The 57671-nt window shown below is 57.3% G+C and carries 50 protein-coding genes and 2 pseudogenes (1 of these 52 running past the window's edge); 21 read left to right on the forward strand and 31 right to left on the reverse strand.

Annotated features, from left to right (window positions below; translation table 11 throughout):
- Nucleotides 1-822: hypothetical protein (locus tag AAEZ06_RS24200; protein ID WP_350616592.1), on the reverse strand; the 822-nt coding region annotated here is incomplete at its 3' end.
- 454 nt (nt 823-1276) lie between these two features.
- Here AAEZ06_RS24200 and AAEZ06_RS24205 point away from each other — a divergent pair.
- Entirely contained in the window at nt 1277-2827 is a 1551-nt protein-coding gene (locus AAEZ06_RS24205; RefSeq protein WP_350616594.1) for an EAL domain-containing protein, read from the forward strand.
- A 36-nt stretch (nt 2828-2863) separates the two neighbouring features.
- Here AAEZ06_RS24205 and AAEZ06_RS24210 read toward each other — a convergent pair whose 3' ends face one another.
- On the reverse strand, nt 2864-3511 hold the full coding sequence (locus AAEZ06_RS24210) for a response regulator (RefSeq protein ID WP_350616596.1): 648 nt from the start codon (nt 3509-3511) through the stop codon (nt 2864-2866).
- Nucleotides 3512-4005: 494 nt separating this feature from the next.
- On the opposite strand from AAEZ06_RS24210, the gene AAEZ06_RS24215 reads away from it, so the two are divergent.
- Both AAEZ06_RS24215 and AAEZ06_RS24220 read left to right on the forward strand, forming a co-directional pair.
- Nucleotides 4006-5142, forward strand: a complete 1137-nt coding sequence (locus AAEZ06_RS24215; RefSeq protein ID WP_350616598.1) for an alkene reductase — start codon at nt 4006-4008, stop codon at nt 5140-5142.
- Between the two features lie 318 nt (nt 5143-5460).
- Entirely contained in the window at nt 5461-6399 is a 939-nt protein-coding gene (locus AAEZ06_RS24220) for a LysR family transcriptional regulator (protein ID WP_350616600.1), read from the forward strand.
- 222 nt (nt 6400-6621) lie between these two features.
- On the opposite strand, the pseudogene AAEZ06_RS24225 reads toward AAEZ06_RS24220, so the two are convergent.
- Nucleotides 6622-6743, reverse strand: a pseudogene (locus AAEZ06_RS24225) (ATP-binding protein); the annotation flags it as partial.
- Between the two features lie 211 nt (nt 6744-6954).
- Nucleotides 6955-7845, reverse strand: coding sequence for a LysR family transcriptional regulator (locus AAEZ06_RS24230; RefSeq protein WP_350616602.1), 891 nt, complete (start codon nt 7843-7845; stop codon nt 6955-6957).
- 105 nt (nt 7846-7950) lie between these two features.
- Between AAEZ06_RS24230 and AAEZ06_RS24235 the strand changes: the two genes are divergently transcribed.
- The 3 genes and pseudogenes from AAEZ06_RS24235 to AAEZ06_RS24245 all read left to right on the forward strand — a co-directional run.
- Nucleotides 7951-8997, forward strand: a complete 1047-nt coding sequence (locus AAEZ06_RS24235) for an SDR family oxidoreductase (protein WP_350616603.1) — start codon at nt 7951-7953, stop codon at nt 8995-8997.
- A gap of 299 nt (nt 8998-9296) precedes the next feature.
- A protein-coding gene (locus AAEZ06_RS24240; protein ID WP_350616605.1) for an IS3 family transposase occupies nt 9297-10438 on the forward strand; the annotation gives its coding sequence in 2 pieces (ribosomal slippage) (nt 9297-9531 and nt 9531-10438; 1143 coding nt in all).
- A 146-nt stretch (nt 10439-10584) separates the two neighbouring features.
- A pseudogene (locus AAEZ06_RS24245) lies at nt 10585-10862 on the forward strand (tyrosine-type recombinase/integrase); the annotation flags it as partial.
- Nucleotides 10863-11033: 171 nt separating this feature from the next.
- Here the strand turns inward: AAEZ06_RS24245 and AAEZ06_RS24250 are convergent.
- Both AAEZ06_RS24250 and AAEZ06_RS24255 read right to left on the reverse strand, forming a co-directional pair.
- Nucleotides 11034-12074, reverse strand: a complete 1041-nt coding sequence (locus tag AAEZ06_RS24250) for a DUF2955 domain-containing protein (RefSeq protein ID WP_149413313.1) — start codon at nt 12072-12074, stop codon at nt 11034-11036.
- Nucleotides 12064-13125 carry an HlyD family secretion protein gene (locus AAEZ06_RS24255; RefSeq protein WP_149413312.1) on the reverse strand — a complete coding sequence of 354 codons (1062 nt, stop codon included), beginning with the start codon at nt 13123-13125 and terminating at the stop codon, nt 12064-12066. The genes AAEZ06_RS24250 and AAEZ06_RS24255 overlap by 11 nt, the downstream gene beginning before the upstream one ends.
- Before the next feature lie 744 nt (nt 13126-13869).
- Between AAEZ06_RS24255 and AAEZ06_RS24260 the strand changes: the two genes are divergently transcribed.
- The 4 genes from AAEZ06_RS24260 (at nt 13870) to AAEZ06_RS24275 (ending at nt 21885) form a co-directional block, all read left to right on the forward strand.
- Nucleotides 13870-16686 carry an ATP-binding protein gene (locus tag AAEZ06_RS24260; RefSeq protein WP_350616607.1) on the forward strand — a complete coding sequence of 939 codons (2817 nt, stop codon included), beginning with the start codon at nt 13870-13872 and terminating at the stop codon, nt 16684-16686.
- Nucleotides 16683-17876: a response regulator cyclic di-GMP phosphodiesterase PvrR gene (pvrR, locus tag AAEZ06_RS24265; RefSeq protein WP_149413301.1), complete on the forward strand. Its 1194-nt coding sequence runs from the start codon at nt 16683-16685 to the stop codon at nt 17874-17876. The genes AAEZ06_RS24260 and pvrR overlap by 4 nt, the downstream gene beginning before the upstream one ends.
- Nucleotides 17877-17978: 102 nt before the next feature.
- Nucleotides 17979-21212: a hybrid sensor histidine kinase/response regulator gene (locus AAEZ06_RS24270; RefSeq protein WP_350616610.1), complete on the forward strand. Its 3234-nt coding sequence runs from the start codon at nt 17979-17981 to the stop codon at nt 21210-21212.
- A 25-nt stretch (nt 21213-21237) separates the two neighbouring features.
- Nucleotides 21238-21885 (forward strand): response regulator, encoded by a 648-nt coding sequence (locus tag AAEZ06_RS24275; protein WP_149413299.1) that lies wholly within the window; start codon nt 21238-21240, stop codon nt 21883-21885.
- A gap of 4 nt (nt 21886-21889) precedes the next feature.
- Here AAEZ06_RS24275 and AAEZ06_RS24280 read toward each other — a convergent pair whose 3' ends face one another.
- The 6 genes from AAEZ06_RS24280 to AAEZ06_RS24305 are packed head-to-tail and all read right to left on the reverse strand — an operon-like array spanning nt 21890 to nt 27838.
- Nucleotides 21890-22429 carry a fimbrial protein gene (locus tag AAEZ06_RS24280; RefSeq protein WP_350616612.1) on the reverse strand — a complete coding sequence of 180 codons (540 nt, stop codon included), beginning with the start codon at nt 22427-22429 and terminating at the stop codon, nt 21890-21892.
- A gap of 10 nt (nt 22430-22439) precedes the next feature.
- Nucleotides 22440-22919 (reverse strand): fimbrial protein, encoded by a 480-nt coding sequence (locus tag AAEZ06_RS24285; RefSeq protein WP_178114468.1) that lies wholly within the window; start codon nt 22917-22919, stop codon nt 22440-22442.
- Between the two features lie 19 nt (nt 22920-22938).
- Entirely contained in the window at nt 22939-23889 is a 951-nt protein-coding gene (locus tag AAEZ06_RS24290) for a fimbrial protein (RefSeq protein ID WP_350616614.1), read from the reverse strand.
- Nucleotides 23879-26470 carry a fimbria/pilus outer membrane usher protein gene (locus tag AAEZ06_RS24295; RefSeq protein WP_350616616.1) on the reverse strand — a complete coding sequence of 864 codons (2592 nt, stop codon included), beginning with the start codon at nt 26468-26470 and terminating at the stop codon, nt 23879-23881. Before AAEZ06_RS24295 ends, AAEZ06_RS24290 begins: the two co-directional genes overlap by 11 nt.
- A 42-nt stretch (nt 26471-26512) precedes the next feature.
- Nucleotides 26513-27211 (reverse strand): fimbrial biogenesis chaperone, encoded by a 699-nt coding sequence (locus tag AAEZ06_RS24300; protein ID WP_350616618.1) that lies wholly within the window; start codon nt 27209-27211, stop codon nt 26513-26515.
- A 54-nt stretch (nt 27212-27265) separates the two neighbouring features.
- Complete coding sequence (locus tag AAEZ06_RS24305) at nt 27266-27838, reverse strand: fimbrial protein (protein ID WP_149413294.1); 573 nt, start codon at nt 27836-27838, stop codon at nt 27266-27268.
- Between the two features lie 282 nt (nt 27839-28120).
- Here AAEZ06_RS24305 and AAEZ06_RS24310 point away from each other — a divergent pair, with 282 nt between their 5' ends.
- The 4 genes from AAEZ06_RS24310 (at nt 28121) to AAEZ06_RS24325 (ending at nt 33134) form a co-directional block, all read left to right on the forward strand.
- Nucleotides 28121-28645, forward strand: coding sequence for a fimbrial protein (locus AAEZ06_RS24310; RefSeq protein WP_149413293.1), 525 nt, complete (start codon nt 28121-28123; stop codon nt 28643-28645).
- 66 nt (nt 28646-28711) lie between these two features.
- Complete coding sequence (locus AAEZ06_RS24315; RefSeq protein WP_350616621.1) at nt 28712-29398, forward strand: fimbrial biogenesis chaperone; 687 nt, start codon at nt 28712-28714, stop codon at nt 29396-29398.
- A gap of 183 nt (nt 29399-29581) precedes the next feature.
- Nucleotides 29582-32101, forward strand: coding sequence for a fimbria/pilus outer membrane usher protein (locus AAEZ06_RS24320; protein ID WP_350616623.1), 2520 nt, complete (start codon nt 29582-29584; stop codon nt 32099-32101).
- A gap of 13 nt (nt 32102-32114) precedes the next feature.
- Nucleotides 32115-33134, forward strand: coding sequence for a fimbrial protein (locus AAEZ06_RS24325; RefSeq protein ID WP_350616625.1), 1020 nt, complete (start codon nt 32115-32117; stop codon nt 33132-33134).
- 101 nt (nt 33135-33235) lie between these two features.
- Here AAEZ06_RS24325 and AAEZ06_RS24330 read toward each other — a convergent pair whose 3' ends face one another.
- Nucleotides 33236-34975 carry a dipeptidase gene (locus AAEZ06_RS24330; RefSeq protein WP_350616627.1) on the reverse strand — a complete coding sequence of 580 codons (1740 nt, stop codon included), beginning with the start codon at nt 34973-34975 and terminating at the stop codon, nt 33236-33238.
- 172 nt (nt 34976-35147) lie between these two features.
- On the reverse strand, nt 35148-35534 hold the full coding sequence (locus AAEZ06_RS24335) for a cupin domain-containing protein (protein WP_149413289.1): 387 nt from the start codon (nt 35532-35534) through the stop codon (nt 35148-35150).
- Between the two features lie 13 nt (nt 35535-35547).
- Between AAEZ06_RS24335 and AAEZ06_RS24340 the strand changes: the two genes are divergently transcribed.
- The 3 genes from AAEZ06_RS24340 to AAEZ06_RS24350 are packed head-to-tail and all read left to right on the forward strand — an operon-like array spanning nt 35548 to nt 37589.
- On the forward strand, nt 35548-35844 hold the full coding sequence (locus AAEZ06_RS24340) for a hypothetical protein (protein WP_149413288.1): 297 nt from the start codon (nt 35548-35550) through the stop codon (nt 35842-35844).
- Nucleotides 35841-36344, forward strand: a complete 504-nt coding sequence (locus AAEZ06_RS24345; protein WP_149413287.1) for a GNAT family N-acetyltransferase — start codon at nt 35841-35843, stop codon at nt 36342-36344. The genes AAEZ06_RS24340 and AAEZ06_RS24345 overlap by 4 nt, the downstream gene beginning before the upstream one ends.
- A gap of 42 nt (nt 36345-36386) precedes the next feature.
- Nucleotides 36387-37589 carry a hypothetical protein gene (locus AAEZ06_RS24350; protein ID WP_178114465.1) on the forward strand — a complete coding sequence of 401 codons (1203 nt, stop codon included), beginning with the start codon at nt 36387-36389 and terminating at the stop codon, nt 37587-37589.
- A gap of 179 nt (nt 37590-37768) precedes the next feature.
- Here the strand turns inward: AAEZ06_RS24350 and AAEZ06_RS24355 are convergent, their stop codons facing one another.
- Nucleotides 37769-38587 (reverse strand): alpha/beta fold hydrolase, encoded by an 819-nt coding sequence (locus AAEZ06_RS24355; RefSeq protein WP_149413286.1) that lies wholly within the window; start codon nt 38585-38587, stop codon nt 37769-37771.
- Between the two features lie 146 nt (nt 38588-38733).
- Between AAEZ06_RS24355 and AAEZ06_RS24360 the strand changes: the two genes are divergently transcribed.
- Nucleotides 38734-39801: an NAD(P)-dependent alcohol dehydrogenase gene (locus AAEZ06_RS24360; protein WP_350616630.1), complete on the forward strand. Its 1068-nt coding sequence runs from the start codon at nt 38734-38736 to the stop codon at nt 39799-39801.
- A 67-nt stretch (nt 39802-39868) separates the two neighbouring features.
- Here the strand turns inward: AAEZ06_RS24360 and AAEZ06_RS24365 are convergent, their stop codons facing one another.
- The 14 genes from AAEZ06_RS24365 to AAEZ06_RS24435 all read right to left on the reverse strand — a co-directional run bounded on the left by AAEZ06_RS24365 (nt 39869) and on the right by AAEZ06_RS24435 (nt 54451).
- Nucleotides 39869-40819: an oligopeptide/dipeptide ABC transporter ATP-binding protein gene (locus AAEZ06_RS24365; RefSeq protein ID WP_350616632.1), complete on the reverse strand. Its 951-nt coding sequence runs from the start codon at nt 40817-40819 to the stop codon at nt 39869-39871.
- Entirely contained in the window at nt 40819-41811 is a 993-nt protein-coding gene (locus tag AAEZ06_RS24370; protein ID WP_350616634.1) for an ABC transporter ATP-binding protein, read from the reverse strand. The genes AAEZ06_RS24365 and AAEZ06_RS24370 overlap by 1 nt, the downstream gene beginning before the upstream one ends.
- Nucleotides 41808-42689 (reverse strand): D,D-dipeptide ABC transporter permease, encoded by an 882-nt coding sequence (gene ddpC, locus AAEZ06_RS24375; protein WP_502948049.1) that lies wholly within the window; start codon nt 42687-42689, stop codon nt 41808-41810. The genes AAEZ06_RS24370 and ddpC overlap by 4 nt, the downstream gene beginning before the upstream one ends.
- A 19-nt stretch (nt 42690-42708) precedes the next feature.
- Nucleotides 42709-43725 (reverse strand): ABC transporter permease, encoded by a 1017-nt coding sequence (locus tag AAEZ06_RS24380; protein WP_149413282.1) that lies wholly within the window; start codon nt 43723-43725, stop codon nt 42709-42711.
- Nucleotides 43726-43908: 183 nt separating this feature from the next.
- On the reverse strand, nt 43909-45480 hold the full coding sequence (locus AAEZ06_RS24385; RefSeq protein WP_350616638.1) for an ABC transporter substrate-binding protein: 1572 nt from the start codon (nt 45478-45480) through the stop codon (nt 43909-43911).
- Between the two features lie 97 nt (nt 45481-45577).
- Nucleotides 45578-46120, reverse strand: a complete 543-nt coding sequence (ddpX, locus tag AAEZ06_RS24390; RefSeq protein ID WP_350616640.1) for a D-alanyl-D-alanine dipeptidase — start codon at nt 46118-46120, stop codon at nt 45578-45580.
- 14 nt (nt 46121-46134) lie between these two features.
- A complete protein-coding gene (locus tag AAEZ06_RS24395) occupies nt 46135-46989 on the reverse strand; it encodes a MurR/RpiR family transcriptional regulator (RefSeq protein ID WP_350616642.1) in 855 nt (284 codons plus the stop codon).
- Nucleotides 46990-47072: 83 nt separating this feature from the next.
- Entirely contained in the window at nt 47073-47360 is a 288-nt protein-coding gene (locus tag AAEZ06_RS24400) for a DUF3325 domain-containing protein (protein ID WP_350616644.1), read from the reverse strand.
- A gap of 1 nt (nt 47361) precedes the next feature.
- Nucleotides 47362-48909: a PepSY-associated TM helix domain-containing protein gene (locus tag AAEZ06_RS24405; protein WP_350616646.1), complete on the reverse strand. Its 1548-nt coding sequence runs from the start codon at nt 48907-48909 to the stop codon at nt 47362-47364.
- Complete coding sequence (locus AAEZ06_RS24410) at nt 48906-49193, reverse strand: DUF3649 domain-containing protein (protein WP_149414590.1); 288 nt, start codon at nt 49191-49193, stop codon at nt 48906-48908. Before AAEZ06_RS24410 ends, AAEZ06_RS24405 begins: the two co-directional genes overlap by 4 nt.
- A 96-nt stretch (nt 49194-49289) precedes the next feature.
- Nucleotides 49290-51524 (reverse strand): FepA family TonB-dependent siderophore receptor, encoded by a 2235-nt coding sequence (locus tag AAEZ06_RS24415; RefSeq protein WP_350616648.1) that lies wholly within the window; start codon nt 51522-51524, stop codon nt 49290-49292.
- Between the two features lie 134 nt (nt 51525-51658).
- On the reverse strand, nt 51659-53002 hold the full coding sequence (locus AAEZ06_RS24420; protein ID WP_350616650.1) for a sensor histidine kinase: 1344 nt from the start codon (nt 53000-53002) through the stop codon (nt 51659-51661).
- Nucleotides 52999-53715, reverse strand: a complete 717-nt coding sequence (locus tag AAEZ06_RS24425; RefSeq protein WP_350616652.1) for a response regulator transcription factor — start codon at nt 53713-53715, stop codon at nt 52999-53001. Before AAEZ06_RS24425 ends, AAEZ06_RS24420 begins: the two co-directional genes overlap by 4 nt.
- Nucleotides 53716-54163: 448 nt before the next feature.
- Complete coding sequence (locus AAEZ06_RS24435; RefSeq protein WP_350616689.1) at nt 54164-54451, reverse strand: hypothetical protein; 288 nt, start codon at nt 54449-54451, stop codon at nt 54164-54166.
- Nucleotides 54452-54699: 248 nt separating this feature from the next.
- Between AAEZ06_RS24435 and AAEZ06_RS24440 the strand changes: the two genes are divergently transcribed.
- Genes AAEZ06_RS24440 through AAEZ06_RS24450 form a run of 3 tightly spaced genes read left to right on the forward strand, consistent with a single transcriptional unit; the run spans nt 54700 to nt 56845 of the window.
- Nucleotides 54700-55338 carry a secretin and TonB N-terminal domain-containing protein gene (locus AAEZ06_RS24440; RefSeq protein WP_149414585.1) on the forward strand — a complete coding sequence of 213 codons (639 nt, stop codon included), beginning with the start codon at nt 54700-54702 and terminating at the stop codon, nt 55336-55338.
- Entirely contained in the window at nt 55335-55880 is a 546-nt protein-coding gene (locus tag AAEZ06_RS24445) for an RNA polymerase sigma factor (RefSeq protein ID WP_149414584.1), read from the forward strand. The genes AAEZ06_RS24440 and AAEZ06_RS24445 overlap by 4 nt, the downstream gene beginning before the upstream one ends.
- Before the next feature lie 38 nt (nt 55881-55918).
- Complete coding sequence (locus AAEZ06_RS24450) at nt 55919-56845, forward strand: FecR family protein (RefSeq protein ID WP_350616654.1); 927 nt, start codon at nt 55919-55921, stop codon at nt 56843-56845.
- A 16-nt stretch (nt 56846-56861) separates the two neighbouring features.
- Here the strand turns inward: AAEZ06_RS24450 and AAEZ06_RS24455 are convergent, their stop codons facing one another.
- Both AAEZ06_RS24455 and gspH read right to left on the reverse strand, forming a co-directional pair.
- On the reverse strand, nt 56862-57470 hold the full coding sequence (locus AAEZ06_RS24455) for a type II secretion system protein GspJ (RefSeq protein WP_350616656.1): 609 nt from the start codon (nt 57468-57470) through the stop codon (nt 56862-56864).
- Nucleotides 57467-57671 carry the 3' end of a type II secretion system minor pseudopilin GspH gene (gene gspH / locus AAEZ06_RS24460; protein ID WP_149494058.1) on the reverse strand. Its footprint extends 248 nt past the window's final position, so 205 of the gene's 453 nt are visible here — the last part of the coding sequence; the start codon falls outside the window, past its right edge; its stop codon occupies nt 57467-57469. Before gspH ends, AAEZ06_RS24455 begins: the two co-directional genes overlap by 4 nt.

Genomic DNA, 57671 nt, shown 5'->3' on the forward strand with positions numbered 1-57671 from the left:
GACCGGATCTGCTGCTTCAGCGGTGATACCCGCTTTGCTGGAGACGGTTGCGGTGATGTTCTGGGTGCCACTTTCCAGTGCATTGTCGCCTACAAGCTCCAGTTCCCATTTGCCGTCGTCGCCAACGATGGCCGTACCAATCACTTTCCCATTGTTGGAAATGGTGACGGTGCCACCGTTAGCACCCGTAACGGTGCCGGTGATGGTGGTGTTGTCACCAAAGACTTTATCGCCGATCGGGTTGACCACCAGGTTGGTGGGCTTGGGGTCGATCGTTTCCACTGGCGCGGCAGGCGCACTTTTACGACTGCCACCGCCACCGCCACTCGCCAAGGCGATAGCCGCTCCGGCAAGCCCCAGGCCCAGGCCAATCATGCCCAGGGTTGACCAGCTATTACCCGAGGCGTCGATCAGCCCCTGACCAAAGCCTTCCAGCGCTTGGCTGCCAAGCACTTGCGGCGCAGTGACGCCTTCTTGCAGGAAGGCGATATCGTGGTCGTGTGCTGCGTCAACGGCGGTATAGGGGTAGTACGCGCCATCCGCGCCCATGCCGACCAGGGTGCCTTGTTGATCGTAGAAACCTTCGATGATCACCTGCGGCTGCTCGGGGTCGGTGCCCTCGAGGTTCAGGTGCAGGTCTTTGCCCACACGGCGCACGGTGAAGTTTTGAGGCGCCAGGCCATTGTCGCCTTCGGCCAGAATGAACTTGCCATCCTTGAGCGCTTTTAGTTTTAACGGCGCCGCGTTCTTGGCGGATGGCAAGGTGAGTGTCTGGGTAATGGTTTTACCTTCGACTACGGCGATGCTGACAGGATTGGTCATGGGTTTTCTCTGGATAATTGATGTCCTAGCGTTAACTAGCTGTCACCAGCGCCCGGCTTGTTTTGGTTCTACTGGTGTAAGCGGGTGGCAGCGGGTGGCAGCGGGTGGCAGCGGGTGGCAGCGGAGGCGACGATGCCACTCAGCAAAAAGTTTTGCCTTTGGACAAGTCCTAAAATGCGTCTCCTGTGTAGGAGGCGCCGGGGATGTTTATTTGGGGGGATGTAGTGTTTTTGTTTTGTGGACGTTTTAGGACAAGTCCCAAAGCTTTCATGAGTTGACGGCTTAAGCATGAGATATAGATTTGAAACGGGTCACGATCGTTCTCGTTATCGACCGATAAAGCGGTTTGATTTTTGACGCCAATTTTAAATAACGAGTAAGGCGCGAATCGGTGCGCTAAGCTCACCCTGCAATCGTAAAACCATTGTGGATCTCTTGAGTAAAGGTCGTAGTAATGCCTCTAACGAAAAACCGCTCAAAAAAAGTTACGATGAACATTGGGATTTCCATGGTTATCGCAATAGCGCCGATTTTAGTTGGGGGCTTGGCACTGTACGTTCAGGCCGAGCGCGCGTTGGAAGATCGCGCGGCACGGTCTGCTCATGAGGCTGTTCGGCAACTTGAGCCGATGCTCAACAGTGCGCAAGGCGCGGCGAACAGTCTCCTGGACCTGGCAGGCTCGTCCTGCGCCAGCGCTCAGCTTTTGTTGCGTGAGCAGACGACTCGCCGACCCTTCGTGAGGTCGACGGGTTTGACGGTGAACGGGATCATGTACTGCAGTTCGTTGCAGGGAGATAGCGCAGAAGTCGATACCCCGGAAAACTACACCCATGAACAGCTTTGGCTTTTGCCCGGCAATGATGTAACGCCCGACACGGCACTGCTTATTTATAGGGCAGGCACGGAGGACAGGGCAGCCCTCGCGGCTATTGATGGGCGCCACCTGAGTGATGTGCTCAGGAGTGCCGATAGAAACAATGGGCTGACACTCAAGGTTGGGGCCGTCTGGATGTCTCCTGACGGGCGCGTTCATGACGTGTCGCCGCCTCATTATGCTTCCGTTCAGCGGGAGGAAGTCTCCGAGAGCTACGGTTTTAGTGTCACGGCTGGCTATGATGAAGGCGCAACCTGGCATTATTTAATGAATACCTATCGGGAAATGGCTGCACTGTTCCTGGTGCTGGGCGTTATCGCGGGCGGGATAGGCTATAAGGTGCTGGGACGACAGGTCCCGCCGTCCCGTGAACTGAAAAGAGCGCTGGAGGCTGGGGAATTCATTCCTTTTGTACAGCCCCTGGTTGATCCCTCGGGCCATTGGATAGGCGTGGAAGTGTTAATGCGCTGGCAGCATCCTGTTGATGGCCTGGTGCGCCCTGATCTGTTTATTCCTTATGCTGAGCATTCGGGTCTTATTATCCCCATGACACGCTCCATCATGCTGCAAGTGGCGCAGGCGCTGGCGCCTCATACATCAAAATTGCCCAGGGGATTTCATATAGGCTTCAATATAAGCTCCAGCCATTGTCATGATTTTGATCTGGTCGAGGCTTGTCAGAAGTTTCTTTTGGCCTTTCCACCTGATTCGATTGTTCTAGTCCTGGAGATCACTGAGAGAGAGTTGATAGAGCCTGATGAAACCACTCGCCAGTTGTTCCATCGACTTGATTTGATGGGTGTTCAAGTCGCCCTGGATGACTTTGGAACCGGACATTCCAGTCTTGATTATCTAAGAAAGTTTCATGTCGACTATCTAAAGATCGACAAAAGTTTTGTGTCGATGATTGGCAAGGATGCACTCTCTATTCATATCTTGGAGTGTATTCTGGAACTTTCGCAGAAAGTGGATCTGAAAGTGGTGGCTGAGGGCGTTGAAACCCAGGAACAGTTCGAGTTTCTGCAGCGCAGGCAGGTCGACTTTTTCCAGGGATACTTGTTCAGTCGGCCGCTTGCAATGGAGGCATTTGTCAGTCAGGTATCTATCAGTTCTTACCCGGGTGGTCATTAGGAAGGTTGTGCACTCAACCATTCCTGCTGACGGGCATCATGACTGCAAGCCATGTGCCTGAACATAAGTGAAAAAGGCGGCATCGTTCTTGATGCCCAGTTTGCGCATGGAACTTACTTTTTGCGCACTGATGGTTTGCTTGCTGCGGTTAAGCCGCTCGGACACTTCTCTTGAGGTCAATCCTGAAGCCAGCAGCCGTACAACTTCCAGTTCGCGGGGAGAGAGCTTTTCGATGGGTAGCAGGCGGTCATCACCCACGCCATTGACCACTTCAATCGACTTGGCGACTGAGTCGGCAACGTAGAGCTTGCCCGCACAAGCGGATTTGATCGCGGCGGGAAGCTCATGGGAAAGGCTGATCTTGCTCACCAAGCCCTTGACGCCGAGATTGATAATCGAAGAAAAAATGGCGGGGTTCTGCAGCATCGTCACCACAATCACCGGTAGCTGTGGGTAGTCGCGCCGTATGCGTTCAATCAACCTCAGACCGTCATTCTGCTCATCTGCGGGCATCAAGAAGTCAGTGATCAGTACGTCGCAGTGATTGCTTGCGAGAAAGGTCATCAACTGATCGGGAGAGGAAGCTTCACCGATGATTTCAAGTGCCTTGTTCTGGCTCAAGATGGTCCGTAGTCCAATGAGGAAAATAGGATGGTCATCGGCGAGGACGATGCGTATCGGCATGAATAAGCCCTTAGGGTGTTGACTTGATTACGGTGTCGACTAATAAGCCGCACGTGTTGCTTCGGGCTGATAAGGTCGTGCTCTGCCATATGATGTGCAGGGCGCGCGCCTGACGTCCAAGTGGAATAGTAAACCAAAGCGCTTGGTCTTGCCGCTCTCTGGGTCCCCTTTTTTCGGCGCCGGAGGAGGCTCGGGTACAGCGCTAGGCGCAAGCTAGCCGACACTCCTCACGTCTCCATGCGTTGCTAAAAAAGCAATAGTGATTTGTATTTTGTGTGGGTTGTGGCTAAAAAAACATCAAGATAATATCAAAACACCTTAGGGATTCATCAGATCTGTATGAGATTCCATAGGTCATTAGTTGAAGGCGTAGCGGCAGCTTTCGGGCATCCGGCCTGCGTTAGCTGATAGGGCCCGTTAGTTCAAGGCGCCCGGCATCACCTGTATGCCTCGTAGCTAATCATCATTCCATCCAATAAACTCTGGACATTCCAATGTCGAAACTCTTTGAAGAATTCCGTTTGGGCGACGCCACGCTCAAAAATCGTGTAGTCATGGCGCCGCTCACTCGCTCTCGCGCACCTAATGATGCAGCCGATGAGCGTGTTGCCCTCTACTACATGCAACGCGCGACCGCAGGCTTGATCGTCAGCGAGGGAACTCCGATATCCCGTGAGGGCCAGGGCTTTCTCTTCAATCCCGGCATCTTCACCGCCGAGCAAATCGCTGGATGGCGCCTCACCACCAATTCGATCCATTCCGTTGGTGGCAAGATATTCGCGCAAATTTGGCACGTTGGTCGCGTCTCGCATCCTTCCATCCAGGAAGGTGGGAAACTACCTGTGAGCGCCACGACAAAGCAGCCAGTTGGCGCGACAGCTTATGGATACGACGCCGATGGATTTCCGGCGCTGCTAGAGCCTCCTGCTCCCCGTCAGCTAACTACCGAGGAAATCACTCGAATCGTCTGTGAGTTCGCGCAAGCGGCCGAAAATGCGGTCCAGGCGGGCTTTGATGGTGTAGAAATTCATGGTGCCAACGGTTACTTGTTCGAGCAGTTCATGAATCCATTGGTCAATGACCGTACAGATCAGTATTCCGCTGGTGCGTTGGCAGATCGTATTCGGTTCACCCTGGAAGTCATTGACGCGGTGGTTGCCAAAATTGGGGCAAGCCGTGTTGGAATACGCATTTCGCCCTATGGGCAGCTCTTTGATATGCCCTTGTATGACGAAATCGATGAAACCTACACCGAGCTTACTGCTCAGATAGGCGCTCGCCAACTGGCGTACGTTCATATCATGGATCAGTCCGGATACCCTGCCCCTGCCCCTGGGACTGAAGGTGGCGGTGGCGACCCGAAAGAGACGTTTATCAATCTTCTGTCGACCATGAAGTCGAAACTGCCTAATACAGCGGTCATTCTGGCTGGCGGCATGACGCGTGCACGTGCAGAAGAGCTGATCAATGACGGTGTTATTGATCTTGCCGCATTTGGTACTCCCTACATCAGCAACCCTGATCTGGTGGAGCGTCTGAAGAACAAATGGCCCCTGGCCGAGGCGAACCGCGAAACCTTTTACGGTGGCGGGGCGCAAGGCTATATCGATTACGCACCCCATCAAGGTTGAGTTACTAGCGCCCGGCTAGTTTCTAGCCCTGAGTATAGGCAGCCGCGACTGACATTCGGTGCGGCTGCTTTGCCATGCCTCATGCAAATGGAGATCTACTGTGCCTGATCTGAATGAGTAGAGTGTATGCAGCAACTGGCGCAACTTGATCGATGGTTGCTATAACTGAAATGATCAGAGTGGAAAGAAAGATGTTATTGCTTTAATAGCTATCGTCCGATCTGTAGCTTGCCGGGTTCGGTCGTGCTTGATGAAGGAGAGCGGCCCCTCATTACTATATCCTTATAATTTCAGCAGACCCGCTGGCGGAGGTTTCCAATGCATCTCAAAGCGCACCGATATTTTACGATGGTCGCTGTAACCGGCAGCTTCTCTGCGACAGCGCGCCACTTCCGTGTTCCAGCATCCTCGGTGTCACGCTTCATTGCAGCCCTGGAGCGGGAGGTTGGCCAGCAGTTACTTTATCGAAATACGCGCGCTGTAAAGTTGACCGATGCGGGTGAGCGGTATTACGTGCAGATTCGAGAAGTGCTGGAATTGTTGGCCGCGGCAGATGAGGAAGTCACTGGCAAGGGAGAAGAGATTCGTGGTCTCGTGCGGATTAACGCCCCTGTCGCGCTCGGCAGTTTACACATCGTGAAACTCTTGAATGGTCTGTATGAAAAGTACCTGGAGTTGACCGTGGAGCTAACCGTCACTGATGCCTTTATTGATCCTGTTCAGGAAGGTGCAGACATCATATTTCGGGTTGGCCATCTAGAGGACTCGGGGTTAGTTGGGCGGAAAATTTGTGACCAGAAGTATGCGCTCTGCGCGAGCCCAGAGTATCTAGGGCGGTACGGAAAACCCAGCTCGCCACAGGATCTTCAGAACCATGCTTGTCTGGTTTACAAAGGAACTGGAGGGGCACAGCGCTGGTATTTTCGGCAACCAGGAAGCGACAAAGTGCAGATCATCGAGGTCCATGGTCCGTTGCGAAGCAACAATGGGCAGGTTCTGGTGGAAGCGGCGCTCGCAGGCAGGGGAATCATATTTTTTCCTTCGTGGATGTTCAGCAGAGACAGCTTCTTGAAGAAGCAGCTCATTCGACTTTTACCCGATTGGGAGGGGTCGGTGGAGCAATCACCAAGCCAGATACATCTGATATCGCCAGAGAATCGGCTTAGGTCCCAGAAGGTACGAGTGGTATGGGACTATTTTCTTGATGCGATTGGCACACCGCCATACTGGGATGACTTGGGTGATGCTCCGCAATAGCTACGACGTTCGATATTGGATACATGACCAGCAGTGACGAACGATCGCTTCTGGCCCCGAGTGTGTAAAAAAGCTCGATCCAGTTTCGATTTTCAAGGTTGGAGAGGCAGTCACCGTTCGGAGCCTGATCAAGGGCACGATACTTTCCTGGTGAGCAGAACTGTCAGCATCGGTTGAAAACTGACCCACCGGGGGCGAGGCCGTTTCTCGGGAGACGATCTGGCCCGATTTCAGCTGGCCCTTCAGCCGGTAACTCTGGCCGCTGACCTGCACGATATGAGCGTAGTGCAGCAGCCGATCCAGAAGTGCAGCGTCAGTGTCGAATCGTCGGCAAAGATGCTAGCCATCAGCCTGCTCTCGAACTAAATGCCCGAGCTTTGACGCAGCGGCCAGCTTCTCGCGAGCTTCGCCGTACGAAGGCCCGCGCAGACGAATAATCTGAAGTCGCCTTGTTTTTTCTGCATTAAGATGGACTCGTTGCCAACCCCCTGTGGGAGGGAGGGAGCGCTTGCTCGCGATAGCGTCAGCCCAGACACTTCATGTCTGGCTCTAAACTTAGCCCACCGGATGCAACGCCACCCACTCCTTCAAATGCGTAACAAAACTGCTCACCCGCGGTGCAATGTTCTCGCGGGAGGGGTACACCGCGTAAATACCGGTAGGCGGCTCAACGCTCCAATCGGTAAAGGCCTCCACCAGCTTTCCGGAGTGCAGGTCATCGTCGACACTCCAGTCGGCGAGCAGCGCGACACCATGGCCATCGAGCGCCATCTGCCGCACCACTTCACCCATGCTCGACTCGAAGCGGCGGCGGATCTTGACGGTTTGCTTCTGGCCAACTCGTGCCAGGGTCCAGCGATTGTCCTTGCCGATGATCAGCCCGTCGCAGTCCGCCAGATCCTTGGGGGACGCGGGCATGCCGTGCTGTTCCCAATACACCGGCGCGGCGCAGACCAGCCGTCGCGAGGAGGCAATTCGCTGGGCGATCAGCGTCGAGTCGGCCATGACGCTGTGCCGAATCGCGAGGTCGACCCCTTCGGCCACCAAATCTACCGTCCGGTCAGTCGGATCGAGCTCAACGATCACCTTAGGGTAAAGGCTGAGGTAACTGCTGATCACTTTTGACAAGTAATTCTGGGCAAATGTCGCGGCCACGGTAATACGCAAACGCCCGGTGATTTCGGTGTCATCGAACAAGCCCCGTTCGGCCTCTTGCACACTGGTGAGAATGATTTGCGCATGTTGATAAAGCTTCTGCCCATCGCTGGTCGGGCTAAGTTTTCGGGTGGTGCGGTTGAACAACCGTCGGCCAACACGATCTTCCAGAGCCAGCAGGCGCTTGCTACCGCCAGCGGCAGTAATCCCCAGGAGTTCAGACGCTGCGCGAATGGAGGCTTCTTCAAATATTGCCGTGAAGAGCCGCAATTCGTCGATGGAGTCGAGCATTTAATTAACAACCAAAAGGACCGAAAGATTCAATAACTATAGCCTATTGCTGTCGCTATTCCGATGATAACTTTACCTCGTCAACCATTTAGTGAGGTACGCGTCATGAAACATGTAGCACTCGTAGTTGGATCAAGCGGCATCATCGGCAGTGCACTGGTGGAAGCACTCGTCAGTGCGCCAGACTGGACGGTTCGGGCATTACGCAAAACATCCGTGCCCGGCGTTGAAACCGTCGATTGCGACTTAAGTGATGCCCAGGCAACCCAGCGTGCGCTGGCTGCTGCATCCGATACCACCCACGTATTCTACGCGGCCCTGCAACCCGACTCGGACCTGGCGCGCGAATCCGAGATCAATGCCGTCCTGCTGGGTAATGTACTCGACGGCTTGAAAGCGGTCGGTGCGCCGCTCAAACGGGTCGTACATTACCAGGGTTTGAAAGCGTATGGCGTACATCTGGGGGCCTGTGTCGCGCCGTTTTATGAGGACGACCCGCGCCATATTGCGCCAAACTTCTACTACGCTCAGGAAGATCTGCTGCGCGAACGCCAGGCTCGCGAAGGCCTGGAGTGGAGTATTCTGCGGCCGGACGTTGTGGTGGGCGACATCGCCGGCAACCCGATGAACATCGCCATGGTGATCGGCGTGTTCGCTGCTCTGAGTAAAGATGCTGGCATACCGCTGCGCTTCCCGGGCTCGATGCGCACTTATCGTGAAGTGATCGCGCAATTCACCGACGCTCACTGGCTCGCCCGCGCCAGCCTCTGGGCCGCCCTGGCCCCGACGGCCTGCAATGAAGCGTTCAATCTGGTGGGCGAACCGTTCCGCTGGGAGCGGATTTGGAGCAAAGTCGCCGAAGCGCTGGGCATGGCCGTCGCCACACCGCAGCCGTTCTCACTGGCCAAACACATGCCCGGTAAAGCCAAAGACTGGGAGCGCCTGGCGAAGACCCATGACTTGGAAACCTTGCCGTTCAACAAACTGGTGGGTTGGCCGTTCGGCGATTTCATCTTCAATACCGAGTTCGATATGATCGGGGACATGAACAAGATTCGGCGGGCGGGATTTACCGAGGTGGTGAACAATGAGGAGGTTGTGATTCAGGCGTTGAAGCGATTGGTAGAGAGAGGGGTTATTCCGGGGTTTTGAGGTGGCTGGTGTGACTCCATCGCGAGCAAGCTCGCTTGTAGGGTAGGTGTTGCAGCTGACCGAAACTGACCCAGTAGATACTCTGTTCAAGGTCAAGCTTTGGCGAGGTTTTTTTCGCTAAAAGCTTGGCTGTATCAAACTCTTTTCTCTATCGCATATACGGCCATAATCCGGTCAGGTATTTGCGCATCACTGCTCTGATTGAGCGAGTGCCCATATGGGGAAGTCCAGCCCCATTGAATCGCCCCGGGTTTCGTAGACACCTCCATGCCTTAAACTGAGGCCAATTAGGAGGTGCCATGAGCAACCCGCGTTATCCCGAAGAATTAAAAATCCAAGCGGTCAATCAAGTGACCGAAAAGAAACTACCTGTCGCTGATGTGGCCGCACGCCTCGGCGTATCGACTCACAGCCTTTATGCGTGGGTAAAGCGCTACAGCAAGCCTCAGGAAGAACGACAGCAGGACGATGATCAGCAGGCTGAACTGCGTCGTCTGCGCGCTGAACTCAAACGGGTCACAGAAGAGCGAGATATCTTAAAAAAGGCCGCCGCGTACTTTGCCAAGGAATGCGGTTGAAGTACGCTTTTATCAAGCAGCAGGCCGCCGACTATTCCATTCGACGGCTTTGCCTGACGCTCGCAATCCATCCCAGTGGTTACTACGCCTGGCTGTCTAAGCCGCAATCTGCGCGCGCTAAAGACGACCAACGCCTGTTGGGACTGATCAAACATTCATGGATGGAGAGCGGTGGCGTTTATGGTTATCGCAAAATCCATGACGATCTGCGTGAAGTCGGTGAGGATTGTGGTCGGCATCGGGTCGCCAGGTTGATGCGTCTTGAAGGTCTGCGCTCTCAGACAGGGTATCGACGACGTCCAGGAAAGTACGGAGGTAAGCCCGCAGTCGCCTCACCCAATTTACTGAAGCGCCAGTTCGATGTCGTGGAGCCCAATAAAGTTTGTGTTACAGACATCACCTACATTCGCACGTATGAAGGCTGGTTGTATTTGGCTGTGGTGCTGGACTTGTTTTCTCGCCAGGTTGTTGGCTGGTCAATGAAGTCGCAGATGACCAGTGACTTGGCCATTGATGCGCTATTGATGGCGGTTTGGGGGCGTAAACCGAAACAGGAGGTGATGGTTCACTCCGACCAAGGCAGCAGCACCGATTGGCGTAGTTTTTTGAAGGCGAATAATTTGGTTGCCAGCATGAGTCGCCGAGGCAACTGTCATGACAACGCCATAGCCGAGAGTTTTTTCCAGCTTCTAAAGCGGGAACGGATCAAGCGGAAAATCTACACAACGCGGCAAGATGCTCGTAGCGATGTGTTCGATTACATCGAGATGTTCTACAACGTAAAACGCCGCCATGGTTTCAACAATCAGCTGTCACCGGTAGAGTTTGAAAAGCGTTACGCAATGAGCTTGCAAGGTGTCTAAAGAATCTGGGGAGATTCACAAGTAAAACCTTTTTAAATCAAAAAGTTAGAGGTTAGATTCTAGTCCCGTTTCCCGCTCCAAACATTGCGTTCCAGCGGTTTCCACTGGAAACCACTGACAGCCACGACTTTTAAGTCCATCTTTGCCAAAGACGTTATTCCCTCCCTGAGAAGGCCCGGACTTGCTTCCAGCAGCTGTTCTGTTACGCATTGGTCATCGCTGCTGGGTTACTGCTGAATCCGGCGTTCGATCTGAATGTCGTCGCGCTGCCTCAACTACCCGTACGCCACAATCCATTCCTGCGCATGCCTGAGCGCCGGCCATGCTCAAAATGTTATGTAAATATCCCGGCAAGCTGCAGGTCCAGCTTGGCCTCCGGTTGCTATTTTTGACGGGAGTCCGTGCGGGGGAGCTGCGGCTGGCGACGCACATGGTTGATGCGCTCGTCCTGGCTCCCGCGCTTGGGCACTTCCTACTCCAACCCCAATTGCACTCGGCTCGTGATCAAAAAACTCAGTTGAGCAGGGGCAAGGCCAGTCCGCATGAGGTGCATGAGGTGCAGCGCGAAGCGTTAAACGTTTAAGTGGTGGCGAGATCAATGGCTCATGTGTCGAGTCACGGCGAATCGATTGAGAAATCCATGGATTAGAAAAACAAGCGTCAGAGTCAGGATTACCGAGATCGACACAGAGGCAAATCTATAAAAGATATCGAACATGATGTCATGGGAGGGCGTCAGGTATTGCCCAAATAGAATGGCTAGTGTGGTGATGGCGCCAAAGCCTATTCCCGGAAGCCCTTTTTCCATGGAATGCCAGCGGGCGCAGACCATCAAGGCCACCCAGAACATCACTAAAACCAAGGGTAAAATGTCATGATGATTGTAGAGCAACAACTGCATGATAAAGCCCACGGCACATCCCATAAGCGTGCCTATTGCACGAATCCGTCCGGCGAAATGCGCGCCTTTCCAGTGCATGGGAAACAGGATCAGGATGCTCGCCACTTGCGCGGACAATGAATCTTTCAAGTCCAGGCATTGAAAGGCGACAAACGACGAGGTAGCGACCGTTGCGCCAAGCAGGGCTTCATGGCGCTGGCTGGGCAGGTCTTTTTCTATCGGTTGCCTGGGGCTGCGGGGAGCTGCATCTGGAAACAGGTAAAACATCAGGCCGGCGATCGCCGCAGAGAGCCAGATCGCCGCGCCATTGCACCAGAGCAGATCGATGACATCAGTTTGCGGATAGCTGGAAAAATGCAGCAGAATCGAGAGAAACACCGCGCTCAGAGCGCTGAAGAAAAACAGTGGCCCTTTGGCCATCAGCGCAAAGCGGTATAGAAACAACAGGAACACGATGGGCACCGCCAACACCGGTCGACCACCGAACAGCCCATAAAGCACTCCGACCTCCACGCTGACCACCACGCCCTGTGCCAGGAACTGGCGGACCAGATGGGCATTCAAGGTCGGAACTAGGCCAAGGATCAACATCGGATAGACGCAAAAAAAAGCGCCGTATTCCAGATTGAAAATCTTGCAAATCAACAGCCCCAGCGTACCACCGCCGGCAATGCGCAGGCATTGACGCAGGTCGTTTTCGCTCAGCCGATGGGGGGTGCCAGTCTCAGTAGACATAATGGATGATGCTGACGAGGCGGATTTGCAGCGCACCCATCAAGCGCGCCACAACATTGTCGCTGGAAAAGAGCTGCACGGTTGCCTTCGCTCCAGAGGGTAACGAGGGCGGAAGTTCGGTATTGAACACTAGGTGGATGCGTTGGCGCTGCGCATCCCTTACCCAGCGATCCGATTGCAGGGGGGCGGCCAGATCGCCGTTTGCGTCGATCTGACCTTCTTTCACCCCCGACTCCAGGTTGCTGACTTTCGCAGCAAAAATTTCCCCTGGCCGGGCATCGAACACCACTGAGGCGGTTGTGCCTGGCTGCGCATAGCGCAACGCCTTTTCTCTGAAGTCGGCAGTGACATCGGCATTATCTTCCACCAGTGCCATGACGGATGCGCCTGCCTGGAGGTACGCCCCGGGACTGAGCTGAAGATTGCCAACCACACCGGCACGTTCAGCCCGGACTTCGCTGTATTCCAGTTGCAGACGGACCTGTTCCAGCGCGTTATGCGCCTGCCGGAGGTGCACATTGTCGTCGCCAGGGCCACCTCTGCGTGCCTTGATCTCATCAATGGTGCTGGACGCAGCCCGTACTTGCGCCTGGGCAATAATCAGGTTGGCGTTGATCTGATCCCGCAGTTGAGTGGAGACGAAGTTTTTGTCATGCAAGGTTCGAATGCGCCCCGCCTGAGTCGATAACTCCTGAGCTTTAGCCTTTGCTGCTGACCAGTCGGCCTGCGCTGCGCCGAGATTTGCATCGCGCTCTGAGTAATCCTGTCGCGCGCGCTCGATCATCAACTGCGCTTCCTTGACCTTCAAAGCAAAAGGCCGGGGATCCAGCCGGAACAGCAACTGCCCAGCCTTGACATGCTGATTATTGACCACTGTCACTTCTATCACTTGGCCAGACACTTGAGGTGCAATCCGCACAACGGAGCGAGTTAATTGCGCCTGTGGTGTGAGCGGCATATAGAGGTCTGCTACCAGGAAATAGACGAATAGGCCGGTCAATATCAAAATGGCAAAACGGACGTGTCGGGCAAATCGTTGGTCAGGGGTCATGGCAACTTGCATAAGGCGTTCATGTGCGATCCGTTGGATGATTATCTATCTATGATTGTTTAATCGTCGTCTCGAAATCGATGCGCCCAGAGGCCGCGAGACAACCAAAGGGATGAAGTGAGAAGGGGGGCATTACAGATTGTACCTAGCGTAGGAAAAACAGGGCTATTCAAAATTTTGATAGTGCCAATTCATGCAGGGAATAGTTTGCGTCGCGTATAAATTGCTGTTTTGGTGATTGCTGTGTTGTGGTGGTGAAAGAGTGCGTTAGTTGGCTCTCGCGCTGGCGCCGTTTTAGTTATATAAATGATCATTAAGTGTTCCAGATATTACGGATTTGGTCGCCAGGCTCATTGAGCCCTTTATTTTCTTTCCAGTAAATTCCTCATATCTCGATGTGCTTGCGATAGTTGCAGAGGACGGAAATTTTTGTACGCTAAGCCATCCATAGTGGTCAGGACGATTGCTGGTCCCTAGTCGGTGTAGGGTGTTTGTTTCTGCATTTTTTGACGCTGCGGCGTCCACCTCTAGGACCTCTACTTGATAGGCAGAGAGCTTAGCGTACGAAAGTTTCCGCTTTCTCTATTCGACCCAAAAAGGTCCTGGCACCGAGGGGTATATTCGGCCATGACGTCGTTGGCGAGTCGACTGAAATAGACGCGGGTGTTGATTGTGCGTTTCCCGGATGCGGCTTTTAAGGATCGTCTGATTATCTTTAAAGCCGCATTCTATTAAGGTTGACAGATGAAACACAGCCCGTTCATTCGTCCGCTCGACTCCTCTTTCTCCACGCCAAAAGCTGCGCGAAAACTCCTCCATATGTTCGCGTTGGCTTTGGTGTTTGGCACGTATGCGGGGGCCTACAGCTACCTTCATGCGTCGCTCGATGAGGAGATTTCTTCACGTCGCAGCAACATGAACGACGCGATCTCTGATGCTCAGAATTTCTTCATCACTCGCCAGACACTACTTAAAAGCGTTGGGCTCGCGGCGGTGCGCAACATTACACAGCCGCTCGCAAACGCCAATGAAATCCAGGGAGAGGAAGCCCACATTATCCTAGGTGAACGAGATAGCAATACGTGGAGCCTATGGCTTACGCGCCGATTGCTTTCTTATATGGGCACCGAAAAAATCAATTTGCTGTACGTTTCAGCCAGTGCCCAAGCGAAAGTCATTCGATTGTTCGATACTGACAATATTGCTGAAAAGCCCTCGGTGCTTTCTCGCCCAGTGCTGAACCTGCTGGCCAGAAGTGAGCAAAGCCAAGACGTATGGGTCACGGATCAACAAAGTCTGGACGCTCCCCTCTATATATTTTCACGTCTCGATGATCGCGATCCAGCGTCCGGCTGGCTCGGCCTGGAGGTTGAAAAACAGGACTTGGTCAACGCGCTGCACCATGAGAATGCGGGAGATTTCCTTCTGCTGGATGCCAGTAACCAAGTTCTCTATTCCAGCGCTGCTGGCCTTGCGATGCCTCGCTCTTTGAAGCAACTATCCAGCGGGCGAGCGTTTGGCCTGGTGGGCGGTACGTGGTTTCCCCGTCAACTTGCCATTATTAAACAACTTGGTTATTCGGATTGGCGGATAGTTTACGCGACGGAACTCACGACGTTGCTGCCGCCTCTGCTCGGACCCTTGCTCATTTGTTTGTTTATCTGCATAAGCGTCACCTGGCTGATGGGGCTGCTGGTCATTCGGATTGATCGCAGGCTTATTATTCCCGCCGGTCACCGCATAGAAGCCTTGGTGGAAAGTGAGGCATTCAGCCGCGCGGTCATTCAGATCGCGCCTATCGCGTTGTGCGTCCTGCGCCGTCAGGACGGCGAAGTGGTGCTCGAAAACCAGCTGTCGCAACAATTGTTAGGGCCTGGGAACGAGCGCAAGGACTTGTGCCATGGCTGGATACACAGAGCCTTCAGCGACTTGGAAAAAAATAACACTGACGAACTGCAGATGAGCGATGGGCGCCACCTTAGCCTGAGCTTCGCTGCCACACGCTACAAGCGCGAGGACGTTCTTATCTGCGCGTTCAGCGATATCAGTACGCGTAAACAGACAGAGGTCACGCTCGAACAGGCTCGACAGCTGGCCGATGCCGCTAACCAGGCAAAGACACTGTTCCTGGCGACGATGAGTCACGAGATCCGCACTCCGCTTTATGGGGTGCTTGGGACCTTGGAGTTATTGGCCCGTACGCAACTCAGCACCCAACAAACCAATTATCTCAGCGCCATAGAGGGCTCATCCGCCAATCTGTTGCACTTGATTTGCGATGTGCTGGATGTATCGAGGATCGAGGCCGGGCAATTGTCATTGGAGTTGGTACGTTTCTCGCCGCTTCAATTGATCGAGGATGTGATTCAAAGCTACGCCGGTGCCGCGCATGGTAAAGGGCTGCAACTTTTCGCCTGTATCGACCCGCAGCTGCCGGACTGGGTAAAAGGGGATGTCGCACGCATTCGGCAGATACTCAACAACTTACTCAATAACGCTTTGAAGTTTACCTGTAGCGGTCGGATTACTTTACGCGTGAAGCTGGACAGCCGCGACGACGAACGCGCCATGCTTCACTGGCAGGTTGCGGATACTGGAAAAGGTATTTCTCATGAGGATCAGCAGCATCTTTTCGAGCCGTTCTACCAGGGTGATGGCAATACCAATGTGGTAACCGGAGCCGGCCTGGGGCTTTCGATTTGCAAGCGCCTCATGCATTTGATGAACGGCACCATGCGCGTCGTCAGCGAGCCGGGCCTAGGTAGCAGCTTCACCTTGTGTCTGGCGCTTGAGCAATTAAGCGAAATGAAAGGCGATGTATTCTTCGGTGAGCTGTGTGCCGACGTCGTGTATGTGGTGTCGCCGGTTCGCGAATTGGCGGAAAGCGTCTGCGGCTGGTTGCGTCGCTGGGGCGCGCGCGCGCAGATCTGTGCTTCGGCTGCCTATGAGCATCACGCCGGCTCGGTACTGGTCGAACTGCATCCGGGGCGAGTGGAAAAACAGCTCAGACCGCAATGGACTGGCCCGCTGGTGATAGCGGCGAGCGATGAGCACGATGCGCATCATATCGATCACCCTCATCGCATGGTCAACATCAACCGGCTTTCGGCCCTGCACCGTGCTGTCAGCGAGGCTCAAGGCCAACTGGGGGAGCAGGAGCTGCCCCAGGCGTCAACCCAAGTGACGTTCAACCTTGGGATGCGCGTACTCGTAGTGGAGGATAACCTCATTAACCAGTTAATACTGCGCGACCAGCTTGAAGAACTCGGGTGCACGGTCGAGTTGGCTAATGATGGTCTGGCGGCACTTGAAGCATGGCGTGTCTCGCAGTTTGATCTGATTCTGAGCGATTTGAATATGCCACACATGAATGGGTATGAGCTCTGCGCCAAACTGCGCGAGCTGGGATGTTCAGTTCCGGTCATTGGGGCTACAGCCAATGCAATTCGTGATGAAAACGAGCGTTGGCTGGCGGTAGGCATGAATTATTGTCTGGTCAAACCTTTCACCTTGCGCACTTTGTACAGCTGTTTGCAGCCCTATCGGCGGAGTGAAGTTTGAAGGTCTATAACGTAATGATCGTCGAAGATCATCCCTTCCAGCACGAGTATCTGTACCACGTCTTTTCCGAGGTGGGCGGTTTGAGCGTCAACACCGTGTGGGGTGGTTCGGAGGCACTTCGCTGCTTGCAAAAGAAGGATTATGACTTGGTGGTCAGCGACCTTTTCATGCCCGACATGGACGGTGTCCAACTGATTCAGAAGATCGCTGCATTGCCGAAAAAACCGGCACTGGCATTGATGAGTACCGCTTCGCGGCGAATGTTGATCAGCGCTGGGTTGGCCGCAGAAAGTTCAGGCCTGACGGTGATAGGGCTTATCTCAAAACCGGTGGAGTTGTCTGCGGTCAGACAGCTACGCGATCGCCTGGATGAACTTTACAGCGCGGCTCCTCCTGCGGATCGGGTGGTACAGCAGGATCGGCAGTTGTTGGTGCGGGCCATGGAGAGCGGCCAGATACAAGCCTGGTTTCAGCCAAAGAAATCACTGCGCACCGGGCGAATATGTGGAACCGAGGCACTTGTCCGTTGGCGTCACCCTACGGTCGGGTTGCTGGCGCCGGGGGACTTTCTGGATGCGATCAACCATTTTAGGTTACAGGAGCAACTGCTGTGGCGGATGCTCGAAGACAGTCTTGTGGCGCAATCCCTCTGGCGTAGACGTGGGCATGAGGTGCCCATTTCTGTCAATTTGCCTACTCATTTACTGGACAGCCATGACTTTACCGACCGGCTGTTGGAGAAGGTGTTGGCGGCGCAGGCCGAGCCTCGCTCGATTATCTTCGAACTCATGGAAAGCTCGACGACCGAAGATCCGAGCAATTTCTACGCGGGCGCCTGCCGCCTTCGCATGATGGGTTTTGGCCTGGCCCAGGATGACTTTGCCAAAGGCTATAGCTCTTATTTCAATCTGATCTCTACCCCCTTCAACGAAATAAAAATAGATCGCTCTCTGGTCCACGGCTGTGTCGAAAATGACAGTCAGGCCAGCGCCCTGCAGAGCATCGTCGATTTATGCCACAAGCTTGGGCTGGTCGTCACTGCCGAGGGGGTCGAGACGCCCGCCGAGTTGGCCTTCCTGCGCAAGATCCGCTGTGATCAGGTGCAGGGGTATTTGATCAGTGCGGCGGTCGCAAGCGTGGATTTTATGAAGATGCTGGAAGCTGATGGCATGGGGCCAACACTTACCTGATAGGCTATTATCTCTTTGCAAAGCCGCCAGTGACGTGCCGTATTTGCGCCTGTCTTGTGTTGTTTCGACTGGGGCTTGTCGCCCCAAAGTGAGTTCGTATAGATGACCTCGGAAAACTCGGGTCTTGGTGCTCTGGCGATGAGTTTTCAACGCCTGAATAAACTCCTTTTGCTCGTGGTAGGCATTGCGTTGCTGCTATTGGGTATGTGCTTCTGGGCAGGTGATAGGGTTCTGGAGGAGGAACGGGATAAGGTCGAATCGCATTTTGAGCGTTTGGTCGAAAGCATTCATGAACATGAGGTTTTCCTGCGAAACGCGGCAATCGCTTACAACCAGACTAATCAAAATATCGCGGCTGATATCCGACCGATGTCAACGATCGAGTTGATGCGTCATGACGACGAATTGCTGTATCAGGTGCGAGGGTTGGCGATGTCGCTGCCCTTTACGTTGGCGCAGCGGGTGCAATATTCATCGGCACAGATGCAAGGCGCATTTTCGTTGGGCGTTCAACTGACCGATTACTACACCGCTTACTGGTCGGGTTCATACTATGGCGCCCCACAGTTGTTCATGTTTTCACCCACCCCACAGTTCAATATCGCTATACCCGGCATAGGTAGCACGCCCAGGCAACCCCGGCTCGGCATGGAAAACTTTTTCTCTGTAAGCGGGCGCCTCTACGACAGCCTAAAAGCCAGGAGTGACGCACTTAGTGATAATCAGGTGCGCTGGATGCGTGCACCCCAGGATTTGTTTCCCGGACGCAAGACCATCGTTGCGTACAGTGGAGTGGCCTTTCCTCGCTCCGTTATGCCCTCAGGAAAGGATGAAGGGCTTGCGTTTCTCGCTGCCTTGCTCAATGTTCAAATGGTCAACGACGCAGGCCATCAATTGGTTAGCTCGATCAACAGCCGCCTCACTTTGATTTCCCCCGTGGGGGAAACCTTGCTTGGGGCTGACTCGTCCTATGCACAATTACCCGACGGACTCAGTTTCGATCGTTATGGCCTGCGATTCAAATTGATGTCGACGGGAAATGAGCCTTGGGTCGGGCTCTACACCATCAGCTACAATAATTTTTTCCGCTATGCTAGGTGGTCTTTGCTGACGGCTGCAAGCGTGTTTAGCGTCGTTTTGTTGTTGGGCTGGTGGGTCAATCGTCTTTATCGTGTCAGGGTCGTTGAACCTGCGCAGCGCGCCAACCGCCGTCTGACCGAGAGTAATGCCTTCAACCGTGTGATGCTGGACAATGCCCCGGTCGGGCTATGTGTCTTGCAGCGCAACACTGGTCAAGTACTTCTAGAGAATCAGCGGGCTCAACAATGGCCGATCACTCCTCAGCTGGTTAGTGTTATCAATCGTGATTACAGTGACGCGCCACCCGGGGAAGTGCAGATCGAAGTAGATGGGTGTTACTTGCTGGTCTGCGTCGTATCGACGCGCTATCAGGATGAAGACGTGCTGTTGTGCGGTTTCAACGACGTCACACGCCATGTCGATGATGCCAATCTAATGGAGCAGGCTAAGCGCTCGGCTGACGCGGCTAGCGAAGCCAAGACTTTATTTCTGGCAACCATGAGCCATGAAATTCGCACGCCCTTGTATGGGGTGCTGGGCAATCTGGAGTTGCTCGAACTGACCGACTTGAAGTCCGATCAACGCGAGTACTTGCAAACCATACATCGCTCCTCGGCGGCGTTGCTGCAGTTGATCAGCGACGTGCTAGATGTCTCCAAGATCGAATCCGGGCAGATGGCTGTTGAGTCAGTCGTGTTCTGCCCGTTGGATATCTTTGAAGACGCAGTACGTACTTATGCCGCTTCTGCAACCAACAAAGGTCTTCAAATCTACGGCCTCGTGGATGCCAGTCTTCCGCCGTTGATGCGAGGTGACCCTGGGCGCATCCGGCAAATCATCAACAACCTGTTGAGCAACGCTATCAAGTTCACCGACTCCGGCCGCGTTGTACTACGGGTTAAAGTCAGCGATCAGGACAACGGACACGCGTCGTTGCAATGGCAGGTATCGGACACTGGTGTAGGGATCAGTCACAAGAAAATTCCCGATCTATTCAAGCCTTTTTCGCAATTGGGGGAAGCTCAAAGCCCGGGAGGGGCAGGGTTGGGTCTATCGATCTGCATGCGCTTGAGTCAATTGATGTCGGCGACCCTCAGGGTAGTCAGTGAGCCAGGTCTTGGTAGCAGCTTTTCCTTGAACATACGGCTGCCGGTAGCGACAGGTGATTTGGCTGGAAACCGTGAGATCGACCTCCAGGGTATAACTGTATACGTTCGGGCGCCGATCAAGGAAATGGAGCAGTCGCTGGTCGATTGGCTTGGCCGGTGGAGGGCGTGGGCATCGCCGTTGCCACCTTCGTTCAGTGGTAATCCTGGGGAAGTGTTGTTGGACATGCTACCCGGCTCAGCAGGCCTGGACGATTGGCGTGGCGAGCGCGTCATCGCTAGCCTCGCGGGTGCACTCGAGCCCGAGAATGACGGCAGTGGATGGACGGTAAATGCCTACGATATCAGAGGTATTGCCCGCGCCCTGGAGCGTGCCTGCCACAATCCCACCCACAGCTTCATACCCATGCAGGCTGAAGAGCTGCCCCACGTCGGACTGCGTGTTCTTGTCGCTGAGGATAACCCCATCAACAGAGGTCTCCTGCGTGAGCAGCTGCAAGCGCTCGGCGCCCAGGTTACAACAGCAGAGACGGGTGAGCAGGCACTGCAAGCGTGGGCGCCGAAACTGTTCGATCTGGTGATCACTGACTTGAACATGCCGGTAATGGATGGCTATGAACTGGCTCGCGCATTACGCTTGCGTGACGTCGATATCCCCATCGTCGCCGTTACTGCCAACGCGATGAGAGAGGAAGGGGAGCGCTGTCTTGCGGTGGGCATGAATGCCTGGCTCGTCAAACCGTTGAACCTGAAAATTTTGCGCGAGACCCTTGCCCGGTATTGCCCGCCCGCCACAGCTGCCACGCGACAGGAACAACCCTGTTCGATGGTGCCGGGTGACCTGGATGGCTGGATAAAGCTATCGGTACTCATGCAGCAGTTGCTGGTCGATACTTTGCAGGCCGATCTGGATAACGCGCAAAAGGCGCTTGATAACGAGGATACATCCGGCTTGGTCAGTCTCTTGCATCGCCTCAATGGTTCGTTTGCTTCGGTGCGTGCGCGGGCACTTTCCGCAGCCTGTAATGAGTGGGAAGTCGCACTTTCCACTGAGGCCTTGAGTGCCACCTCGATTCCTGCCGTCCATAGCTTGTTGGAGCGACTGTATTCGGTCCTGCTCGTTTTGCGCGGTGCTCTTATTCAAGAATGAACTGTGTTCGGGTGATTACTACATCATGCGTAAAATCAAAGTTGTAATAGCCGATGATCATCCAATCGTGTTGGTTGGAGTACGCGAATTGATGTCCAGAGACCAGCGCTTCGAAGTTGTGGCCGAGGCCACCAGTTCAACGCAGTTGGTGGCTGAACTTACCTCTCATGCACCCGACGTGGTACTGACCGATTTCAACATGCCAGGTGATGCAACCTATGGTGATGGACTCAAGCTCATCAGCTACCTGGTCAGGCAGTTTCCGAAGACGCAGATAGTGGTACTGACGATGATATCCAGCAGTCTGATTCTTTCAAGGCTTCATCAGCTGGGTGTAGTTGCCGTCTTGCAGAAGAGCCAGCTGCAGGACGAGATCCAGCATGCTTTGGATGCGCTGAACGCGTATCGTCAGTCCCAGAGCCCTGATATGGTCGCCAGTTCGGGTTCCTTGAACATCAGTGATATTGATGGGCGCTTTTCCAGTCTGTCCCCTAAAGAGCTCGAGGTGCTGCGTTTATTTGTGGCTGGAAGCAGTGTCGGCAGCATTGCTCTTCAACTCAAGCGAAGCGCCAAGACCGTGAGCGCACAGAAGATGGCGGCCATGCGTAAATTGGAAGTGGCCAGCGATCTTGACTTGCTGACGTATTGCATCAAGGCCGGTCAGTTTCTCTGACGACTCACTGGTAGCTCATTTCCATCAGTAGCGTTGCCGTGAACGCGCCCGGTGCGGGCAACTCTTCTCCCAACAAGAGCGGTTTGACTCGCAGAGTCAAGCCAATCGAAGTGCCGGTGGCGAGCATGCTCAAGGCCGTGTCGAGGCTCGGCGTGACGTTGCCCAAGTTCAGCGAAGTACTACTCAAAAGTACCTGAAGACCTAATTGCGGCAAGCTAGTGCTCAGTATCTGGGTGTCGAACTGGCCACTTCCTGGTAATAGTTTGAGTATCACGCGGCTGCCTATGGCGCACTCGAAGCTCAAATGCACCTCGGTGGTAGCACCGCGACTTGCGCTCAGGTCATTGCGCGATACCTGTCCGAGATCGATCAGCATGGTTCCCGGGAATTGCGGCGTGCACGGCGGTTTGACTAGCTTGCCGCTGATTTGCAGTTCATAGCCCATGGAGCTTGCCGCCAGTGCCGGCGTAGCGGCCAGGCACAGCATGAGCGCTATTGAACCCACATCAAACCAAGCGCGCCAGGATCGAGCGGTCGCTTTCACGGGGCGCTCCTCACAGGTACTCGATGGTCAGGACCAGGGCGGAAGAGTAACTGCCCACGGCGACAGTGCCAGTTGAGACCAGTTTGGCGTTCAGACTCAGATCGACGCTGCCGCTCAGGCCAGTAAAGGCCTTTTTTACCCCCGCCAGATTGGCGGCACTCGAGTCGGAAACATACAGCAGTGAGACACCCAGGTTGGTTATGGACGTTTTGGCCACCGTGTCGGAGATCGTTCCGTTGGTCGAGGCAAAACTCATGTTGAGCGACGACCCTGAAGGACAGGTCATTTTCACCGGGACCGAAACCGTCGGCGCGCTACTGATCTGGTCGGTACGAACGCTGCTGAAGCTTACCGTCAAGTTAGTCCCAGAGGTCACTGTGCAGGGAGGGCGCGTCAAGGTCCCGCTGACGCTGATGTTGACGGTGTCGGCCGCAAGGGCCGGGACGGTGATGACTGCGGCCACCGCTGCCAGCAAGTAATTCTTGATCATGAATCGAGATCTCCAGGGGTTATCGATAATTGATGGTCAGCGTGTACTGATTTTGAAAGGTGCCCGTCGGGAACGCCTGAGTAAGGACGTATGGAACGAAGCTGATAGCGACCGTATTGCTGCCCTTGGCAAGCTGCATCGTCCGTGTGGCATTCAGCGTAACGGCGGAGGCGGTATCGGCCCATTGGGCTTGCAGGAACAGCCCGGTCAAGCTGGTATAGGAAAGGCCCGCAGCGGCGCTGTACACAGTTTGCGAAGACGTAAGCACCAGGTCCGCCGTCTTCGCGCTCAGACAGGTCACCGAGATATTCGCGGTTTGTTTAGCGGACGCGTAATCCGCGCTGCTGAGCGAGCCGAAGTTCAGCGTTGCCGAATTTACGGAGCTCAAGCTACAAGCCGGGGCTGTCACGGTGTAGATGATCGGCAACTCGAATATCCACTCTGCGTAATCCATCCAGTTAATAGACGTCACACCAAACTGGAAAAAGAAGTTGTAGTTGCCCGCAGCTGGCGCTGTCCCCTTGAGCGTCAAGTTGTAGGGCAGCACAGTGCCTACCTTGGCTTCTTTACACACCGAACCCGCACCCAGACAAACACCCGTGTTGGAGCCTAACGGCACTTCCGGCAACGTAGTGGCGGTGTAGTTGTTGATAATGGAAAAACGCGGTTGCCTGGACCCACTGGTCAAGGTGATCAGTTGATTGAGTGCGGCGCCGTACGGAAACCTGCGCGTCACGGTGCAACTTCCACTGATATTGATTTCGACCTGCTGGCCTGCCTCGAAGGTGTAACGAGGGATCGTTTTGGTGCCGCAATTGAGATTGCCCTTAACCAGAGCCTGAGCGGGCGCAGCTATAAAGCCAAATGTCGCGGCAGCGAACAGGGCCATCACCAGTGCGCGTTGCCAGCGGTAATACATGGCTATCGCTTTAGACGCACGGATGCTTGAGCGTGGCCATTCACTCGTCATGACGAACTCCTTTGCCGATTGTCATGTCATTGGATTTGACTGTGCACTTGATTGTAATTTGTACGATCGACGCCTCACCCTGATCGGTCGAAGGGAGTTCAAGCGCTTGAGCGCACCAGATATTATTGTTGACCTTGAGAACCAGCTCGGAGCGCGGCGGTACACCCGTGAGATAGACCCGGCCGTTATCCGCCATCATGGCGCTGATCAGGCGTTCGCCATCGCCCCCGAACAACTGGACGTCGGCGGCAAACGGAGCCGGCTGGCCCGACGGATCAAGCACGGTGAGAAGTACGCGTCGACCGATGCGCGTATCAAATTTTGCGAGCGCAAACGCCCCTCGATTAGGTGTTATTTCCTGCACCAGCTTGGAGATATCGGTGTCGTCGGAAAGCGAAGCGGTGTCCAGCGCGATGCGGTTCTTGCGGTAAGGCTGCGCCGACGGAACCACTGTGTAGCCGACGCCATTGGTACGAATACCGCTTTTGTTCAATACGGCGACCTCAGCGGCTCCTGGGGTTGCGACGATGACATTGGTCTCCCCCAGAGGCTGGGTGAACATCAGGTTGTTTTTGTACGCCACCACGCCGCCTTCAATACCGTACTCCAGTTGGCGGGTATCAGCGGACTGATTGATCGCGCTATGCACGATAGTGTTGGCGGCGTTATAGCGGGCGGCTAAGGACCCACCCGTCACATTGTCGTCCCGGGACACATGCTGGGTGACCCCGACGCTGTAGGACAGCGCGTTGTTCTCATATGTCGAGCCACTGAGCGCGGTCGAGCGTACTGCGGTGCCTTGGGAACCCTGGGTGGTGCTGACTGAGACACGCTTGCCGCTTTCGGGTGCGCCAAGCGGCAGGCTCAGGCTCAGCGACAGGCTGCGGCTGGTGGCGTCTTGCGACACGCTCTGAGCCACTCCGAGGGAGTAGGCCACACGGCCGATGCTGAAGTTGTATCCAACCTGAATGGAGGTGTTGCTTTGGCTGGCATTCCAGTAATCGGACTTCGACAGGTTGGCATACAGTCCTCCCATGGTGCCGAACTGCTGAGACACACTGGCGTTGAAACTGCTTTTTGTGTGGCCGTATTGAGCGCTGTCATACCACCGGGAGTTGACCTGGCTATCGAGTGCTTCGGTGAATGTATAAAAGCCCTTGGTGGAATATCGATACCCAACGAGGCTGAAGTTGGTGTTGGTCGCCGACAAGGATTTGGAATAGCGAAACCGATACGACTGACCTGAGAGGTGCTCCTTGGCTCCCCCGATGTTGTCACTTTGAGCGTGGGTGACATCCAGAGATATAGCCCCCACCCCCGCAAAATCATGAGCTAACCCGAGCAGGCCGGACGTGTAATTTTCGCTGATTTGAGTCCCGCCAAAGACGGTGCTACCGCCGCTCAAACCCCTACGCAAAGTGGCCTGTACTAACGCTGGCTTGGCCGTTTCGGCGTCCTCGTCACTTGGGCGGTATTGGCCGACCGCAATCGAATAGCTCTGCTGGCTCTCACGTAACATGTAAGGCACCGATGAAAAGGATTGGATGAATTGTTGGCGCTGACCGCTGGGTCCTTCGACCGTCACCTCCAGATCGCCGTTGCCGGCGGTGGAATAAAGATTGGTCAGCGCAAAGGGCCCAGAGGGCACCCATTGTTCGTTGATGACATAACCGCGCTGGCGAATAGTGACGAGGGAGCGGCCCGTGGCAATGCCGCGTATGACTGGGGCAAAACCCCGACTTTGTTCGGGAAGCATGTCCAGGTCCGAAGCAATCTCCGCGCCCCTGTAAGGAATGGACTCGAATAGGTCGCCTTCAGTGGATGTTTCCCCCACCGTAGCGATCGCCATCCAGTTGCCCATGTCCCGCTGGGCATAGGATTCGAGGGACTGCCACTTACCCGGGGCTGCGGTGCTTTTATGCCACGTAGAGTAGTTGCGCAGCCGCCAAGGACCGGTATTGAAGCCGCTGCGTAGGCTGGCAAATTGATTGTTCTGCTGCAAGCCACGGTATTGGCTCGTGCTGCCGGAAAAACTGTAGTTGGTAAAGGCTACTTGTTCGCCGTTACTCCACTGTTGACGGCGCACCGCAAAAGGTAGCGGGCCGATGTAGGCCTGGGGGATCTCGAGGCTCAACCGCTGGCGGTTGAAGTCATAGCGATAGCTGATGTCGGCAATGGGACCGGTAAACAGGACGCAGCCATTCTTTGTGTACTCCGCAGTAGATAAGCGCTCTGCCTTTATGCCTTGCCCTTGAAGAAAGGCAAGGTCAAAGCACGGAAAAAGTCCGGTGGCTGATGGCTGCGCAACGGTTTCCTTGATGAACTGCAGGTCTCGTCGGTCAATGAGCTTCTCATTGACAATAACGTCAACGCGGTAAGTTCCCGGTAGTTGCCCCGAACTCATGGCGTCGACTTGTTGAATAACTTGTGCCGAGCCCTGACCCCCGCCGATTTCAAGGAATGAGGCATCGAAGCGGTAAGCCGCGTCAACTTCCGACATCAGCAGCCCGCTACCCATTATCACAAGGTAACCGGCCGCCTTGCCGCTGCTCTTTAGAGGAGGGGAGGGCGAGCGAAGCATGTCACCAATCCTTAGTTAGCTTCCGATGGTCATGTCATCCAATCAATGAACAACAACGCTGGGTGCCGTGTTCGAACTTCCATACTCGTCGATATAACTCAGCGATAAGTTATCACCGTTGAATGCAGGCGTTTGCAGGTGCATGGTGCAGAAAGGGGAAATAACTTCGGGTACCGATTTCATCGGCAGACCATTGATTTTTACTTCATCTACGACAATATTGAAGCCTGAGTCGTTTCGCACGCTAAGCTTGCCTTTGCTTTGCGACCACTTCAGTTGTTGTACGGCATCTTTGACTTCGCCTTTTAATGTAAGTGGGCGGTAAAAAAGTTTGATCGTAGTCTTCAGGGCAATCTGTAGCACGTTTTGCGTCGCCAGTGATTCACTCAAAGCCGGAATGGCTTTTACATTGAGTAGAAAAAGGCTTTCCTGGTTTTTTGGCAGTGCCGAATCATCGATTCGAATTATGCGCAAAATATTTTCTTCATTGGTATCCAAGCGAAAAAGGGGGGGCGTAACGATAAAGTCCGACACACTTTTACTTTCATCGTCGCCATAGCGACTGACCCATGACTGCACTAGAAAGGGCGCGTCATCGCCTTTGTTGCTCAGCGTCAAGTTGGCCTCTTTCTCGGCACCTTTGTACACCACGCGAGTGGCGCCGACCGTTACCGCTGCCTGCGTTTGTGAAATGCACATCAATGGCATCAGAAAAAATGGGACAAGGTGTTTGTAGAGCATTGACTAATCCTCGGTGCCCCTGTGCAGCGTATAGCCGGCACAGGGGCGATAGCATTACTTGTAAGTTACGTCGAAGCTGGCCAACGCATAGACCTGACCTGTGCCGATACCGCTGGCGGTTACATTACCGTCGGTATCAACCGTATCTGCTGCCGTACGAACATAGGCTGCAGTGAAGTCGTATGTATTAGTTTGCGGACGCAGTACATAGTCAGTCGTCGGAGTGTTAAGCGGCAGCTTTGTCCCGGTGCGCGCATCATTTATCTGAATGGCAAGGCCTGAAACCTGATTGGAACCGGTGAGGCCCAGCAAGGTAGCGTCTGTGACGTCTTGTTGGCCGCTGAAGGTAATAGCTACGTTCTTCTTGGTCGAAGTGCTGCAGTTTTCGAGGCTGATCGAGAACGGTGTGGCGTTAGCAGTCGACCCTACGTCTGCCGCAAAGCTGGACAGTTGAACCTGACCCAGGCTGACCGTTTTACTGACACTGTCGGTCGTAATAGTGCAGGCATTATCACTGACACTTCCGGTGAACTCGACCTGGCCGTCGGCGGCGTGGGCTGCTGCTGCGAGAACCATCAACAGCGACGACGCGCACAGCGCTGAGTACTTTACTGTGTTGTTAATCATGGGGTGTAGCTCCTGTACGTAACTATCCAATATGAGGTACTTGCGGCTGCACTCCGGCAAGTACCGTTATCATGTGGCGAGCCTAGTGCCGAAACTATAAGGAGATTCTTAAATAGTCTTGTGACGTGTTTTTCAAAGGTTAAGGGTGGCGGAGTAATAGGGTGCGATTTTTAAGGATCGTCTTATGTTCATGGCGCGCAACCTTGTGCACTATTGCAACCCCAATTTCACACATTGATTATTGCCCCTGCGACCTCATGTCATTGGGCTTGGAGTGCTTTTATGAAAACTAATATAGTTTGGATGTCTTTGGCTGCGTCGCTGGTTTGCTCTACAGCTGCCAATGCTGCCGATGGCACCATCAACTTCACTGGCAATATCTCAACTGCCGCTTGTACGGTCAGCACCGCCAGTGCTTCACAAACCGTCAATCTTGGAACGGTCACGGCTTCCACGTTCACGGGCACCGCTGGCGTGGCAGTAGCGCCAACTCGGTTCACCATCGCGCTCAGTGCGTGCCCGGATACCCTGACCACTGCCAACATCAAGTTCGACGGTGTCGCCAATACCGCTAACAGCAATTTGTTAGCCTTGAGTAGCGGGCAAACCGCCACCGGCGTGGGTATTGGTATCTATGAATCCAACGGCAGCACGCTCATTCCGCTGCAAACCGCCGCTGCGCCTATTTCGTTCGACGCAACCGGCAACGCCTCGGTCGATTACGTTGCCAAGTATGTGTCGACGGCAGCCAGTGTCACCGCAGGTACCGCCAACGCCGTTACCAACTTCACCATCGCCTACAACTGATGAAGCTGCTGCGAGGGGCTCCCTCGCAGCTACTTTTCGATAGATGTGTCGCTAAGGAAAAACATGATGAAACAGTGGTTAGCCAGTGTGTGCGTGGCGGCTGGAGTACTGGCATGCGTCGGTCACGCGCAAGCTGGCGTGGTGATTGGTGGCACTCGTCTGGTTTATGACGCGAGTAAGCGAGAGGCTAGTTTATCTATCAGCAATCCAGAGAAAGTTACACCTTATCTTGTTCAGTCCTGGGTGCAAAACATGTCCAGCACCGACACGACCAAGGTTCCGTTCGTTATCACGCCACCGCTGTTTCGACTGGATCCAGGACAACAGAATGCGCTGCGCATCGTGAAGGTTGGCGGTGATCTATCGGAGCGTCGAGAGTCGGTTTTTATGCTCAACATAAAGTCGATTCCCTCGTCCAAACAGTCCGAGCTCAACCAACTGCAGATTACCGTCAAGGCGCAATTGAAGTTGTTCTACCGACCCTCTTCGCTCAAGGGTCAGAACGCTGATGAGGCCTATAAGTCTTTGACATTTAATCGTCAGGGCAAACAGCTGCAGGTCAGTAACCCCACACCGTTCTATGTGTCGTTCTACAGCGTCAAGGTGGGTGGCGTAGCCATTGAAAACCCGCAAATGGTCGCACCTCAAGGCACGCTGCAGTGGCCGGTAGCGGTGCCTGACAATTCCACCGTGACTTGGCAAGCCATTACCGATTACGGCGGTATCACGCTGCCAGCAAATGTTCAGCTGTAGATCCCCGGTACTTCGGCCCGTTGATAGCAATAGCGAACATTTCATTGTTGTGCCGCCGTTACGGCGAGCGGGCGCGCCTTCCTCCTGTGGAGGGACATCAAGATTTAGTGGGAAAGTTAAATGCTTGGTATCTCTGTGTTTCATCGGGTGTGGCGACGATCGCATTGCAAGCCCGTGTTCGTAATGACGACCTTTTTGCCCCGAGTTCTGAGCGCATCTATGGGGATGGTAGTGCCGCTCTTTTGCGAAAGCGCATTGGCCGATGACTACTTCAATCCCAATGCCCTTGAGCTGAGCGACCCGTCTCATCCTGCCATTAGCCTCGCACAGTTTTCCCATACGGGCGGACAATTGCCGGGCCGATATCGCGTCGATATCTACCTCAACGATCGTGAGATTGACACTCGAGATGTTTCATTCGTTAAACAGGGCGATACGCTGCAAGCGGAGTTAACGGTGCAGCAGTTAAGGGATATGGGCGTAAAAATTGCGGCCTTTCCGGAGCTAAAAGCGCTTGATGACGCCGCGGTCATTACTGACCTGGGACACTATATTCCGGCCGCCATTAGTCAGTTGAAGTTTTCGGAACAACGACTTGATGTCAGTATTCCCCAGGCGGCGCTCAATATCGAAGCGCGTGAATTCGTCGACCCGAGCACATGGGATGAAGGCCTCCCGGCGGCGCTGTTCAATTACAGCTTCAGTGGTTCCAACACCCACTATAACTCCACGTCGGCCACAACCAATAGCGAGTACCTGAACCTGCATAGCGGTGCCAATCTGGGCGCCTGGCGCTTTCGCAACTATTCGACCTACACCGACAGCGGGCAGGGCAGTAGTGGTTGGAGCAGCATCAATACCTACGTGCAGCGCGACATTCAGCGTATCAAGGGCCAACTCACGCTCGGCCAAGGGTTCACGCCGAGCAATGTCTTCGATAGCGTGCAGTTCAAGGGTGTTCAAGTCGCCTCTGACGACAACATGCTGCCAGACAGCTTGAGGGGCTTTGCGCCGGTGGTACGAGGTATTGCCCAGAGTAACGCTCAGGTCACGGTGCGCCAGAACGGCTACATCATTTATCAGACCTACGTGGCGCCCGGGGCATTCGCAATCTCCGACTTATATCCGACATCCTCCAGTGGCGACCTTGAAGTCATCATTAAGGAGGCAGATGGCACCGAACGGCGTTCGGTTCAGGCGTTTTCTGCGGTGCCTACGATGGTGCGCGAGCGCCAGCTTAAATACGCGGTTACGGCGGGTCAGTTCGCGTCACAAATCCAGGGTGCAGAAACACCCACTTTTATGCAAAGCACTTGGGTATATGGTCTGCCCTGGTCTACCACGGTGTATGGAGGCCAGCTCTTCGCCAATAACTATGATGCGCTGGCGGTGGGTGTCAGCCGCGGATTTGGTGATATCGGCTCCTTGTCATTCGATGTGACCCAAGCCCGCGCCCAACTCAAGGATGGTTCCGATCAACAAGGGCGCTCTTATCGTGTGCAATACGCCAAGGACATCCAGGCCACCGGTACTACGTTCACACTGGCCGGCTACCGCTATGCCACTGATGGCTATTACGACTTCCAGGAAGCCAATGAGACCCAGGCCTCGGGATTGGACAGCCGCTTGCAGGGTTATATAAAACGCAGCAAGACCCAGCTCAGCGTCAATCAGTCCATAGGTCGTTACGGCAATGTCTATCTGTCCGGTTACCAACAGGATTACTGGGCGCGCAGTGGTTATGAGCGCAATATCAGCGCGGGCTACAACGTCAGTCACAAGGGTGTTTCCTATAACCTTAGTTATACCTTCAGTCAGTCGCCAGGTCTGAATACCAACGATCAACAATTGGCTTTCAGCGTCCAGATTCCTTTGGATACCGTACGTCCAAACCTATGGGCCACATACAGCGCCAATGCCGACAAGCAAGGCCTTGTGTCGCAGCAAGCAGGTATTAGCGGTACGGCGATGGCCGACAACAACCTGAATTACAGCGTCCAGCAGACCCACGGAACCGGCGCCGGCAATAGCGGCAGCATGAGTGCTGATTATCGCGGTACCAGTGGCCTGCTCAATGGCAGCTACAACTACAGTGAAGGTTTGCGCCAGATCAACTATGGCGTGCAGGGTGGTGTTGTCGTGCACCCCTATGGAGTGACGTTTTCGCAGCCTTTGGGTGACACGCTGGCATTGGTCAGAGCACCGGGTGCCAGTGATGTGAAAGTTGAAAACAACACGGGCGTCTACACCGACTCCAACGGTTATGCGGTAGTCCCGTATGTCAGCACTTACCGCAAGACCAGCATCGCACTCGACACCCAGACACTACAGGAGGATGTGGACGTTAAAACTACCTCGCAAACGGTCATTCCCACTCAGGGCGCCGTGGTATTGGCCAACTTCGTGACCCGAGTAGGCAGTCGTGTGCTGTTCAGCCTCACTTATAAAGGCCGTGCGATTCCATTTGGTGCGGAGGTTGATCTGGTCAAGAACAACGTAGAAGTCGAAAGCAATTCCTCGATCGTGGGGGGTAACGGCGAGGTGTACCTGAGCGGCATGCCGCAGAGCGGCCACCTGGCGGTGCGATGGGGCCTTCGTTCCGAGCACCACTGTCGAGCGGAGTTTCACTTGCCGTCGCCAATTAAGAGTAAAAGCACGAATGTCTCCGCGGCAGTTCAAAGCCTGGATGCAGTGTGCCACTGACATGAGAGAATTAATGTTCAATACAAAGCGTTTGATTCAGGCCGTATTACTCGCGCTGATTGGCGGCTTCATGTTCGTTCCTCAGGCATTGGCTTATACCTGCACGACCGTGACGACTTCGAGCACTGTCACGATTCCTAATATGACGGTGAGAAGAGACGTCGCCGTTGGTTCCGTTATAGGAACGGCAATTTCAACCGGAAAAATCTCTGCTTTTAACTGTACTGATAGCGCGCCAGCGTCAAACGATCAAAAAATCGGATTCAAGGGCTATGGCACGAAATCTACTCAGATCAACGGGGGGAACGTGTACAGGCTGGGTCCTGCATCGACAGGCATTGGTTATACTATCTCTGGCCAGTCAGTTGATTGCAGTGGTACGTACTTGTTAAGTAGCAGTAACGATATTCTTTATAGTTGTGGGGCTGTACCAAGTCTTCCTACCCAACCTGTTGCCGAAACGCTCATATTCACGTTTTACAAGATTGGTGATGTTGCGGCGACCAGTGTTCCCGCGCAGCAACTGGCAGGGTTGCTTTTGCAAAATAGTGCGATAACGACACAGGCGCCTGAGTCCGCGATAATGAGCAGTGCGTTCAAAGTAACCAGCCTTGGGTGCACCTTGACGAATACAGCGATCAGTGTGCCCATGGGCACAGTAAACAGTTCAAACTTCAGCGGCACCAGCTATGGTTCAACGATGTCGGCGAAGGCTTTTTCCATCCCCCTGACCTGTGATTCCGGTACTGCAGTGACGATGCAGATCGATGCTGGGGCCTCCGGTACAGTGGCTTACAAGATGGGGGTACTACAATTGGATTCGGCAACCTCTGGCACCGCCGCCACCGGCGTGGGATTGCAGATTCTGCGCAACGGCAGCCCGTTGGTCCTTGGAACTGCAATCAGCATCGGTACACCTTCGGCAACAGGTGCGTTCGATATCCCTCTCAGTGCCCGCTACTTTCGTAGCGCAGCAACAGTGACCGCCGGGCAAGCGAATGCCAGTGCGACCTTCACCATGACGTACAACTAGTTTATATAGGCGTTCACCTGTTGATCTGTGCCAAAGGTAACGATGATACAGGGGGTTATTCTGAGGGCAGACCCGCCAGAATGGCGGGTCTGAACGGGGGGTCAGAGCTTCGGCAACTGCCCAATACGGCCCATCATTTCGGTCACGACCTGCAGGTCCAGCAGGAACTGGTCGACGGTCTTGAACTCGTTGTCGGTGTGGCCGGTGTACTTGACGTCCGGCATCGCCAGGCCGAATTGCACGCCATTAGGCAGTTCATGTACTGAGGTGGCGCCGGCGGAGGTGCCGTACTTGTGTTCCAGGCCCAGGTTTTCGCTGGCCACGGCCAGCAAGGCCTTGACCCACTCACCCTCAGGGTTGCGGTACATCGGCTCGGCGATCGAGTAGTCGAAGGCCACCGCAATGTGGCTCTTCTTGCTCCAGGCGCCAAGCTTATCGGCGATTTCTTTCTTGAGCGTTTCCGGGGACTTGCCGACCGGCACCCGCAGGTTGACCGCGAGCTTGAAGGCTTTGTCATCCATCCCGACATAGGTCAGGGAAGCGGTCAGCGGGCCCATAAACTTGTCGGAAAAGCCGACCCCTAATTTGCCACCCTGGTAGTCCAGGCCCCAGTTGTCGGCGGCGTAGCGGGCGGCGTCGGTGATGTGGTTGTGCTTGAGCGCGACCTTGCCGTCGAGGCTGTTGATGAAGTCCAGCATCCTTGCCACCGGGTTGACGCCTGATTCGGGCTCGGAGGAGTGGGCGGAAACACCGGTGACCGTCAGCTTGACGTCCTTGCCGACGACCTTGGCGGTCACGCCGAAGTTGCCGCCATTGCGCTTGGCATAGTCGGTACCGGCCTTTTGCAGGCTGGCGGCCAATTCAGCGGGCTTGTCGCTCACAAGAGTGGCGAGCGAAGTTGATGGAATCTGGTTGGTTGCCAGGCCGCCCGTCATCAAGGTGATTTCGGCGCCAGTGCCTTCTGCCTTACGCCGGGCAAAGTTCGCCATGACGGTGCCGTAGCCTTTCTCGGCGATCACTACCGGGTAGCCGCCATCCAGCGCCAGGTTGTAGTTAGGTGTCGGGTTGCGTTCGAAGTAATAGGGGATGGCGTCGCCGGTGGTTTCCTCAGTAGTGTCCACCAGTAGCTTGAAATTTCTCGCCAGCGCGAGCTTCTCTTCCTTGATGATCTTCATGGCGTAGAGCGTCACCACGATGCCGTTCTTGTCATCCTCGGTGCCCCGGCCATACATGCGGTCGCCCACCAGGGTGACCTTGAACGGATCGAGGTGGGTGCCGTCTTCCAGGACCCAGTTCTCTGGCGTCACGGGCACTACATCGGCATGAGCGTGAATGCCCACGACTTCATCGCCACTGCCTTCCAGGGAGATTTCATAGACGCGATTATCGACGTTGCGAAAGTTCAGGTTGAAGGCCTGGGCAAGGCCTTTGATCTTGTCGGCGATCTTGATGAATTCGGGATTGTTGTGCTGGTCAACGCCGTCTACGCGAAAGGTTGGGATGGCCACCAGCTCACGAAGGGTCTCGGTGGCCGCGCTGCCGTATTTCACCCGTGCATAGAGGCCAAGCAGGCGATGGATCTCGTTCTGCTGTTCAGGGGAAAGGGTCTTGTTGCCGAGGAAGGCACTGATTGCCGGGCCGATATCGGCGGTTTTGGCCAGGTCGCTCTTGGCCAGGCGGTCCAGGAACTGCCTGAAATCCGTGACCGATGTGTCACTGAAAGTCTTGAGAATGGTCGCGCTCTGTTGCGGGCTGATGTTGGCCTGCGCAACCGTGGTGAACGACGAAAGGCTGGCCAGGATCAGGGTGGTCGCAGCCAGGTGCTTGAGTGAGAAATCCATTGCTGGGGACATTCCTTTGCAGGTTGAAAGTGAGAAATATCTGATAGATGAGACGAAACATTTCCAAGCTAACACCATGAGGGAGCGGTAGGGGAGCCCCAGAAGTAGTATCTGTCGCACAGCAATGCAAAAGCGGCGCAGAAACGAAAAGCCCCAGGGGATCAGCTGTGTGCTAGATCCAGACGTCATTCATCATCGTCCGTTCTCCCCCTTGATCGCCGGTGTTCAGCACTCCACAGGGCTCTATCAACAGCAGTTTGACCTCTCCCTCAGCATAAGGCTTGTGCTCAACCCCTTTGGGCACCACATACATTTCGCCTTGATTGATCAGCACCGCACCATCGCGAAAATCGATGCGTAACCTGCCCTCCAGGACGATAAAGGTTTCATCCGTATCGGCATGGCTGTGCCAGATGAAATCGCCTTCGATTTTCACAGCCTTGAATTGGTAGTCGTTCATCTGGGCGATGACCTTGGGTGTCCACTGTTCGCTGAACAGGGCGTACTTTTCTGAAAAGTTGATCGCGGTGTATGGGGGGATAGCGGATGAGTCAGGCATGGTGGTCTCTCGGGTGTTCAAGAAGTCGAAGCCTGACGTTAATCGCGCCGTGCCCACGCGTATTGCACGATTGTGCATCCACCACCTGATGCCCGTTACGCCGACAAGCGGCAACGACTACCGACCTAATGAGGGCTATTTTGTCAGCCTGATAGCGTTGACGAGCGGTTTTGTAAACAATAGCGGCAGATCCCAACGCGCCTATCTCCAGGGGCGCCGTCGCTATTTGTTTTCTACCGAGATGCCCATGTCTGTTCTGATCCGCGATACCGTTTTGCCTCACCCACTTCAGACCGAGGTTCAGCCATGAGCGATACCACGGTCGAGCTGATACAAACCGGCCCGGAGCAGGCTCAACTGATCCGCAACCTCTACCAGTTCTATGCCTATGAGTCCTCGGACTGGGAGCAGGAAGACGTTGAAGTCGATGGCCGTTTCTATATCCATGAAGAGCATCTGGCCCGCTACTGGCAAGACCCGCAATGGAGCGCCAACCTGCTGTTGGTCGACGGTTTTATCGCCGGCTTCCTGTTGATTGAGCAGAGCGAGTTGCCGGGGCTCAATGCCCTGGAGCTGGCAGACCTGTTTATCTTGAAACGCTATCGGCGCCAGGGTATCGGCCGCGCCCTGGCCACCCAGGTTCTGACCAGCGGCGAGGCCGACTGGCTGGTGCGTTTTTATGACCAGGATGAAGCCTCGCAAGCGTTCTGGCGCACGGTGCTGGATAACCTGCCACGGCCGGTGCAGGCCATCGAGCTGGATGACGAGCCGCAATTGTTGAGTTTTCTGGTAACGCGAGCGGTGCATTGAGGGAAGGCTTTCGGTTGCTGGCACTTTGCCTTGTGTGCTGGCATGCTCTCGCCCATTTGGGCAGTGGACGCTGCCCTGGCAGACGTGGTCATGGAGAGCAACGTGGGTTTAGAAAAAAAGGCCAAGGCAGCACAACTCAGTGTGCTGAGCAGGTATGACGTACTCGCCGATTTTTCCGGTGAGGAAGAAGCCGTGCTGGACCGCATCCTCAAGGGCAAGGTAGCGATAGGCGCCGCGCAGGCCATGACTTTCGCGGGCTGGTGCGATGAGATGCTGGGCCTGGGCCGGCGTGTGCCGGTGGCGCGTTTCGATGACGCAGTGACCGGGCAAACCCGTATCAGCACGCTGGCGCTCGGTCTTGACCTGGCCAAGTCCCTCAAGGCGCGGGACAAGCTACTGACTGCGCCAATCAAGGGCCACCAGCAACACATCCAGCAGTTGCAGGATCAGTTGCGCGTGCTGACGCATCAGGAGGCTGCTGCGCTGGAGAGTGAGGCTTCGGGGCGCTTGCGCTATTGGTACGGCGATGCGACTGAACGTTTGCAAGTCATCTTGTGGGACATCAAGGACATTGAAGGGCCAATCCAGGAGTATCAGGGGAAGTCCAACAGGGATTACCGCCAGCTTCTCCTAGAGATCATCCTGAACGCATTGTCGTCATTGGATCACCTGGGCTTTTTTATCAATGTGGAGTTGCAGGATGCCTCGGATAAAACGCCTGTTCCTGCGCCGGTAATGCTGCATCGTGGTCAACCGCTTGCGGATGATCCCTACGATCAGGAACGCTTCAGTTTTGAGGTTAAAGACGTTCAGGCCGATATGCTCGATGTGGCCAGCGCGCGTGCGCGCCCTTGGCAGGCGCTGGACGCCATCGATCAGAAAACACGTTTCAATTGCCGCGTAGAAGTCGCCGTCAGTAAAACTCCCGACCTAAGCGAGGGCGAGTTGCTGCACTTGTCATGCTTCCTGCACAAACTGTTCGAGACGCTGGCCAGGTCCGGCGACAGCCGGCCACGCGGTGCCTTGCGTGAAGCAGTGATTCTCTGCCTGTTACTTGCCTGGACAGCGCCGTGCATGCCTGCCCGAAATCACCGCCAACAGCAGCAGTTGCTCGGCTTGCAAGACACCTTCTACCGTGACATTCGACCGAAGAACTCGGACAAGTCGAGAGCTGCGTCGGACGTGTCGGCAGGCCAGATCGTCGAGCATCTGTTGCGGATCATGTGGGTGCAGATCCAGCACTGAGGGGCGCCAGCAGGTCGACGGCCGCCAAGAAAACCGAGCATCACCAGGCAGCCTTCCAGGGCTAGGGCCGCGATGATGAGCGGCAAGGCGTGATACCCGTCCAAGTAGACCCCCGGACGGCTCGGTGATAAAGGCGCGGCGAGCGAGCCGCGCCTTGTGATGCAAGGAGGGGCAAAGACTCAGCGACTGAGAAACGCCAGCAAGTCTTCATTCAAGGTCTGAGCGTGGGTAGCGGCAAAACCGTGGGGCGCGCCCGGATAGACCTTCAGCTCGGCGCCCTTGATCAGCGAGGCGGCAACCTTGCCGGTGGTTTCAAACGGCACGACCTGGTCGGCATCGCCATGGATCACCAGGGTCGGCACATCGATCTTGGCCATGTCCGGGCGAAAGTCGGTTTCCGAGAAGGCGGTGACGCAGTCCACGGTAGCCTTGAGGGACGCCAGCAGGGCGATGTTCAGCGTCTGGGCCAGCACACCGTCCGACACCTTCTGGCCTTGATTGAGACCATAGAAAGGGGTGCTGAAGTCAGCGATAAATTGCGCTCGATCCTTCAGCAAACTCGCCTTGATGTCATCGAACACGGCACTGTCGACACCTTGCGGGTAATCGGGCTTTTTACCGAGCAGCGGTGTCACCGCGCCCAGCAGCACCAGGCCTGCGACACGCTTGCTGCCGTGGCGGGCGATATAGCGGCTTACATCGCCACCGCCCATGGAAAAGCCCACCAGGGTGACTTCCTGCAAGTCCAGGTGGTTGATCAAACCTGCGATGTCATCGGCGAAGGTGTCGTAGTTGTTGCCGGTCCACGGCTGGTCGGACCGCCCGAAGCCACGCCGGTCGAAGGCAATGGTGCGGTAGCCGCGGCTGCTCAGGTACTCCATCTGGTATTCCCACATGTCGGCATCCAGCGGCCAACCGTGGCTGAACAGCACCGGTTTACCGGTACCCCAGTCCTTGAAATAGATTTGAGTACCGTCTTGGGTGGCGAACGTGCTCATAGAAACTCCTTGGGTTGTGGGTCAAGAGTGGCAAGGCTCACTATTGCTGGAAACCAGGCGATGGGCTTGTACGGATGTGCTCGATTGAACGGTTCAGCCGCTATGCTGGTCAACTGATCTTCAATGTCTTAAATGAGGTGAACGAAATGGTCAAGACTTACAGTTACGCCGCCCGTGACTCCAAGGACTCGCTCAAGCCCTTCACCTTCGAACGTCGTACGCCGGGAGCGGACGACGTGCAGATCGACATCCTCTATTGCGGCGTTTGCCACTCGGACCTGCACACCGTGCGCAACGAGTGGAACAACACCCTTTATCCTTCGGTCCCTGGTCATGAAATCGTCGGCCGGATCACGGCGGTGGGGGCCAATGTCAGTAAATTCAAAGTTGGCGACCTGGCCGGTGTCGGCTGCATGGTCGACAGCTGCCAGAAGTGTGCGTCCTGCGCCGAGGGTGAAGAGCAGTACTGCGAGAACGGTTTCACCGGCACCTACAACGGCCCGGTGTTTGGCGGAGAGAACACCTTCGGCGGTTACTCGGACAGCATAGTGGTTAAGGAGAAGTTCGTCCTGCGCATCTCCCACGACGAAGCCCAACTGGCGGCTGTCGCTCCTTTGCTGTGTGCTGGCATCACCACTTATTCGCCGCTGCATCACTGGAAGGTTGGCCCCGGTCAGAAAGTCGGGGTAGTCGGCCTGGGTGGCCTGGGCCATATGGCGGTCAAGATCGCTCACGCCATGGGCGCGTATGTGGTGCTGTTCACCACCTCGCCCAGTAAACGTGAAGATGGCTTGCGCCTGGGCGCCGATGAAGTGGTGGTATCAAAGAACCCGGATGAAATGGCCAAGTTTGCCAATAGCCTGAACTTCATCCTCAACACCGTGGCTGCGCCCCATGACCTGGACGCCTTCCTCAACCTGCTCAAGCGCGACGGCACCATGACGTTGGTCGGTGCGCCAGACAGTCCGCATCCATCGCCTTCGGTATTCAACCTGATCTTCAAACGCCGCAGCCTGGCGGGTTCATTAATCGGCGGTATCCAGGAAACCCAGGACATGCTGGATTTCTGCGCCAAACACGGGATTGTCTCGGATATCGAGATGATCGATATCCAGAACATCAATGAATCCTACGAGCGCATGCTCAAGGGCGATGTGAAGTATCGATTTGTGATCGACATGGACAGCCTCAAGCAGGAAAGCCACGCGGCCTGATCTCGTTACTGCGGCATAGCAGTCGAGTGGAACGAGGCTGCGTCCGAGGACGCAGCCCTCGCCAATCTCACGGATGCTCCAGGTGACACCGCACTTGCTGATGCACACTGCCCGCCAACCGTTGCGGCTGCTCGCAGCCTTCGGCGCGGCGCGGGCAGCGTTCGAGAAAAAAACAGCCGCTGGGCAGTACCCGATTACCCGGTAGCTCCGTGGGCGCGCTGATGTATTCATCGTCCAGCGGCACCCCCAGCCGTGGCACTGCGTCCAGCAACAGGCGCGTGTACGGATGGCGTGGCAGCTCCAACACCTGCTTGGCACAACCCAACTCGACGATCTGCCCCAGGTACATCACCGCGACCCGGTCGGCCATGTGCCGCACCACCGAGACGTTGTGGGAAATCAGGATATAGGTCAGGCCCAGGCGCCGTTGTAGTTCGGCCAGCAGGTTGAGGATCTGCGCCTGGACCGAGATGTCCAGGGCCGAGGTCGGCTCATCCAGCACCAGAATGCTCGGGTTGGACGCCAGGGCGCGGGCGATGGCGATGCGTTGCCGTTGGCCGCCGGAGAATTGGTGGGGAAAACGGTCCAGGTATTCGGCGCGAATGCCCACTTGCTCGGCGACCTTGGCGGCGATGCCGCGCATCTGGTTGCGGGGTGTGCCGCCGAGGGAGAACAGCGGCTCGGTGATGATCTTCCAGATAGGCAAGCGTGGATCGAGGGACGATTGCGGGTCCTGGAACACAATCTGCACATTGGCATGGCGCTCCCTTGCGCTGCTGTAGACCCAGCGCACATCACCGGCGCTGGGCGCCACCAGGCCCATCAGCAGTTGGGCGAGGGTGCTTTTGCCGCAGCCGGATTCGCCGACGATGCCCAGGGTTTCTCCGGGGCGGACCTGCAAGTCGATGCCGTTGAGCGCGTGGGCAAAACCCTGGGGACGGCCCAGCCAGTCGTTGCGCACCGGGAACTTTACCTGCACGTCCCTGAGGGTCAGTAATGGATCTTGGGAAACAGTCATTACACAGGCTCCGCAACGGACAGCCAACACGCACTTTTGCGTTGGCTGGCCGAGTCGATCAGGTTAAGACGCGGCCGTTCGGCGCATTGGTTCATGGCTTGGGGGCAGCGTTCGCGAAAGGTGCAGCCAGCGGGCAGGGCGGACAGGTTTGGCACTTGCCCTGCAATGGTCAGCAAGTCCTCGCCGGGCTCTACCTGTTCGGGCAGGCCGCTGAGCAAGCCTTGGGTGTAAGGGTGGCGCGGATCGCCCATCACCAAGGCTGTCGGCCCTTCCTCCACCACCGCGCCGGTGTACATCACGTAGACCCGGTCGCAGAACTGCGAGACCACCGCCATGTCGTGGGTGATCAACAAAATCGCGGTGCCGTGCTGGCGAGCCTTTTCCCGCAGCAGCAACAGCACCTGGCGCTGCACGGTGACGTCGAGGGCGGTGGTCGGTTCGTCGGCGATCAGCAGTTGCGGATCGCAGGAAAATGCCAGGGCGATCATCACCCGCTGGCGCATGCCGCCGGACAGCTCGAAAGGGTAGCTGTCGAGGATCTGCTCGGGGTCGGCAATGTGCATGTCCCGCAACAGGGCGACGGCCTTGGCCTTTGCCTCGGCCTTGCTCAAGTGTTGGTGGTGGATGATCACATCGAGCATCTGTCGGCCGATACGCCGCGTCGGGTTGAGGGCGGTCATGGGCTCCTGGAAGATCATCGCCGCGTCACGGCCACGAATCTGCAGCAGCTCTTTTTCGCTGGCACCGAGCATGTCACGGCCGAGCATGTGCAAGCAGCCGTTGGTGATCCGGTAACTGCGCTCGGGCAGCAGGCGCAGGCTGAGCATGGCGGTGACGGATTTTCCGGAGCCGGACTCGCCTACTACACCAACGATTTCTCCCGGATTAACGTGCAGCGATACGCCGTTGAGAGCCTGGACATTATTGCGATAAGCCGGGAATTCCAGGCTCAGGTTGTCGATGGCGAGCACCGCTGGGCTGGACATGGTCATTTCCCCTGTTGCCGTGGGTCGAGCAGGTCACGGACACCGTCACCCAGTAGGTTGAAACCGGTGGCGGTGATCAGGATCGCCAGCCCCGGAAAGGTCGAGTACCACCAGTTGTCGAGAATGAAATTGCGCCCGGTGGCGACCATCGCGCCCCATTCGGCAGTGGGCTGTTGCGCCCCCAGGCCGATAAAACCCAGGGCCGAGGCCATGAGAATGGCGCTGCCGATGTCCAGGCTCAGTTGCACCAGCAACGGCGGCATGGCATTACGGCCCACGTGCCAGGAGACGATATGCCAGCGCCCGGCGCCAAAGGTCTGGGCCGCCTTGACGTAGCCCATCTGGCGGATGGTCAGGGCTTGCCCGCGGGCCAGGCGCACGTAGAACGGAATGCGCACCACGGTGATCGCCAGCATTGCGTTGAACAGGCTGGGGCCCAGCGCGGCGGCCAGGGCCATGATCAGCACCAGCGATGGCACCGAGAGCATGATGTCCATCAACCGCATGATCAAACCGTCAAAACGCCCGCCGATGATCCCCGACAGGCAACCCAGCACGCCGCCGGCCAGGCACGAAGCAAACGCCACGAACAGGCCGACGCCCACCGATTGGCGGCTGCCATACAGCACCCGGCTGAACAGGTCGCGGCCCACTTCATCGGTGCCAAACCAATGAGCGGCCGACGGTGCTGCCAGGCGTTGGGCCAGGTTCAGCGCATTGGGGTCGTGGCTGGCCAGCCACGGGGCGAAGGCCATGCAAATCAGTACCACCAACGTGATGGTCAGGCCGGCGATGGTCAGCGGGCTGCGTTGCACCTGATAACCCAGATAGGCCAGGCGCACACGCAAGGTTGGGCGTTGGGCCAAGGGCACGGGCAAAGGCATTGTCAGTGGAGCAGTCATCTCAGTTCACCTCGCCGATACGTGGATCGATGACCCGGTACAGCAGGTCGATCGCCATGTTGAGCAGCACATAAATAAACGACACCAGGATCGCGAAACCCATCACCGCCGGGAAATCCAGGGACTGGATCGACTTGACCACATAGGCGCCCATGCCCGGCCAGGCGAACACGGTTTCGGTGAGCACCGCGCCGTAGAGCAAGTCGCCCAGGGTCAGGCCGAGCACGGTGACCGAAGGGATCAGCGCGTTGGGCAGGGCGTGGCGCAGGATTACCGCCCAGCGCGACAGGCCATAGGCGCGGGCGGTGCGGATGTAGTCCTCGCCCAATTGGTCGAGCATCGCCGAACGAATCTGTCGGGCCACCACGCCCAGGTTGACGAAGCCCAGGGTGATCGCCGGCAGGATCAGGTGTTGCAGGGCATTGAGGAACAGCGGGATATCACCGGCCAGCAATGAGTCCACCAGGTAGAACCCGGTAATGGTGCGCGGTGGTTCCAGGCCTTCGTCCAGCCGACCGCTGCCGGGCAACCAGCCGAGTTGCCCGTAGAACAACACGATTAAGCCCAGGCCGAGCCAGAACGCCGGAGTGGAAATGCCGGTGACCGCCAGGGTGCGAGCGATCTGGTCGATGGCGCGGTTGTGATAGACCGCCGACAACACTCCCAGCGGCACGCCCACCAGCACCGACAGCAGCAGCGCGGCGATGGCCAGTTCCAGAGTGGCGGGGAAGAACGCTTGCAGGTCTTCCAGCACCGGGCGGCTGGTGCGGATTGACGTGCCTAGATCGCCGTGGAGCAGGTCGCTCATGTAGCGGGCGTACTGCTGGTACAACGGCAGGTCGAGGCCCAGTTGGTGACGGATGTTCTCGACGATGGCGTCGCTGGCCCGGTCACCGGCAATCAGCCGCGCCGGGTCACCCGGGATCAGATGGGAGATGCAAAAGGTAATCAGCGAAACCCCGACCACGACCAATAACAGGCCGAACAGGCGTTTGCGCAACATATTCAGGAAGGCCATGGGGGCTCCTCGTTGTGGCGAGCAGGTTTGCTAGGTGTGGCGAGCGGGCTTGCCCGCGTTGGGCTGCGTAGCAGCCCCAGAATCAACCACCTCGTTCTTCCTGGCAGAATGCGGTGACCTCAGTGGGGCCGCTTCGCGACCCAACGCGGGCAAGCCCGCTCGCCACAAAAGCCCTGGTGCTGTTTACTTACTGATCTCAGCCACGTTGAACACCTGTTCCAGCATCGGATGGAACACGTAGCCCTTCACCGAATCACGCATCGGCAGGCTGTAGTTCTTCTGGTACAGGTAGGCGTAGACGCTGTCCTTGAGCACGATCTTCTGCGCCTGCTGGTACAGTTCGATGCGCTTGGCGGTGTCGTTGTTGGCGGCGGCATCGCGGATCAGCGTGTCCACTTGCGGGTTGCTGTAGAACGAGCGGTTGCCTGCCAGGCCTTGCAGGTTGGAGTCGAACCAGAAGTTCATGAACATGTAGGGGTCGGCGAAGTCCGGGCTCCAGGAACCGATGGCCACGTCGAAATCACCCTTGCCCAGGCGTTCGCGCATGGTGGCGTTGGCCAGTTTTTCCATCTTCAGGTTGATACCCAGCGGCGCCAGGCCGGCTTGCAGGGTCAGGCCGATGGATTCCCAGTTGGCGTCCTTGTCCGAGTAGACAAAGTTCAGGTTGCTGATTTTTTGCGGGACTTTCTTGAGGTTGGCGCCAGCGGCGTCCAGGTCCTGTTTCATCATTGGCAGGCTGGCGTCATGCGCCCACATACCATCGGGAATAGGCCCGTTCATCAACTTGGCCTGGCCCTTGAGGATGCCCTCGACAATGCCTTGATAGTCGATGGCGTCGATGATGGCCTGGCGGGCGTTCTGGTTATCCAGCGGGGCCTTTTTGTTGTTCAGGTACAGGTACGTCACCCGCAGCGACGGGAACTTCTCGACCACGATTCCGGACTTGCTGGCCAGGGTGGTGAGCTGGTCTTCGGGCATGTCTTCGATGATGTCCAAGTCGCCGCGTTCTAGTTGCAGGCGGCGCACGGAAGCTTCGCTGATGATCTTGATCACCACCTTGTTCAGGCTCGGCTTGGGGCCTGCGTAGTAGGTGTTGGGCTCCAGGGTCAGGGACTGGCCTTTCTGCCAGTTGCTCAGGCGAAACGCGCCGGAGCCTGCCGTGTGGGTGGAGAGGTAGGCGTTGACGTCTTCGCCCTTGTTCACCACGTCCGGGTTGATGATGCCTGCGCCGTTGTGGGCGAGGGTGAACAGGAACGGTGCGTAGGGTTTGGTCAGGGTGAAACGCACGGTCAGCGGGTCGACCACGGTCACTGTCATGTCATCCGGGAAGGCGCCGGAGGGGCCTTGCTTGAGCTTCATCATGCGGTCGAAGGAAAACTTCACCGCATTGGCGTCCACGGTGGCGCCGTCGTCGAACTTGTTGCCGGGCTTGAGCTTGAAATCCCAGACGAGGCTGTCGGCCGAAATGCTCCAGCTGTCGGCCAGGTCGCCCTGGACATCGGTGCTGCCCTTGCCGTTCTCGACCTTGTAGGCCACCAGTTTCTGATAGGCCGGGTAGGTCACCGCCCAATCGTTATTGTCGATGGTTACGGCGGGGTCAAGGGTCTGCGGGTCGGCAGCCTTGCCGATCATCAGAGTGTCCTTGGGGGCGGCGGCACTTGCCGATTGCCAGGCGCCGAGGCTAAGGGCGGCGCAGAGTAGGGATAGCGCGAGGGTGTTCACGGTTTTAAGGGTCATGCCGGTTTCCTTGATCATTATATGAAGGGAAGGTCGTCAGTTTTTTATTAAATCTATAACCGGGCAGTTGGATCTAAAACGTGCAGCTTATTGTTATGGGTGTGGTGGTGAAGGGTCAGCGGGGCTCCTCGATCAATGGGTACTGCTCGGCACCGGGCAGTTCGTAGTGCCACCATTCGGTGTCGATGCTCTGGAAGCCGGCGCTGAGCATGATGCCCAACAACAGCAGGCGATTGCGTTGCACCTGCGGCGGCAGGTCGGCGTAGAACGGGTGGGACTTGGCTTCCATGGCATCGAAGGCTGTGCCCATGTCCAGCGGCTCACCGTGCTCATCGATCAGCGTCAGGTCGACGGCCACGCCACGGGTGTGGTGGGAGCCCAGGTGCGGGTCGCGCACATAGTCCGGGTTGGGCAGCGCCTGCCACAGCAATTGCTGGGCATACGCGGGGCGATAGGCATCGTAGAGGCGCAAGGTCAGCCCGGCCTGGCGGGCGGCGCGGCTGGCCTTGTGCAGGCAGGCGGCGGCTTCGCTGTGCAGCAGGCAGCGGTTATTGCGATAGATCACGGTGCCTGTCAGGTTGTCGGCGCTGGCGTAGATCATGTCGATTTGCACCCCGTACGCCTGGGGGTCGATTTCTATCAATGGGTGGTTATTCACTCAAACACATCCTCTCAAGACTCGAACTGGCCGAACGCCTGTTGCAGGGCTCGGTTTTTCGCCAGGCGTGCGTCCAGGCGATCGCCGTACTGCTCGGCGACGGCGGACACTATCAGGTTGAACAGGCAGGCCAGCGGTGCCAGGGAATCCCAGAACTGGCCAACATCAGTTTTCAGTTGCAGCAGGTCCAGGTCGTAGTCACGGGCCCAGGGGCATTGCAGGTCGGTGATCAGCGCCAGCGGCAGGTCGTGGGCGTTCGCGGCTTCGCAGAAGGTCGGGGTGACGCTGGAGTAGGCGCGAAAGTCGGAAATAATCGCGTAGGGCTTTTCGAAACCCGAGTTCAGGGTCTCGGCGTAAATCCCCGACAGGCCGTCGACGTAATAGACCTTGGGCCGGATATATTCCAGGTGGCTGTGGAAGGCGTTGAGGATGCCGCGGGTAGACTGGATGCCGAGGATGAACACGGCATCGGCTTGGACGATGTGCCGCACGATATCGGCGAAGGCCTCGCTGCGGGCCAGGCCATAGACGTGCTGGATGGCTTCGATCTCACGGTTCAGAGAGCGGTCGAGGGCGTCTTCCTGGTCATTCTCGTTGCGAAAGGCGCTGAGCCGGTCGGTGATCAGCCAGGAGGGTTGCTCGTCGCCCCGCAGCCCTTGCTTGACGTCATCGAGGTTGCGATAGCCGAGGGTGCGCAAGAAGCGGCCCACCGAAATGCCGGTGGTGCCGGCTTGTTGGGCGATGCTGTCGGCGGTCTCGAACGGCAACTGTTGCAGGTTGCCCAGCAAATAGGTGGCGATACGCTTTCCGGTGGGCGTCAGCGTGGGGAACTGTTGTTCCAGCGTCAGTTGGAAGCTGTTTTTATCCATGACGTTCTCAAGGCGGGCGCCTATGTTATTTATGTTTCATATTTGTCAATTATGTTAGAAACATAACATCGGCGTTCATGGCATTACAATGGCTTTTTCTGCGAACGTTGAACATAGGGCAACAGCAGGGCCAGTGTCAGTGCCGCCATGGAGATCAGCCCGAACCAGCCCACCGGTCCCATGGCCCAGCCCCAGACCTGCACGCTGACGGCGAAACTGGCCACCAGCATCAGCCAGCCCACGACCCGCAGCGTGTGTCGACCAGCGCGTGAGGGCGGTCGGTGCCAGACCTGCTTGTAATGCCGTTCGAGTCCCAGGCACAGGCCGAGCATTCCACTGTAGGCCAGTAGTAACGCAGCAATCAGCGCCATTTCAGTTGACCTCCAAAGCGGCAAATTTGGCGGCGCGGCGGGGTGCAGCTTGCTTGGGCGGTCGCGAGAGTTTCCAGCAGGGCCATGCCAGCAGTACGCCGAGGCCTACCGTTGTGAGGTGCAGGTAGAAATAATCACCGCGGCTGACACCCAGCAGGTTCAGCGCCGGCAGGCCGATACACAGCAGCGCGGCCAGCCCCAGTTGTTCACGCCAGGCAGCTCGCCACGGGCGCACGATGGCGTGGCCCAGGCTCAGCAACCAGACCAGGAAGAACACCCGCACCTCCCAGCCGCCACGCTGGGCCAGTTCCGCTGGCAGCAAGCGGTTGGCCCAGAGAAGGGCTGCGCAGGCCACCATCAGCCCGGCTACCACGGCGATGTTGAGGCGTTCGGCGCTGTGGTACAGCAAGGCGCCGATGGCACCTTCGCTGTCGTGGCGACGGCGGCGCTTGACGGTGAACAGCACCACGCCAGTGGCAAGCATCGCGCAACTGGCCAGGCCGCAAACGAAGTACAACCAGCGCATCGGGTAGCCGCCGAACTGGGCGAAGTGCAGGCCGGCCATGACCTTCTGCGTCAGCAGGCTCGGTCGACTCACAGGGGGGTGACGCAGGACTTTGCCGCTGACGCCATCGAACAGCATGCTCTGGCCCTTAGTCAGTTCGATGCGATTGCCCAGCACCGGGCGGGCTTCGATGCGCGCGTTACTGCGGCCAGGGTTTTGGATCGACAGCCCGGCGACGGGCCCCATCACCCGTTCAGCCTCGGCCAGCAGCGGCCCCAATGCCATCAGTGCAGCCGGCTGGCTCGGCTCTCCGCGATTTGGCCGCTCGCCCCGAACCGGTTGCTCGGCAGGCGTGCCACGGATTGCGCGGCCGACGCTTTCGCGGTCACCGTCGAACAATGCGTCCACCGCCGCTGGCATATAGATCAGGTAGAAAATCACCAGCCCGGTGTAGGTGATCATCAGGTGAAACGGCAGCACCAGCACGGCCGTCGCGTTGTGGGCGTCGAGCCAGGAGCGTTGGCCCTTGGCGGGGCGAAAGGTGAAGAACTCCTTGAAGAATTTCTTGTGAATGACGATGCCGCTGAGCAGCCCCACCAGCATCACCATGGCCGCCAGGCCGACGACCCAGATGCCGAGGTTGCGCGGCAGGTTGAGGGTGAAGTGGAAGCGGAAGAAGAAGCCGCCGCCTGCGGTTTCGCGTACCTGCAGCGCCTCGCCCGTGTTCGGGTCGAGTGGAGTACCACCGCCACGGCGTTGCTCCCCGGCGGACACCGTAAGGTTGTCTGAGCGTTCGCCGGGCAAGCCGATGTTCCAGGTGCGGGCTTGCGGGTGATGGGCCTGTAAGTAGTCGAGGGCACGTTGTGCGGTGGCGCTCTGATCGAGGGTGGCGGTCGGTATCTCCGGGCGCATCCAGCCATCGATTTCCTTGTCGAACATCGCCAGGGTGCCGGTGAGGAAAATCGCAAATAGCAGCCAGCCAAAGACCAGGCCGCTCCAGGTGTGCAGCCAGGCCATCGCCTGGGTCAGGGTCTTGTGTTTCATCCCAGGGCCTCCAGCCATTGTGGCCAAAAGCCGATGGCCGCCAGGGGCAGCGCCAATGTCATGCCCGCCCACGCACGGCGAGCGTTGCGGCACGCGAAGACCCAGGTAATCGCCAGGGTATAGACCAGAAAGGAGAGCAGGCTGGCGGTCACCATTGCATCGACCTTGTCCATTGGCAGCAAACGCGCCAGGGCAGCGGTGAAGGCGTAGGTGAACAGGTAGCCGCCAAGCAGTGCAGCAGCGATACGGGAGATTATCGGCCAGGCAAGGGATCTTGTTTTCATGGGGGGACTCATCAGTGGCCTGAGGGCAATGCCAGCCGGCTGAGGCCTGTTGTGGCAAGCCCGCTTGCCACAACAGGCCTCAGGGCCTTGGCTCAATCAGAACGAGGTAGTGATCGACGCGTAGAACGACCGTCCCGGCTCGTTGTAAGTGCTTGCCCCGGCGCTGGTGCCGGCGCCTTCGCGGTACACGCGCTTGTCGAACAGGTTGTTGATGCCGGCTCCCAGCGACAGGTTCTTATTCACCTCATAAGTGCCGCCCACGCCCCAGATATGGTACGGGTCGAGGGTCTTTTGCTCATTGGCTGCAGTGACAGGCGAGTCGCGAGACGGGTTCAGTACCCGAGGTTCCTGCTTGCCGTACCAGGTGCCGGTCAGGCTCACGGCCAGGGCCTCGTTGACCTGCCAGTCGAGCATGCTGTTGACCGTGTACTTGGGCACCACCGACAGCGGGTTGCCGTCGCCGTCTTTGTTTTCCTGCATGTAAGTGAAGTTGGTGTTCCAGCTCAGCGTCTCGCCATGGGCACCCAGCAGCGGGATACCGAGGTTGCCTTCCCAGCCCTTGACCACCGCGTCCTTGGCGTTATCCCACTGCAATACAGCTTCGTTGTTCACGGTTTTGCTGATCAAGTCATTGGAGGAGACGATCTTGCTTTCATAATCGTTGCGAAAATACGTCACGCCTGCAGCCCAGCCACCACGGGCAAAGGCGATGCCCAGTTCCTTGTTGATGCTGATCTCGGGGTCGAGGTTCTCGTTACCCAGCACGTAGCAGCCATTGGCATTGAGGCTCGGCGCGCAGCCGTTGCCCCTGCTGTAGTACAGGTAATTTGGGTTGGACTGGTACAGGTTCGGCGCCTTGAACGCCCTGGCGATACCGCCCTTGAGGGTGATGTCTTCGGTCAGCTTGTAGGAGGTATTAAGGCTTGGGCTCCAGTTGGCGCCAAACTGATCCTGATGGTCCAGGCGCAGGCCGGGTGTGAGGAACCAGTCCGGGGTCAACTCGATGTTGTCCTCGGCAAACAGCGCCATGATGGTTGTGTCCATGTCGGTGGCGCGGGCGCCGGCTGCCGAGTTGGGCAGGGTGGTGCCAATGGCGCGGTTCATGGTACTCGGGTCGTCGAGGGTCTGGCGGTTCCATTCGGCGCCCACCGTCAGCATCTGCGGCAACAGCACTTGCAGCGGGATGTCCAGCTGGCCCTGGACCAGGTAGCTGTCATAGGTGCTGGTGGTCTTGCTGGCATTGGCGCTGATATCGCCGTCTACCGAGCCGGTATTGCCTTCCAGCAAACGGTTGTTGCGGGTTTTCTCGTACTGGGCCAAGAGCCTTGAGCTGCCGAACGACCAGTCGCCGCGATGGGTGGCGGAGAAGGTCTGGCGGTACATGGTGTTGGTTTCGCGACCCAGCCAGCCGTTGATAGTGCTGCCGGGCGTCAGGGAGTCGGTGCCGCCGGTGCCGACGTCGCCGGTGTAGATATTGCCCTGGCGGCTGAAGCCGGCTTCCAGGTCGACGGTCTGCCGGTCGTCCAGTGCCCAGCTCAACAGGCCATTGAGGTCCTTGTTGCGCACACCTTCGCGGCCAGCGGCCAGGGAGGCGCCGTTGGCGGTGTCGGTGTTGCCGGCGTTGATGTCGGCGTCGTCGGCATCGGTCTTGTTCAGGTTGCCGTAGACGCGAAAGGTCAGGGCATCGGTCAGCGGGCCGGAGAGGCTGAAAGTGGTGCGCTTGGTCATGCCTTCGGCGTCGTCTTCGGGCAGGTTGGTGAAGGCCGACAGCGAACCGCTCAACTTGTCGGTAGGGCGCTTGGTGATGATGTTGACCACGCCGCCCATGGAGCCGGAACCGTAGCGGGCCGCCGCCGGGCCGCGCAGCACTTCGATGCGCTCGACTTCATTGGCCGGCACCCAGTTGCTGTCGCCACGGGTGTCACGCTCACCGGAGCGGGTGTAGCGCACGGCGTTGCGAGAGGTCACGGGCTTGCCGTCAATCAGGATCAGGGTGTTCTCCGGGCCCATGCCGCGCAGGTCGATCTGGCGATTGTTGCCACGGGTACCGCTGGCACTGTTGCCGGTCAGGTTGACGCCGGGCATCTTGCGCACGATATCGGAGAGGTCATTGACCGGCGGGCGCTTCTTGATGTCTTCGGCGGTGATCAGCGACACGCCGGAGGCCTGTTTCAACTCTTCTTCAGCCGTGGCCACGACATGGGTTTCACCCAGTTGCAGCGCATCTTTTCCAGTCTCCCGATTACCCTCGGCCGTTTCGGCCAAAAGCGTGGCAGGCGAACAGGCCATCAGGGCCAGGACAAGGTGACTGAGCTTGAATCGCGGGTACATCGACAACACTCCTGTTGCAGTGTGAAACAGAGGAGAGCGTGAGCGTCGTCGGACCTGCGGTGCGTATCGGCTCACCCATGACCTCCATGGATGAGCGCGAATGCTATTGATTCTCAAATAAGAGTAAATGTAATTTACAACTTATACACTTTCAGCCGCAGATGCAGGCGCAGGCCGGGCGCGGCGTTTTCCGCCCACAGTTCACCGCCTTGCAACTGCACGATGCTGCGGGCAATCGACAGGCCCAGGCCAAAACCATCGCCTCCCGGTCGCGCGGCGTTAAGACGGGTGAAGGGCTGGAAGATCTGTTCGAGTTTATCTGGATCGACGCCGGGACCTTGGTCTTCAATCCGCAGGTGCCAATAATCGCCATCCAGGGAACCGCGCAAACGCACCACACCGTCTTCGGGTGAATGGCGGATCGCGTTGCGCAAGATATTTTCCAGAGCCTGGGCCAGGCCGTTGAGGTTGCCCAGCACACAGCAGTCTTGCGGCAGTTGGCAGAGCAGGCGCTCGCTGGGCCAGCCGCTTTCGAAGCAGGCGTCCTCGCGCAGCACTTCCCAGAGCCGCTCCATCTCCACTGCTTCCAGGGGCATCAGCGGGCGCTCGGTGTCCAGCCAGACCAGCTCCAGGGTGTTGCCGATCAGCCGCTCCATACCTTGCACTTCGCGGTCCAGGCGCTGGCGCATGGCGACCGAATCCGGCTCGCGCTCACCGGCCACCCGTAGCCGGCTCAAGGGTGTGCGCAGCTCGTGGGACAAGTCCTGCAGCAAGCGTCGTTGTAGCACCACCGTACTTTCCAGGCGCTCGGCCATATGGTCGAAGGCCCGGCCCAGTTCACCCAGCTCATCGCGCCGACGCGTCACTGGAGGGCCGACCCGCGCGGCCAGATCGCCAGCGCTCAAGGCGTTGGCCTGACGCCGTAGAATCACCATGGGCGCAATCAGCACCCGGTACAGCAGCGCGCCGAACAACAGCGCCAGAGAGGCTGGCAGCCCGTGCTGCAGCAAGATATTCCACAGGTCATGGTCCTTGCGCGGGTCAAGGCGCAGTGGCAACTCCATCACCAGCCGGGATTGGTCGTCGCTGAACGGCATGACGAACGTCGGCCGGCCACCGGGGCGTCCCACCGACCAGCTGACGTCGCGCACGAAATCCAGCTTGCGCCGCTCGCGGCTCCTCAGTGGTCGCGAAGACAGCGAGTTATGACTCTCATCAACCACCACCGCCCAGACATGCTCGCGCTCGCGCACATCTTGCAAAAATTCATCGACGCCCGCCGCGCCACGCTCACGCCAGGCAGTTTCGGCCTGGCGTGCATAGTCATTGAGGATTTGCCGGGTGGGCGCCGGCAAGTGTGCGGAGGCCTCGTAGAGACGCTTGCTCAGATCGACCTGCAAGGTGACCACCAACAGGCACAGCACCGCCAGCACCAAGGTCAACTTCCACAGTAATGAGTGCCGGTTGGGCAGCTTCATGCCGCCCGCCGCGTCAGCATATAGCCCATACTCCTGACCGTTTCCACACGCCCGGCGGTATAGCCGATGGCCTGCAACTTGCGCCGAATGCGGCTGACATGCATGTCCAGGCTGCGATCATGTTGGGAGTAAGCGCGGTGCATCACCTGCTGATAGAGGAAGGCCTTGCTCAGTACTTCGTCGACGTGAGCCACCAGGGTTTCCAGCACCCGGTATTCGGTGGTGGTCAAGTCGGCCCACTGGCCGCCCTGGCTGACATCGGCGCGCTGTTCGTCAAACAGCAGCTGCGGGTCGTGGCGCACCCCGCCTGGCACCTCATGCTCATAGGCCACCCGGCGCAGGATGGCGTCGATGCGCACATCCATCTCCAGCATGCTGAATGGCTTGGGCAGGTAGTCATCCGCACCCTGGCTGAAGCCGGTGATGCGATCCTGTTCGGCGCCCAGGGCCGACATCAGGATCACCGGCACCCGTTGATGGCGACGCAGTTGGGCCAACACCTCAAGGCCGCTACTGCCGGGCAGCATGATGTCCATCAGAATCAGGTCGAAATCCTGGCTGCGCACCAGGTCGACGATCTCGCCACCGTCATGGCGCAACGTGACCTCGAAACCCCGCTGGCCAAGGTGATTGCCAAGGTGAGCGGCGAGCACCGGGTCATCCTCAACGGCCAGGATTCGGCCGTGAGCGGGAGGCGAGTGGGGGAGCTGCATGGGAACTTCCTGCGAATGCGAATGGTTCTATATTGTGCATTCTGACAAAAGCCAGGGAACATTCCTACCCGCTGCGTCTTATCACCTCATCTCTCGGATGATTTTGCAGAATACCGGGTCATCCAGGTGCGCCACATTCAATCGGGCCCAGGGCACGATATTTTTCGGGTGGAACGCCTAAGAAAGTAACCAACAAACGCTTACTCCACGGATCGGCCCTTGCTCCGGTTGATGGGGCAGGCAAATCAAAAACCAGATCAAAAGCCAGCGCCAATCCGCTTTTCTGTGGGAGCGAGGGGGACGCCTAGTGCTTGCTCGCGAAAAACCTGAGGGCATTGCGGTGATTCAGGAAGCCAGCGTCATCGTTAACGACCATCGCGAGCAAGCTCGCTCCTACAGTCAGTGGGCAGTAGATCCGCTCTTGCTTTTTACCACTCACGCTCCCCCATCAAGGCCGCTGCGGCTTCACCGAACTCCCAAACGTATTACCCATCCGCACATGGGTAGCCGCCGGCGTAGACAACCCGATCTGGTTCGGAGCCTGCTTGTCTACGGACTTTTTCTGCGCCTCAAGGTTCTTCTGCGCCGCCTTGGCCGCGTCCGGGTTGTTGCCCATCTGCTGGCTCAGGCACTCATAGTCAGGCGCTTTATAGCCGTCAACATTCACGTCGACGCAACCACTTGCAGCTTCCCCACCCAGCACCGTCGATGGCAAACCCGCGAACAACAGCCGCATCAGGAACAGTTTCATCAGTGCCTCCTGCTTGGCCCGAAAAAGCGGGCCACTGTGGTTGCAAAGTCTAGCCCAGCGCTTGCGGCGAAGCCGTGATGTTTTTTTTGCCATCACCGTAACATCAGGTTCATAAACTGGCCTCAGGATGACGGTTTTCGCAGGATACGTCAGCCGTGCAGCGATGCAGAGCAGATGGCGAACGGTGGGCCTGGAGGCACGCGTACTGTTGCCTGGCTTTGCTGTTGGGCTTGATGTTGTCGAACCCGGTGCGGGCTGATTCGTCGGCGTCGCCGTTGCTGCTTTTGGATCTGCCGGCACAGAACCTGGCCCAGGCACTGGAAGCTTTCAGTCGCTCAACTGGAATGGCGGTGCTGGTGGACCGTGAACTGACCCGCGGGCGGCGCTCGATTGGAGTACGTGGTCGTTACAGCGCGCAGCAGGCCCTGAGCCTGCTGCTGACAGGGAGTGGCCTGATGGCGCGTTACGCACGCAGCGATGCATTCACCCTGCAAGTGCCCGAAGTCAGCCAACCGCCCACGGTTCGCGGGGCCAAGGCGCGGGGCGCGGCGCGGATCAACAGCAGTTACGCGACAGCCTTGCAGCAGGCGATTGAAGCCAGCCTGTGCCGTTCACCGCTGACCCACCCCGGCAGTTTTCGCGCGCTGGTGCAGCTCTGGGTCAATCGGGAGGGGCTGATCGAACACAGCCGCCTGGTCAGTTCCACCGGCGATGAACAGCGCGATGAAGCGCTGGTACAAAGCCTGGCCAGCACCCGGGTGGAACGTCCGGCGCCCAGTTCGTTGCGCTTGCCGGTGACCTTACTGTTAATGCCCGACACCACAGGAAAACGCATGGAATGCACAGCACGGGAAGGAGCTCGGGGGGCATGAAAAATACCGGACACAGTCCGATGGTCAGTTTGTTCCTGGCGTCCTACGAGGACTTCAAGGTGCGCTTGCGCAAACGGCTGGGCTCGGAGGACCTGGCCAACGATGTCCTGCATGAAACCTACCTGCGGGTCGACCGCATGGAAGTGCCGGCGAACCTGCTGCAACCCAATGCCTACCTGTACCGCATCGCGCTGAACATCGCCGCCGACCGGCTCGAGGCCGATGCCCGGCTGTTGACCGGCAGCGAAGTTGAAGAGCTGTTGCAAACCGTCGACGAAGCCCAGGACCCGTCCCGTGTCGTCGGCGGCCAGAAAGAAATCCAGTCCTTGCTCAAGGCCCTCTACGAACTGCCGGCGCGGCGGCGCAAGATCCTTATCGCCGCGCGCCTGGAGGAGGCGCCGCACCTGGAAATCTCCCAGCGTTTCGGTATTTCCACGCGCATGGTCGAAAAGGAAATCAAGGCCGCCCTCGGCCACTGCGCCTTGCGCCTTGAAAGAAAAGTGATCCAGCGGTTCGGTCCCGGCGCCGGAAAACCGTCTTAATGATTGAGTCCCTGATAAATCCGTGAGTACCTGCGCGCTTGAACATTTTTAGCCTCTCCACTGCCCGGGATACGCCAGACAGCCGACTGCGCAGCGAAGCCTGCGACTGGCTGGTGCTGCTGACCTCGGGCCAGGCCACCGTCGCCGATGCCAATGCCTTGCGCCTGTGGTGCGCCCAGAGCCCGGAGCATGCCCAGGCTTTCGAACAGGCCAAGACGCTGTGGCACCAACTGGTGCCTGCCGTCGAGCAACTGCAGCAACCCCGGCACTTCGGGCGCAGGGCGTTCCTGGGCGGAGCGATTGCCGCGTCGGCCGCATTGTTTATGGTGCGGGCCACGATACCTGGAGGTTTTTCCGGACTGACGGCGGACTACCGCACCGAGGTCGGCGAACAGCGCCGGGTCGAACTGCGGGACGGCATCCGCTTGGAACTCAATACCCAGACCCGCATCAGCCGCCGGGAAGGGGGCATCGAGTTGCTGGAGGGGGAGGTCGAAGTCCTGGCGAACGCGGCGCAACCGCTCAAGATCCAGGCAGGTAAAGGCTGGCTGAGCGCGGCCCAGGCGCGTTTCAATGTGCGCAATACCGACCATAGCGTCTGCGTGACCTGCATCGAGGGGTCGCTAACGGTAGCCGTGGGCGGGCGCAGTGTCCGCCTGGACAGCGGCCGCCAACTGACCTACGACACCGCAGGACTGGGCGAGCCGCTGGCGGTGGACACCCAGGCGGTAATCGCCTGGCGCGAACAGGTCTTGGTATTCAACAACGCCACGCTCAATACCGTGATCGACGAGATCAACCGTTATCGTCCGGGAATGCTGGTGCTACTCAACAGCGAGCTGGGCAAGCGCCGGGTGCAGGCACGGTTCAGCTTGCACCAGCTGGCGGGCGTGGCGTTGCTGATTCGCGATGCCTATGGGGCCACCTGCACGGAGTTGCCGGGTGGGGTGGTGTTGTTGAGTTAGCGGGGGCGCTTGACGTTCAGTTCAAAGGCCCCAAGACCTGGCGATAGCGCTCAATGCCTTGGGGCGTCTGGCGCTCCAGGCTGATCTCGACCCCTAGCGGATTCTCCTGGCGATTACCGCTCAATTGCCGCCACCCCTTGTCCGCATCCCACACCCTTAATTGCAGGTCGCTGACCTGGGTAAGCACCGCCACCGGATCCTTTGGCGCGGGTAACGGATACCGATCGCGCGCGGGCGCTGCGGCGCGGTACAAGGTGTCGCCCTTGAGCCACCAGTGCACCCGTTGCAACCCGTCGCCGGGGACCGCTGAGCGGCGAATCACCTCCAGGCGAAAGCCCTTGCTGTCGGAGCTGCGCACGCTCAGTGCGGCCAGCGTGCCCGGTGGCGTAGGCTGATCTTCGGTCGCCGGTGGCGCCAGTTCCACACGGGCGCGCAGGCTGACGTCCAGTTGCAACTGGTTCAACGCACGAAGCAGGACTTCGGTCTGTTCGGTACTGGCCTGCAAGTGGGCGTCGGCACGGGTGACGCTGTCCAGGCCGCGCCAGGCAATCAGGCTGACCACTGCCATCAGCATGATCGCCACCATCACCTCGATCAGGGTAAAACCTTTCTGGTCATTGCTCATGGCTGGTTCACCACGCGCAGCAAACCGGCCGCATCACGTTGCAGACTGAGGCTGTGTTGCCCATCGGACAGTACAACCTGCAACGGCGGGTTGATCCATTCGGCGTCGAGCACCAGGGTTTGCCTCGGTTCGATGCGCACCTGCATCGGCGAACTGTCCCAGGGGCGCGGGCGCAGTTGCGGGTCGCGCTCGAATAATTCC

Origin of the sequence: Pseudomonas sp. HY7a-MNA-CIBAN-0227, assembly GCF_040310325.1 — a bacterium.
Taxonomy (GTDB): domain Bacteria; phylum Pseudomonadota; class Gammaproteobacteria; order Pseudomonadales; family Pseudomonadaceae; genus Aquipseudomonas.

Excerpts from the sequence above, each read along its gene's own strand:
- AAEZ06_RS24235 (WP_350616603.1), top strand. The coding sequence starts at position 7,951 with ATGAAACATGTAGCACTCGTAGTTGGATCAAGCGGCATCATCGGCAGT.
- AAEZ06_RS24310 (WP_149413293.1), top strand. The coding sequence starts at position 28,121 with ATGAAAACTAATATAGTTTGGATGTCTTTGGCTGCGTCGCTGGTTTGC.
- AAEZ06_RS24345 (WP_149413287.1), top strand. The coding sequence starts at position 35,841 with ATGAGCGATACCACGGTCGAGCTGATACAAACCGGCCCGGAGCAGGCT.
- AAEZ06_RS24320 (WP_350616623.1), top strand. The coding sequence starts at position 29,582 with ATGACGACCTTTTTGCCCCGAGTTCTGAGCGCATCTATGGGGATGGTA.
- AAEZ06_RS24455 (WP_350616656.1), bottom strand. The coding sequence starts at position 57,470 with ATGAGCAATGACCAGAAAGGTTTTACCCTGATCGAGGTGATGGTGGCG.
- AAEZ06_RS24220 (WP_350616600.1), top strand. The coding sequence starts at position 5,461 with ATGCATCTCAAAGCGCACCGATATTTTACGATGGTCGCTGTAACCGGC.
- AAEZ06_RS24250 (WP_149413313.1), bottom strand. The coding sequence starts at position 12,074 with ATGTCTACTGAGACTGGCACCCCCCATCGGCTGAGCGAAAACGACCTG.
- AAEZ06_RS24410 (WP_149414590.1), bottom strand. The coding sequence starts at position 49,193 with ATGAAAACAAGATCCCTTGCCTGGCCGATAATCTCCCGTATCGCTGCT.
- AAEZ06_RS24400 (WP_350616644.1), bottom strand. The coding sequence starts at position 47,360 with ATGGCGCTGATTGCTGCGTTACTACTGGCCTACAGTGGAATGCTCGGC.
- AAEZ06_RS24415 (WP_350616648.1), bottom strand. The coding sequence starts at position 51,524 with ATGTACCCGCGATTCAAGCTCAGTCACCTTGTCCTGGCCCTGATGGCC.
- AAEZ06_RS24370 (WP_350616634.1), bottom strand. The coding sequence starts at position 41,811 with ATGACCATGTCCAGCCCAGCGGTGCTCGCCATCGACAACCTGAGCCTG.
- AAEZ06_RS24435 (WP_350616689.1), bottom strand. The coding sequence starts at position 54,451 with ATGCGGCTGTTGTTCGCGGGTTTGCCATCGACGGTGCTGGGTGGGGAA.
- AAEZ06_RS24440 (WP_149414585.1), top strand. The coding sequence starts at position 54,700 with ATGTTGTCGAACCCGGTGCGGGCTGATTCGTCGGCGTCGCCGTTGCTG.
- AAEZ06_RS24230 (WP_350616602.1), bottom strand. The coding sequence starts at position 7,845 with ATGCTCGACTCCATCGACGAATTGCGGCTCTTCACGGCAATATTTGAA.
- AAEZ06_RS24275 (WP_149413299.1), top strand. The coding sequence starts at position 21,238 with ATGCGTAAAATCAAAGTTGTAATAGCCGATGATCATCCAATCGTGTTG.
- AAEZ06_RS24425 (WP_350616652.1), bottom strand. The coding sequence starts at position 53,715 with ATGCAGCTCCCCCACTCGCCTCCCGCTCACGGCCGAATCCTGGCCGTT.
- AAEZ06_RS24300 (WP_350616618.1), bottom strand. The coding sequence starts at position 27,211 with ATGCTCTACAAACACCTTGTCCCATTTTTTCTGATGCCATTGATGTGC.
- AAEZ06_RS24325 (WP_350616625.1), top strand. The coding sequence starts at position 32,115 with ATGTTCAATACAAAGCGTTTGATTCAGGCCGTATTACTCGCGCTGATT.
- AAEZ06_RS24285 (WP_178114468.1), bottom strand. The coding sequence starts at position 22,919 with ATGATCAAGAATTACTTGCTGGCAGCGGTGGCCGCAGTCATCACCGTC.
- AAEZ06_RS24260 (WP_350616607.1), top strand. The coding sequence starts at position 13,870 with ATGAAACACAGCCCGTTCATTCGTCCGCTCGACTCCTCTTTCTCCACG.
- AAEZ06_RS24445 (WP_149414584.1), top strand. The coding sequence starts at position 55,335 with ATGAAAAATACCGGACACAGTCCGATGGTCAGTTTGTTCCTGGCGTCC.
- AAEZ06_RS24395 (WP_350616642.1), bottom strand. The coding sequence starts at position 46,989 with ATGGATAAAAACAGCTTCCAACTGACGCTGGAACAACAGTTCCCCACG.
- AAEZ06_RS24270 (WP_350616610.1), top strand. The coding sequence starts at position 17,979 with ATGACCTCGGAAAACTCGGGTCTTGGTGCTCTGGCGATGAGTTTTCAA.
- ddpC (WP_502948049.1), bottom strand. The coding sequence starts at position 42,689 with ATGCCTTTGCCCGTGCCCTTGGCCCAACGCCCAACCTTGCGTGTGCGC.
- AAEZ06_RS24295 (WP_350616616.1), bottom strand. The coding sequence starts at position 26,470 with ATGCTTCGCTCGCCCTCCCCTCCTCTAAAGAGCAGCGGCAAGGCGGCC.
- AAEZ06_RS24335 (WP_149413289.1), bottom strand. The coding sequence starts at position 35,534 with ATGCCTGACTCATCCGCTATCCCCCCATACACCGCGATCAACTTTTCA.
- AAEZ06_RS24380 (WP_149413282.1), bottom strand. The coding sequence starts at position 43,725 with ATGGCCTTCCTGAATATGTTGCGCAAACGCCTGTTCGGCCTGTTATTG.
- AAEZ06_RS24365 (WP_350616632.1), bottom strand. The coding sequence starts at position 40,819 with ATGACTGTTTCCCAAGATCCATTACTGACCCTCAGGGACGTGCAGGTA.
- AAEZ06_RS24355 (WP_149413286.1), bottom strand. The coding sequence starts at position 38,587 with ATGAGCACGTTCGCCACCCAAGACGGTACTCAAATCTATTTCAAGGAC.
- AAEZ06_RS24205 (WP_350616594.1), top strand. The coding sequence starts at position 1,277 with ATGCCTCTAACGAAAAACCGCTCAAAAAAAGTTACGATGAACATTGGG.
- AAEZ06_RS24215 (WP_350616598.1), top strand. The coding sequence starts at position 4,006 with ATGTCGAAACTCTTTGAAGAATTCCGTTTGGGCGACGCCACGCTCAAA.
- AAEZ06_RS24315 (WP_350616621.1), top strand. The coding sequence starts at position 28,712 with ATGAAACAGTGGTTAGCCAGTGTGTGCGTGGCGGCTGGAGTACTGGCA.
- AAEZ06_RS24330 (WP_350616627.1), bottom strand. The coding sequence starts at position 34,975 with ATGGATTTCTCACTCAAGCACCTGGCTGCGACCACCCTGATCCTGGCC.
- AAEZ06_RS24420 (WP_350616650.1), bottom strand. The coding sequence starts at position 53,002 with ATGAAGCTGCCCAACCGGCACTCATTACTGTGGAAGTTGACCTTGGTG.
- AAEZ06_RS24305 (WP_149413294.1), bottom strand. The coding sequence starts at position 27,838 with ATGATTAACAACACAGTAAAGTACTCAGCGCTGTGCGCGTCGTCGCTG.
- AAEZ06_RS24210 (WP_350616596.1), bottom strand. The coding sequence starts at position 3,511 with ATGCCGATACGCATCGTCCTCGCCGATGACCATCCTATTTTCCTCATT.
- AAEZ06_RS24405 (WP_350616646.1), bottom strand. The coding sequence starts at position 48,909 with ATGAAACACAAGACCCTGACCCAGGCGATGGCCTGGCTGCACACCTGG.
- AAEZ06_RS24255 (WP_149413312.1), bottom strand. The coding sequence starts at position 13,125 with ATGACCCCTGACCAACGATTTGCCCGACACGTCCGTTTTGCCATTTTG.
- AAEZ06_RS24385 (WP_350616638.1), bottom strand. The coding sequence starts at position 45,480 with ATGATCAAGGAAACCGGCATGACCCTTAAAACCGTGAACACCCTCGCG.
- AAEZ06_RS24360 (WP_350616630.1), top strand. The coding sequence starts at position 38,734 with ATGGTCAAGACTTACAGTTACGCCGCCCGTGACTCCAAGGACTCGCTC.
- AAEZ06_RS24290 (WP_350616614.1), bottom strand. The coding sequence starts at position 23,889 with ATGACGAGTGAATGGCCACGCTCAAGCATCCGTGCGTCTAAAGCGATA.
- AAEZ06_RS24350 (WP_178114465.1), top strand. The coding sequence starts at position 36,387 with ATGCTCTCGCCCATTTGGGCAGTGGACGCTGCCCTGGCAGACGTGGTC.